This window comes from Rhizobium aethiopicum (assembly GCF_900094625.1).
In the GTDB taxonomy this organism is placed as follows: Bacteria; Pseudomonadota; Alphaproteobacteria; order Rhizobiales; family Rhizobiaceae; genus Rhizobium; species Rhizobium aethiopicum.
On sequence record NZ_FMAJ01000002.1, the window covers coordinates 1 to 56,690 of the forward strand.

At 61.1% G+C, this 56,690-nt stretch carries 48 protein-coding genes, 1 tRNA gene and 1 pseudogene (1 of these 50 running past the window's edge); 18 read left to right on the forward strand and 32 right to left on the reverse strand.

Annotation, left to right across the window (positions count from 1 at the left end; all coding sequences use genetic code 11):
- Together GA0061105_RS04335 and ampC are read right to left on the reverse strand one after the other, a co-directional pair.
- Window positions 1-470, reverse strand: a 470-nt coding sequence (locus GA0061105_RS04335) for an NAD-dependent epimerase/dehydratase family protein (RefSeq protein WP_141130184.1), incomplete at its 3' end; no start/stop codon positions are given.
- 373 nt (window positions 471-843) lie between these two features.
- Complete coding sequence (gene ampC, locus GA0061105_RS04340) at window positions 844-1,998, reverse strand: class C beta-lactamase (RefSeq protein WP_092748337.1); 1,155 nt, start codon at window positions 1,996-1,998, stop codon at window positions 844-846.
- Window positions 1,999-2,121: 123 nt separating this feature from the next.
- Here ampC and GA0061105_RS04345 point away from each other — a divergent pair, with 123 nt between their 5' ends.
- Entirely contained in the window at window positions 2,122-2,997 is an 876-nt protein-coding gene (locus GA0061105_RS04345; protein WP_064695382.1) for a LysR family transcriptional regulator, read from the forward strand.
- A 38-nt stretch (window positions 2,998-3,035) separates the two neighbouring features.
- Here the strand turns inward: GA0061105_RS04345 and GA0061105_RS04350 are convergent, their stop codons facing one another.
- A complete protein-coding gene (locus tag GA0061105_RS04350) occupies window positions 3,036-4,028 on the reverse strand; it encodes a sugar-binding protein (RefSeq protein ID WP_064695381.1) in 993 nt (330 codons plus the stop codon).
- 47 nt (window positions 4,029-4,075) lie between these two features.
- Window positions 4,076-5,056 carry an NAD-dependent epimerase/dehydratase family protein gene (locus GA0061105_RS04355; protein ID WP_092748339.1) on the reverse strand — a complete coding sequence of 327 codons (981 nt, stop codon included), beginning with the start codon at window positions 5,054-5,056 and terminating at the stop codon, window positions 4,076-4,078.
- Window positions 5,057-5,364: 308 nt separating this feature from the next.
- On the opposite strand from GA0061105_RS04355, the gene GA0061105_RS04360 reads away from it, so the two are divergent.
- Together GA0061105_RS04360 and GA0061105_RS04365 are read left to right on the forward strand one after the other, a co-directional pair.
- Entirely contained in the window at window positions 5,365-6,042 is a 678-nt protein-coding gene (locus tag GA0061105_RS04360; RefSeq protein ID WP_425348750.1) for an ATP-binding cassette domain-containing protein, read from the forward strand.
- 34 nt (window positions 6,043-6,076) lie between these two features.
- A complete protein-coding gene (locus GA0061105_RS04365) occupies window positions 6,077-7,075 on the forward strand; it encodes an ABC transporter permease (protein ID WP_064695378.1) in 999 nt (332 codons plus the stop codon).
- A gap of 59 nt (window positions 7,076-7,134) precedes the next feature.
- On the opposite strand, the gene GA0061105_RS04370 is transcribed toward GA0061105_RS04365, so the two are convergent.
- The 4 genes from GA0061105_RS04370 to GA0061105_RS04385 all read right to left on the reverse strand — a co-directional run bounded on the left by GA0061105_RS04370 (window position 7,135) and on the right by GA0061105_RS04385 (window position 9,256).
- Window positions 7,135-7,461 (reverse strand): GYD domain-containing protein, encoded by a 327-nt coding sequence (locus tag GA0061105_RS04370; protein WP_092748343.1) that lies wholly within the window; start codon window positions 7,459-7,461, stop codon window positions 7,135-7,137.
- A gap of 125 nt (window positions 7,462-7,586) precedes the next feature.
- Entirely contained in the window at window positions 7,587-8,363 is a 777-nt protein-coding gene (locus tag GA0061105_RS04375; RefSeq protein ID WP_092748345.1) for a DUF1236 domain-containing protein, read from the reverse strand.
- Between the two features lie 99 nt (window positions 8,364-8,462).
- Entirely contained in the window at window positions 8,463-8,858 is a 396-nt protein-coding gene (locus tag GA0061105_RS04380) for a DUF1236 domain-containing protein (RefSeq protein WP_092748347.1), read from the reverse strand.
- Between the two features lie 131 nt (window positions 8,859-8,989).
- Window positions 8,990-9,256, reverse strand: coding sequence for a BON domain-containing protein (locus GA0061105_RS04385; protein ID WP_064695374.1), 267 nt, complete (start codon window positions 9,254-9,256; stop codon window positions 8,990-8,992).
- Window positions 9,257-9,541: 285 nt separating this feature from the next.
- Here GA0061105_RS04385 and GA0061105_RS04390 point away from each other — a divergent pair, with 285 nt between their 5' ends.
- Window positions 9,542-9,823, forward strand: coding sequence for a DUF982 domain-containing protein (locus GA0061105_RS04390; RefSeq protein ID WP_092748349.1), 282 nt, complete (start codon window positions 9,542-9,544; stop codon window positions 9,821-9,823).
- Window positions 9,824-10,248: 425 nt separating this feature from the next.
- Here GA0061105_RS04390 and GA0061105_RS04395 read toward each other — a convergent pair whose 3' ends face one another.
- From GA0061105_RS04395 to GA0061105_RS04420, 7 genes and pseudogenes are all read right to left on the reverse strand, one after another.
- Entirely contained in the window at window positions 10,249-11,670 is a 1,422-nt protein-coding gene (locus GA0061105_RS04395) for a peptidoglycan L,D-endopeptidase MepK (protein ID WP_092748351.1), read from the reverse strand.
- A 273-nt stretch (window positions 11,671-11,943) separates the two neighbouring features.
- Window positions 11,944-13,464 carry an FAD-dependent oxidoreductase gene (locus GA0061105_RS04400; protein ID WP_092748353.1) on the reverse strand — a complete coding sequence of 507 codons (1,521 nt, stop codon included), beginning with the start codon at window positions 13,462-13,464 and terminating at the stop codon, window positions 11,944-11,946.
- A gap of 206 nt (window positions 13,465-13,670) precedes the next feature.
- Window positions 13,671-15,653 (reverse strand): acyltransferase family protein, encoded by a 1,983-nt coding sequence (locus tag GA0061105_RS04405; RefSeq protein ID WP_092748355.1) that lies wholly within the window; start codon window positions 15,651-15,653, stop codon window positions 13,671-13,673.
- 325 nt (window positions 15,654-15,978) lie between these two features.
- Window positions 15,979-16,179 (reverse strand): annotated as a pseudogene (locus tag GA0061105_RS33245) (peptidoglycan L,D-endopeptidase MepK); the annotation flags it as partial.
- Window positions 16,180-16,184: 5 nt separating this feature from the next.
- Complete coding sequence (locus tag GA0061105_RS33250; RefSeq protein ID WP_425348755.1) at window positions 16,185-16,688, reverse strand: hypothetical protein; 504 nt, start codon at window positions 16,686-16,688, stop codon at window positions 16,185-16,187.
- Window positions 16,689-16,725: 37 nt separating this feature from the next.
- Complete coding sequence (locus GA0061105_RS04415) at window positions 16,726-17,505, reverse strand: SDR family oxidoreductase (protein WP_092748356.1); 780 nt, start codon at window positions 17,503-17,505, stop codon at window positions 16,726-16,728.
- Window positions 17,502-17,831, reverse strand: a complete 330-nt coding sequence (locus tag GA0061105_RS04420; protein ID WP_092748358.1) for a nuclear transport factor 2 family protein — start codon at window positions 17,829-17,831, stop codon at window positions 17,502-17,504. Before GA0061105_RS04420 ends, GA0061105_RS04415 begins: the two co-directional genes overlap by 4 nt.
- A 138-nt stretch (window positions 17,832-17,969) precedes the next feature.
- On the opposite strand from GA0061105_RS04420, the gene GA0061105_RS04425 reads away from it, so the two are divergent.
- Both GA0061105_RS04425 and GA0061105_RS04430 read left to right on the forward strand, forming a co-directional pair.
- Complete coding sequence (locus GA0061105_RS04425; protein ID WP_092748360.1) at window positions 17,970-18,866, forward strand: LysR family transcriptional regulator; 897 nt, start codon at window positions 17,970-17,972, stop codon at window positions 18,864-18,866.
- A gap of 179 nt (window positions 18,867-19,045) precedes the next feature.
- Window positions 19,046-19,402 carry a response regulator gene (locus GA0061105_RS04430; RefSeq protein WP_092748362.1) on the forward strand — a complete coding sequence of 119 codons (357 nt, stop codon included), beginning with the start codon at window positions 19,046-19,048 and terminating at the stop codon, window positions 19,400-19,402.
- 242 nt (window positions 19,403-19,644) lie between these two features.
- On the opposite strand, the gene GA0061105_RS04440 is transcribed toward GA0061105_RS04430, so the two are convergent.
- The 4 genes from GA0061105_RS04440 to xylF all read right to left on the reverse strand — a co-directional run bounded on the left by GA0061105_RS04440 (window position 19,645) and on the right by xylF (window position 23,335).
- Window positions 19,645-19,721 (reverse strand) — tRNA-Arg (locus GA0061105_RS04440).
- Window positions 19,722-19,922: 201 nt separating this feature from the next.
- On the reverse strand, window positions 19,923-20,705 hold the full coding sequence (locus GA0061105_RS04445; protein ID WP_003581354.1) for an ATP-binding cassette domain-containing protein: 783 nt from the start codon (window positions 20,703-20,705) through the stop codon (window positions 19,923-19,925).
- Between the two features lie 14 nt (window positions 20,706-20,719).
- Entirely contained in the window at window positions 20,720-22,033 is a 1,314-nt protein-coding gene (locus GA0061105_RS04450) for a sugar ABC transporter permease (protein ID WP_092748366.1), read from the reverse strand.
- Between the two features lie 261 nt (window positions 22,034-22,294).
- Window positions 22,295-23,335, reverse strand: a complete 1,041-nt coding sequence (gene xylF / locus GA0061105_RS04455; protein ID WP_064695364.1) for a D-xylose ABC transporter substrate-binding protein — start codon at window positions 23,333-23,335, stop codon at window positions 22,295-22,297.
- Between the two features lie 294 nt (window positions 23,336-23,629).
- Here xylF and GA0061105_RS04460 point away from each other — a divergent pair, with 294 nt between their 5' ends.
- Window positions 23,630-24,853, forward strand: a complete 1,224-nt coding sequence (locus tag GA0061105_RS04460) for an ROK family transcriptional regulator (RefSeq protein ID WP_092748368.1) — start codon at window positions 23,630-23,632, stop codon at window positions 24,851-24,853.
- Window positions 24,854-24,986: 133 nt separating this feature from the next.
- Here GA0061105_RS04460 and iolG read toward each other — a convergent pair whose 3' ends face one another.
- On the reverse strand, window positions 24,987-25,979 hold the full coding sequence (iolG, locus tag GA0061105_RS04465) for an inositol 2-dehydrogenase (protein WP_092748369.1): 993 nt from the start codon (window positions 25,977-25,979) through the stop codon (window positions 24,987-24,989).
- Between the two features lie 274 nt (window positions 25,980-26,253).
- On the opposite strand from iolG, the gene GA0061105_RS04470 reads away from it, so the two are divergent.
- On the forward strand, window positions 26,254-26,583 hold the full coding sequence (locus tag GA0061105_RS04470) for a hypothetical protein (RefSeq protein ID WP_064695361.1): 330 nt from the start codon (window positions 26,254-26,256) through the stop codon (window positions 26,581-26,583).
- Window positions 26,584-26,701: 118 nt separating this feature from the next.
- Here the strand turns inward: GA0061105_RS04470 and GA0061105_RS04475 are convergent, their stop codons facing one another.
- The 3 genes from GA0061105_RS04475 to GA0061105_RS04485 form a co-directional block, all read right to left on the reverse strand.
- Window positions 26,702-27,577, reverse strand: coding sequence for a Hint domain-containing protein (locus tag GA0061105_RS04475; RefSeq protein WP_064695360.1), 876 nt, complete (start codon window positions 27,575-27,577; stop codon window positions 26,702-26,704).
- A 311-nt stretch (window positions 27,578-27,888) separates the two neighbouring features.
- Window positions 27,889-28,359: a hypothetical protein gene (locus GA0061105_RS04480; protein ID WP_092748371.1), complete on the reverse strand. Its 471-nt coding sequence runs from the start codon at window positions 28,357-28,359 to the stop codon at window positions 27,889-27,891.
- Window positions 28,360-28,418: 59 nt separating this feature from the next.
- Window positions 28,419-29,426: a LysR family transcriptional regulator gene (locus GA0061105_RS04485; protein ID WP_092748373.1), complete on the reverse strand. Its 1,008-nt coding sequence runs from the start codon at window positions 29,424-29,426 to the stop codon at window positions 28,419-28,421.
- Between the two features lie 270 nt (window positions 29,427-29,696).
- Here GA0061105_RS04485 and chvE point away from each other — a divergent pair, with 270 nt between their 5' ends.
- From chvE to araD, 6 genes are all read left to right on the forward strand, one after another.
- Window positions 29,697-30,761, forward strand: a complete 1,065-nt coding sequence (gene chvE, locus GA0061105_RS04490) for a multiple monosaccharide ABC transporter substrate-binding protein (RefSeq protein WP_064695357.1) — start codon at window positions 29,697-29,699, stop codon at window positions 30,759-30,761.
- A gap of 99 nt (window positions 30,762-30,860) precedes the next feature.
- Entirely contained in the window at window positions 30,861-32,399 is a 1,539-nt protein-coding gene (mmsA, locus tag GA0061105_RS04495; RefSeq protein WP_092748375.1) for a multiple monosaccharide ABC transporter ATP-binding protein, read from the forward strand.
- Window positions 32,396-33,601, forward strand: coding sequence for a multiple monosaccharide ABC transporter permease (gene mmsB / locus GA0061105_RS04500; RefSeq protein ID WP_092748377.1), 1,206 nt, complete (start codon window positions 32,396-32,398; stop codon window positions 33,599-33,601). The genes mmsA and mmsB overlap by 4 nt, the downstream gene beginning before the upstream one ends.
- A gap of 120 nt (window positions 33,602-33,721) precedes the next feature.
- Window positions 33,722-34,717, forward strand: a complete 996-nt coding sequence (araD1, locus tag GA0061105_RS04505) for an AraD1 family protein (RefSeq protein WP_167358530.1) — start codon at window positions 33,722-33,724, stop codon at window positions 34,715-34,717.
- A gap of 67 nt (window positions 34,718-34,784) precedes the next feature.
- The gene (locus tag GA0061105_RS04510) at window positions 34,785-36,218 is read left to right on the forward strand and encodes an aldehyde dehydrogenase family protein (RefSeq protein WP_092748381.1); all 1,434 of its coding nucleotides are present in this window, start codon (window positions 34,785-34,787) and stop codon (window positions 36,216-36,218) included.
- 61 nt (window positions 36,219-36,279) lie between these two features.
- Window positions 36,280-38,019, forward strand: a complete 1,740-nt coding sequence (gene araD / locus GA0061105_RS04515; protein WP_064695353.1) for an L-arabinonate dehydratase — start codon at window positions 36,280-36,282, stop codon at window positions 38,017-38,019.
- A 218-nt stretch (window positions 38,020-38,237) separates the two neighbouring features.
- Here araD and GA0061105_RS04520 read toward each other — a convergent pair whose 3' ends face one another.
- The 3 genes from GA0061105_RS04520 to GA0061105_RS04530 are packed head-to-tail and all read right to left on the reverse strand — an operon-like array spanning window position 38,238 to window position 41,425.
- The gene (locus GA0061105_RS04520) at window positions 38,238-39,062 is read right to left on the reverse strand and encodes a transglutaminase family protein (protein ID WP_092748383.1); all 825 of its coding nucleotides are present in this window, start codon (window positions 39,060-39,062) and stop codon (window positions 38,238-38,240) included.
- A 12-nt stretch (window positions 39,063-39,074) separates the two neighbouring features.
- Complete coding sequence (locus GA0061105_RS04525) at window positions 39,075-40,016, reverse strand: alpha-E domain-containing protein (RefSeq protein ID WP_064695351.1); 942 nt, start codon at window positions 40,014-40,016, stop codon at window positions 39,075-39,077.
- On the reverse strand, window positions 40,016-41,425 hold the full coding sequence (locus GA0061105_RS04530) for a circularly permuted type 2 ATP-grasp protein (protein WP_092748385.1): 1,410 nt from the start codon (window positions 41,423-41,425) through the stop codon (window positions 40,016-40,018). The genes GA0061105_RS04525 and GA0061105_RS04530 overlap by 1 nt, the downstream gene beginning before the upstream one ends.
- 535 nt (window positions 41,426-41,960) lie before the next feature.
- On the opposite strand from GA0061105_RS04530, the gene GA0061105_RS04535 reads away from it, so the two are divergent.
- On the forward strand, window positions 41,961-42,860 hold the full coding sequence (locus GA0061105_RS04535; RefSeq protein WP_092748387.1) for a DMT family transporter: 900 nt from the start codon (window positions 41,961-41,963) through the stop codon (window positions 42,858-42,860).
- A gap of 266 nt (window positions 42,861-43,126) precedes the next feature.
- On the opposite strand, the gene GA0061105_RS04540 is transcribed toward GA0061105_RS04535, so the two are convergent.
- The 5 genes from GA0061105_RS04540 to GA0061105_RS04560 all read right to left on the reverse strand — a co-directional run bounded on the left by GA0061105_RS04540 (window position 43,127) and on the right by GA0061105_RS04560 (window position 49,863).
- Window positions 43,127-44,335 carry an MFS transporter gene (locus tag GA0061105_RS04540; protein ID WP_064695348.1) on the reverse strand — a complete coding sequence of 403 codons (1,209 nt, stop codon included), beginning with the start codon at window positions 44,333-44,335 and terminating at the stop codon, window positions 43,127-43,129.
- 58 nt (window positions 44,336-44,393) lie between these two features.
- Window positions 44,394-45,383, reverse strand: a complete 990-nt coding sequence (locus tag GA0061105_RS04545) for an AraC family transcriptional regulator (protein WP_092748389.1) — start codon at window positions 45,381-45,383, stop codon at window positions 44,394-44,396.
- 324 nt (window positions 45,384-45,707) lie between these two features.
- A complete protein-coding gene (locus GA0061105_RS04550) occupies window positions 45,708-47,450 on the reverse strand; it encodes a DEAD/DEAH box helicase (RefSeq protein WP_092748391.1) in 1,743 nt (580 codons plus the stop codon).
- 248 nt (window positions 47,451-47,698) lie between these two features.
- Entirely contained in the window at window positions 47,699-48,814 is a 1,116-nt protein-coding gene (locus GA0061105_RS04555; protein WP_092748393.1) for a DNA alkylation repair protein, read from the reverse strand.
- Between the two features lie 20 nt (window positions 48,815-48,834).
- The gene (locus GA0061105_RS04560) at window positions 48,835-49,863 is read right to left on the reverse strand and encodes a LacI family DNA-binding transcriptional regulator (RefSeq protein WP_092748395.1); all 1,029 of its coding nucleotides are present in this window, start codon (window positions 49,861-49,863) and stop codon (window positions 48,835-48,837) included.
- A gap of 156 nt (window positions 49,864-50,019) precedes the next feature.
- On the opposite strand from GA0061105_RS04560, the gene GA0061105_RS04565 reads away from it, so the two are divergent.
- Complete coding sequence (locus tag GA0061105_RS04565) at window positions 50,020-50,967, forward strand: dihydrodipicolinate synthase family protein (RefSeq protein WP_167358523.1); 948 nt, start codon at window positions 50,020-50,022, stop codon at window positions 50,965-50,967.
- 200 nt (window positions 50,968-51,167) lie between these two features.
- The gene (locus tag GA0061105_RS04570) at window positions 51,168-52,553 is read left to right on the forward strand and encodes an MFS transporter (RefSeq protein ID WP_092748397.1); all 1,386 of its coding nucleotides are present in this window, start codon (window positions 51,168-51,170) and stop codon (window positions 52,551-52,553) included.
- 110 nt (window positions 52,554-52,663) lie between these two features.
- Here the strand turns inward: GA0061105_RS04570 and GA0061105_RS04575 are convergent, their stop codons facing one another.
- Window positions 52,664-52,972, reverse strand: a complete 309-nt coding sequence (locus GA0061105_RS04575) for a hypothetical protein (protein ID WP_092748399.1) — start codon at window positions 52,970-52,972, stop codon at window positions 52,664-52,666.
- Window positions 52,973-53,302: 330 nt separating this feature from the next.
- Here GA0061105_RS04575 and GA0061105_RS04580 point away from each other — a divergent pair, with 330 nt between their 5' ends.
- Window positions 53,303-56,690, forward strand: the 5' portion of a protein-coding gene (locus GA0061105_RS04580) for a response regulator (protein WP_208601623.1). It continues 20 nt past the right edge of the window; only the first 3,388 of its 3,408 coding nucleotides appear in the window; its start codon is at window positions 53,303-53,305; its stop codon lies off the right edge, out of view.

The following is a 56,690-nucleotide window of genomic DNA, read 5'->3' on the forward strand; positions in this document are numbered from 1 at the left end:
AACAGCAGCGATTCTGTGCAGCGCTTGCTCTCGTCGTAGGACGAGCGCGGCCCGGTACAGTCGACCTGGCCCTTGTAGGATTCCGGCTGCGGCGACACCAGCGGGTCGCCATAAACTTCGGAAGATGAGGTGAAACCGAAACGGCCGCCCTTCTTCAGGAGGTCGAGAAGCCGCATTGCCCCGAGGAGATTGGCGGAAATCGTTCGCTTCGGCTCCTTCATATACCAGGGCGGCGACGCGGGAGAGGCAAGATGGTAGATTTCGTCGAATTTTTCGGAGGTCTGCAGGGTTTCGACGTCGGATTTCACGAAGTGGAAACGGGGGTCCCTGATATGCTCGATATTCTCGAAAAGTCCGGTCCAGAGGTTATCGACAACGACAAGTTTCTGAACGTCTGTCCGGAGCAGAAGTCGATCGCACAGATGCGATCCAATGAAACCAGCTCCGCCTGAAATCAATACAGTTTTCATTTGCATTGTTCCTCGTGACTTTAAGAAAGGTAATTGTTTATTAGCATTCCCTATAAGGGCTGACAATTGCTTAGACAAGTTCTAAGAAATACTCGCGCGTTAATCTTAATTATTAATTCCACTTACTCACGGTAGTATCGACCTTTGTACTGCGGGGCGAGGTTGCGTACTCCCGGACATATACTGCGGAGGGCTCGACCACAGCATGTCCGTCAGCTGCCAAGCGTTCTCTAGCACAAGGGTGCGGTCGCGCATCGGGCTAAAGTCCGACTCGAGACGAGCACATCGATTTAGAGTTGTCCCCGGCATTTCAAAGGTCCGGGGCGCAACAGCCCGCTCCGGTGTCCGTCAGGCTGCCTGCGCCCAATCCCGATCAGTCGGCGGCAAGCGCGGTCAGTATCCGATGGGCGGCGGTGACCCGCTCCTCGTTGGGATAATTTTTATTGGCCAGGATGACGATGCCGAGTCGCTCCTTTGGAACGAAGGCGACATACGCCCCGAAGCCGTTGGTCGAACCGGTCTTGTTGATCCAGACGTCGTCACGCGGTTTCATCGGCGGCCGCAGTTCCGACACTGGAGTGGTCTTCAGCATCGCGGCGGAATTACCCTCGAGCAGGCTCGGCAAGGCGGCGGGATAATCATATTGCTCCCAGATCAGATCCTGGGTTGTCGCCCCGACGCTGAAATAACCGGTGTGGGTCTTGGCAATCGCCTGCTGCAGTTTCCCGTCGACATTGACCTGGCCCATGTTGGCGCCGACGAAGCGGATCATGTCGCCGGCCGTCGATCTGACACCATAGGCCTCGGAGGAGAGCAGGGCCGGCGTCAGCCGCGCCGGTTCGCCGGTGCGCTTATACCCTTGAGCATAATCGGCGAGCCGCGACTTCGGCACATTGATATAGGTGCTCTTCAATCCGAGAGCGGCAAACAGCTTCCCTTCCATGAGCGCGGCGAAGTCGCCGCCCATGGCTTTGGCGGTGATGTAGCCGAGCATGCCGATGCTCGGATTGGCGTAACTTCTCTGCGTCCCCGCTGCGTAGGAGGGCTGCCATGCTGCGAAATAGGAAAGCAGCTGCTTTTCGGTCTTGACCTCATCAGGCAGCTGCAGCGGAAATCCGCCGGCGGCATGGGTAGCGAGATTGATCAGCTCGACATCGCCGAACGGCTTGCCCTTCATTGCCGGCAGATATGTGCTGACCTTGTCGTCAAGCGAAAGTTCGCCCTTTGCTTCAGCGTAGGACGCCAGCGTGGCGGTGAAGGTCTTGCTGATCGATCCGAGTTCGAAGAGCGTGGTCGGCGCTACTGGCCTGCCCGTCTCCTTCGAGACGACGCCATAGGTGAAGACATGCTGCTCTCCGTCGATGGTGATGCCGACGGCAACGCCCGGGATGGCGTTTTTCTCCATGACCGGCTTGATCGCGGCGTCGGCGATCGCCCTCACTTTCGCGGCATCGGCGGCAAAGCCGCTGGTGGAAGCGCATGCCGAGATCAAGGCGGCCGATAAAATTCTCATCCCAACATTCTTCATAAAGTCATCCTCCAAAGGGCGGTCCATGAGCGCGAAGCGCGTCCCCGGACGGATTTAAAGGCGCTGTTTTCCAATCACAAACGATGATATCTCGCGCTAGATAAAAGAAATTCTAGGGCTTATATGGTTCGTCCATTCCTCCCCCTGAACGGCCTCAGGGCCTTCGAAGCCTCCGCGCGGCATCTGAGCTTCACCCGCGCCGCGATCGAGCTCTGCGTCACCCAGGCGGCCGTCAGCCAGCAAGTCAAGGGCCTGGAGAAGCGGTTGGGCGTGGCGCTGTTCCAGCGCCTTCCCCGCGGCTTGAAGATCACCGCCGAAGGCGAAGCGCTGCTGCCGACGGTCACCGCTTCCTTCGACCAGATGGCGACGACGCTCGACAGGATCGAGGCCGGGCAGGTGCGCGAATTGCTGTTCCTCGGCGTCGTCGGCACGCTCGCCGTCGGCTGGCTCCTGCCGCGGATTGCGGATTTCCAGCGCCGGCATCCCTTCATCGATCTGCGCATTTCCACCAACAACAACCGTGTCGATCCGGCGGCGGAAGGGCTCGATTTCGCCATCCGCTTCGGCAGCGGCTCATGGCACGGCACGCAGGCGCAGCGGCTGTTCGAGGCGCCGCTCTCGCCTCTCTGTCTCCCGAAGCTCGCCGAGGATCTGAAATCGCCGGCAGACCTTGCCGGGGCGACACTGCTGCGCAGCTATCGCACGGATGAGTGGAGCACCTGGTTCCAGGCCGCAGGCGTGCCGCCGGCGGCTCAGGTCAATGCCGGCATCGTCTTCGATTCCTCCGTCGGCATGATGGAGGCGGCCCTCCAGGGGCTCGGCGTGGCGCTCGCCCCGCCCTCGATGTTTTCAAGGCACCTCTGCTCGGGCGCGGTCGTGCAGCCCTTCGCCACGGCCATCTCGCTTGGAAGCTATTGGCTGACGCGCCTGCAGTCGCGGCCGGTCACGCCGGCCATGCGCGTCTTTTCGGATTGGATCTTTTCGCAAGTCGAAGGGTAACCCGGAGCGCCCAACTGAATGGGCGCTCCGATGCAGCGTCATTTCTGGATGCAGGTGTCGACCGTGTCCTTGGTGCATTCGTCAAGCCCGGTGAAGACCGGATCCTCGACCGGCTTTCCGGCGATGAGATCCATCATCACGCTCGGCGCCTTGTAGCCCATTTCGAAGGGCCGCTGGCCGACGAGGGCGGTCACCAGACCTTCCTTGGCGATCGCTACCTCTTCGCCGATCGTATCGGCGGCGCCGATGACGAATTCGTTCTTGGCGATCTTGTCGGCCATCGGCTTGAACAGGTCGCGATAGGGCTGCGGTGCGCCGAACAGCGGCCAGCCGCCCATAATGCCGAAGGCGTCGAGATCGGGGTTGGCGGCGAGGATGTCGGTCATCGCCTGAACGCCCTTGGCGCCGTCGTCATTGGTGAAGACCGGGCAGCCGGCCACCTCAGTCCAGCCGCCTTCGCCCTTCAAAGCGGGGAGATCCTTTTGCCCGCTCAGCGTATCGCGCATGCCCTGGGCGCGGCGCAGGATGTTGTCGGCGCCGGGATTGCCTTCGATGGTGCAGATCTTGCCGCCGTTCGGCTTGGCCTTCTTGATGTATTCGCCGATCCGCGCCCCCATCAGGTAGTTGTCGGTGCCGAGATAGGTCTTGCGCAGCGCGGAATCTTCCGCCGCAAGATCGGCATCGAGGGTCATGACAGGCACGCTTGGATTAGCCGTCTTCAGCGTCTGAGCGATCAGCTTGGCGTTGGACGGCGAGATGGCGATTGCCGCCGTATCGGCCTTGCCGAGCATATCCTGGACGATCTGCGCCTCTCCGGCCTCATCGGAGGTCGATGCCGGGCCCGTATAGAAGCATTCATATTCTGCCGAAGCGTTTTCCTTGTTCCACTTCTGGCAACCCTGGTTGATCGCCTCGAAGAACGGGTTGTCGAGGCCCTTTACGACGATGACGAGCTGCTTCTTGGCGGCCGCGGCCTCGCCGGCCGTGAACGCCAGGACTGCCGCGGCAGTCAGCAATAATGCCTTCCTCATAGCTTCCTCCCTTTGTGAAAGGGCGGGCGCCTTCGCCCGCCCCGTTATCAACCGGGATACCAGACGATACGAGGCTCCTCCCCTGAACGCCGGTATTCCCAGGCTGAATCGATGAGCTTTTCCAGATCGTAGACGGGGCGCCAGTTCAACAGGAACTTCGCCTTGTTGTTGTCCATCCAGTTCGAGTGATATTCGCTCGGTATGTCGACGGAGGCCAGCCCGCGGGTGCGGGCGAGGTAGGCGGCGACCTCGCCATAATCGACCGGCCGATCCATCGCGATGTTGAAGAGCTGTCCGACGGCGCGCGGATTGTCGATCGCCGCCAGGATCGCCGAAACGAGATCGTCGACATGGACGAAATTGCGCTTCAGCGGCCGCCCGTCGGCGTCTCGCAGCAGCGGCACGGTGCCGTCGCGCGCGTAACGCGCCGCATCGGCCGGCGGCACCAGGCTCTTCCAGTCAGGCCCGCCGAAGACATCGTCGCCGAAGGAGAGGGTGAACTTGAAATCGTCCTTATCCATGATCCAGGGCGCGCGCAGGCAGCAGCTGTTGATGCCGTATTGGATGGCGAACTGCTCGAGCATCACCTCTTCCAGCACCTTGGAGAGCGCGTAGCAGCCGGGATAGGCGCGGTGCGGCGTCTTTTCGGTCACCGGCCCGTCATGACGATAGAAGAAATGGCCGATGCCGGCATCGCCGCCGATGAGAATGAATTGCCGCGCCGTCGGGCTCGTGCGAAAGGCCTCGAGCAGCCAGAACAGGCCCTTGACCGTTACGTCGATCACGTCGTCAGGCGTTTCCTTGCAGGTGGCAAGATGCAGCACATGGGTGACGTCCTGCATCGCCGCCGAAACGACGGCGCCGTCGGCGATCGAACCCTTGATGACATCGATACGGTCGCTCTCTTCGAGCACACGATTGTGACAGAGCGCGCGGATGCGTGCTCTGGAAAATCGCGGCTCGTCAAGCAGCTCAGTTATGAAGCGCCGCCCGACCTTGCCCGTAGCCCCGGTGACAAGGATCAGCATGCTCTCTCTCCCAGCAACAGCTAATATCCGCTCGTTTCCGGCGTCAATCTGTATTTACGCGGCGAAGTAGATTTTTGCCTTGGCGGGCGGTTTATGCGGACAATTGATTGACGATTCTTCAGGCTTTTGCGTAAATGACCATAATCGCTTTGCCGGGAGGAGCTTGGCAAACCGAGATCGCAGGCGTCTGACGGCCAGCGGGCCGCGACGACAAGTCTGCGGCATCAGGGGAGGGTGGTCGGCTGGCAGCGGTTCTAGAACTCACCAATATTTCCAAGCATTTCGGCGCCATCCAGGCGGTCAACGACGTGTCGATCACGCTGGAAGCCGGCCAGGTCGTCGGCCTGATGGGTGATAATGGCGCGGGAAAGAGTACGCTGGTCAAGATGATCGCCGGCAACTTCCGGCCGAGTGAAGGCACGATGCGCCTTGACGGCAAGGAAATCGTCATGCACCGGCCGGTCGAGGCGCGCCAGCACGGCATCGAAATCGTCCATCAGGATCTGGCGCTCTGCAACAATCTGACCGCCGCCGCCAACGTCTTCCTGGGGCGGGAGCTGCGGCGCGGCGTCGGCCCGTTCCGCATCCTCGACTACAAGACAATGTACCGGCGCGCCGGCGACATATTCAAGGAGCTGAAATCGGAAACCCGCCCGCGCGATCTCGTCAAGCAGATGTCGGGCGGCCAGCGGCAGGCGGTGGCGATCGCCCGCACCATGCTGTCGGAGGCGAAGATCGTGCTGATGGACGAACCGACGGCGGCGATATCGGTCCGCCAGGTGGCTGAGGTCTTGAATCTCATCCGCGAGCTGCGCGATCGCGGCATCGCGGTCGTGCTGATCAGCCACCGCATGCCCGACGTCTTCACCGTCGCCGACCGGGTGATTGTCATGCGCCGCGGCCGCAAGGTCGCCGACAAATCGATTGCGGCGAGTTCGCCGGAGGAAGTAACGGGTCTCATAACAGGCGCCATCGAACAGGTTTGAGCGGCGCAGCACCGGGCAGAAAAGAAGGTCAGCAATGGCAGTTACCCTCGACCAGACGATTGCGCAGAGAGAGCGAAGCCGGCTTTCGGAGTTCGTCGGCAGCCAGACCTTCTGGGTGCTGATCGCCGTCATCCTCGCCTGCCTCTTCCTGTCCTTCGCCACCGATTCCTTCGCGACGGCGAAGAACCTCTACAACATCACCCGCAACGTCACCTTCGTCGCCATCATCGCGCTCGGCATGACGCTCGTCATCATCACCGGCGGCATCGATCTCTCGGTGGGCTCGGTACTCTGCCTCTGCAGCATGGTGCTGGCGGTCACCATGCACGCCGGCTACAGCATCGAAATCGGCATAGCGGCGGCGATCGGGACGGCGCTTGTCGTCGGCGCCTTCAACGGCGTGATGATCGCCTATCTCGATTTCCCGCCCTTCGTGGTGACGCTCGGTATGCTGTCGATTGCGCGCAGCCTCGCCATGGTCGCCTCCAACAACACCGTCGTCTTCCAGTTCGGCCCCGATCATGACCAGCTGCTGGCTCTTGGCGGCGGCGCCTGGTTCCTCGGCATCGCCAATCCCGTCCTCTACATGATCGTCCTGGCGCTTCTGACCGGCTTCGTACTGCGCTGGACGCGCTTCGGCCGTTATGTCTTCGCCATCGGCGGCAATGAGCATGCCGCGACGCTCACCGGCGTTCCCGTACGCCGCATCAAGGTCGCCGTCTACATGATCTCGGCGCTGTCGGCCGGCATTGCCGGCATCGTCCAGACCGGCTGGCTCGGCGCCGTCACCACCAATATCGGCGCCGGCATGGAGCTCCAGGTCATCGCCGCCGCCGTCATCGGCGGCGCCAATCTCGCCGGCGGCGTCGGCACCGCCTTCGGCGCCCTGGTCGGCGCGGCGCTGATCGAAGTGATCCGCAACAGCCTCGGCCTGCTCGGCATCAACGCATTCTGGCAGGGGACCTTTATCGGCGGGGCGATCGTGCTCGCGGTGCTGTTCGATCGGATCCGGAATTTCAGGCAGAGCGAGTAGGCTGCGGTCTTGCGACAGCAGCATGCGCCAAGAGCGGACGCGCGTGCCTCGACCGCGGGCTACGCTCCCGGCGGGCGGTACCGGATCGACTTCGCCCTATTCAGGGCCTGGATCGTATCCTCGACGTCGAGGAGCACGGTGGTCTCGATCGAGCTGAGCGCGCCGCCGGCGCCGATCGCAAGCGTGACAGCCGCCATCGATACGTTGTCGGGCGCCTCCCACAAATTCCACCCGTCATGCTCGCCGAAAGCATACCAGAACCCATGGAGTTTGCCGCCGACGGATTCGATGTAGTTGCGTGCCGCCTCCCGGCGGTCCTCGGGATTTTCGATCATGCGCGCCCAGGTCTCGGGCGTGTAGCTGAAGCGTGTGAGATACATGGCCATGGTCTGCTTCCTCCGCCTGACTGCTAGAGTAAACGCTGAAGCCAGGAGCAATGCCAGTCACTCAATGTGCGTATCAGATGGACGGTCCCGGCAGCGAAAATGACGCCGCCGGGACCAGCTGCTCGTTAGGCCGTGATGATATAGACAATCGTCAGAGCATCGGGATCGACGATGACGATCCGGCCATCCGCAAGGATGAAGAAGCGGTAGCCTTCATATTGCGGAAGAATCTTCACGACGCGCGGCGGCAGTGGTTCAAGCCGCACCTTCTGCGGGATTTTCACGCCGACGGAAACCGTGAAGTCCACCTCCTTCACCGGCTCGACACGCACCTCCTTCACGACGGTGCGAATTTCGGTCTGTTGCTCGACGGAGATGTTGATGTTGGTCTCGGACGAGCTCTTGCTTGTTGTCGTCGTGTTCTGATCGGCCGGCTGCTTCGCATCGCCGCTCTGCGTGGTGGCGCTGCCGCTCGTGCCTGTCGTGGCCGCACCGCTATCCGTGCTGCCAGCCTCGGCGGCGGGTTTCTGCTCGGTGGTGGTGCCGCCGCTGGTGTCCTGCGATCCGGATTTGCTTTCCGTCGAAGACTTGCCGGATGCACTTCCGCTCGTCGAACTATCGGTCGAAGGCTGCTCGGCGCTCTTCTCAGTGTCGGAGCCCTGGCCCGATTGCTGCTGCGTTGACTGCTCCTGGCCCTGCGGGCAGGCTCCCGAAGCGTCGGGAGTGCACTCGGTGCCCGCCTGGCCGGAGCCGGCCTGCGAGCCGGAGTCCGTGCCTTGCGAACCGGACTGGGTCTGGCCACTCTTTTGAGTATCTTGCTGGGCTGCGGCCGGTAGTGTCGCAAGCGGCGATACGCTGAGTGACAGTGCTGCGAAGAGCATGGTGAGGTGGGTGCTTTTCATAAATCATCTCCGGAGTTTGAACGCGCCATCGCGCCCGCATTCCCATGCGTCGCATGCGCGCCCCTGATTGTTTTGAATGGCGGTCTGGCCGCCTGTCGATCACTCGATGACCTGGATGACCGTCCGCGAGGAAGGTTCGACGATCACACGCTGATCGTTGACGATCGCATAGGCATATTTCGGGTCGTCGGGAATTGGCGTCACGACGACGGTCTCCGGCAGCGGCTGCCCGACGACGACCCTCTCCTTCACCACGATGCGTTCAGCCGGTGCGGGAGCCTGCTCGACATAGGTCACCACTTTTGGCGGCGGCGGATCGATGACGCTGCCTGCGACGCCGCCGACAATGCCGCCGACAGCCGCGCCGACCGGGCCGCCGACGATTGCGCCCGCTGCGGCGCCACCTGCCGCACCCGTCACCGTCGACTGCTGCGCAAAGGCAGACGTCGATGCCAACAGGAGACCAACGGCAATTCCTACTGCTTTGATATTCATCTATTTTCCTCCTTTGATGCGGTTTGTTCCGCTGCGGTGCCAAACCGGGAAATGGAGGATGTTGTTCCAGTGCTGGGACTTCAGACGGGGGCTTATCGGACGTTGGTCCCACCCCCGCTGACGCACTGTTTCTACTGCATGGGGAGGCGGCTCAGCATCCGATCCTGGACGTTTTCCCAGCCAACGATCATCGCTGCGATCGAGATGGCTTTGTCGCGGTCGGCTGCCCTTGATATGTAGCCTTCGAGCAGCACGACAGGGCCGAGCATCCTGATCTCGATGGCGCTGCTGTCGATGTCCGGATCGGCGGAAAGGGCGGCTGATATCGTTGCGATGGTCGAGGCCGAACTGTGGCCTTCCGAGCAGCGCTCCTCATGATTGTTGGGGCCGAACTGCATATTCTCCTCCTGATCCGCTCCTCCACGGATCCTTAAATTGCCTCACGCTAATATATGAGTGGCGCGTCCTGAGATCGCCAGTCCGACTTAGGTCCGGCTTTCCCTTGGCATTATCCGACTTAGATGCTCCCCATCCTGTCGAAGAGGCATCAGGAAGATCTCTGTCGTTGTTGCGAAACACCGCCAAAGACCTTCCTGAGGAAGCGTCGGGTTGACGATCCATGCCGAGCGTCGGTTCGCTGCAGATGGGAAGGCGTCTTGTGAGGTTAGGAGGGACGAGTGGCAATGCAGGCAGTCGGTATAGTGGATCGGCACAGAAGCGAAGATTTCGCGCCTCTGATGCTGGTGATGAGCGGTCAGGACAAGCACAGGCTGGTTCGATCATTGAGTGAGGTTGCAGACGCCCTGATCGCCGGCTGGCCGACGGGCGATGGCCGGGAATATATAGCGGCTGTAAAAACCTGCCTGGATGCCATTCAGGGCAACATCTCGCCGAATGTGGCCCGTGCCGCACTCATTCGCGCTGCCGAGGAAGCCGGTATTTCGGTGATTGCGGTTGTCCACTGAGGTGCATGGGTGTTTTCCCGAAACGGCATGCGCACAGCGCCTTTCAAGCCGCACACGAAATGGTGGGCTGCCAGCGAGCAATTGGCTTAGCCGCCGCCTTGTCGCGGCTCACAATCGCATCGCAGGAAGTTTTCTCGAGAAATAGCGGATCGCACAGAGCGTAAGGGGTGCGCGCGGAGACAGGAGAGGCTCCCTCTGCGCGATCCGGACCAAAAACGACGGTCGACCGCAATAGTTTCTGTACGCCCGCGTACAGAGAAAGTGCTCCTCCCAAAAAAAGCCCCGCCGGATTTGCGGGGCAGGGAAGAGTTGGAAAGGACAAATGCGAATCGACTGAGCGATGATCGCATCCGTGCCCCTAACGTACCGGCGCTGAAGAAGTTCCTTCGACCTACGCGCCGCGCATCGAGCCCTGATGATCGAGCTCAGCCTTCCGGGGGCGAAGCGAACCGGCTGGCGTCGAACGGCCCCCTGGCGGCGACAGGCAGAGCATGCTCAGCTGACGCCGCGACATCCGCCTCACGATGGACGGTGCGGGGGGAAAGGCGAGGCGCGCTCAAGCCGGTCGCCTCGCCGGGAGAATGCAGCGCCCATTGCATCAGCGCCGCTTCGGACGTCGATCCAAGGAACTCTGCTTCTTCCCAGGGAGCGGTCATCGGCAGGGAGGCGATCATGTCAGCGCCCTGCCTGGCGGTCTCCTGTGCAGCCACGAGGGGATGGAAGCGCGCGTGGGCCGGCAATTCTGGCGGACGTCTCTCCGGAAGTGCTGCAATTGGACCGATCGATGCAGTCTCCAGTTCGTCGTCGGCGCCCTTGTCGTGCGCAAGGGCCACCGGGCGCATCGCCGGAATCGGAATCACAAGAGAGGAAAGATCGGGCGCGGCCGGTTTTTCATCCGGCTCGACCGCGCCGGTCTGCAGCGCGAGAGCGTTCAATGCCCGGCTTTTCGGCGTCGGCAGAAGCGCCGTCACCAGCTTGCTGTCTGTGGCGCCGCCGCTGCGCGCGGGCGAGGCTGCCACGTCTTCGTCTTCTCCGGTGGCGCTGGCAATCTCAATCGAGGTGGAGCTGACGCGCTTCCTGTGGCTCGCAACCGCCTGATTATATCCCGGCAGCGGCCGGCCGTCGGCCGGAAGATGCATCGTCTGCCCATTCGGGAAGATTCGCGCGAGTTCCTGCCGTGACATGCGGGGCCAGGCCCTGACATTGCCGACGTCGAGATGCACGAAGGGGGATCCCGAGGTCGGGTAATAGCCGACACCGCCGACCTGCATCTGCATTGCAACGGCGCGCAGCGTCGCAAGCTTCACGCCGGGCACATAGAAATCCATCGCCTTGCCCAGCATGTGCTGGCTCTTCTTGGCGACACCCGTGCTGCGCGAGCGGTTGCGCAGCATGTTGTTGGTAGCAGGGGAACGATAGGCAGAGACGATATGGATGTAGTCCTTGCCGCCGCTCTTCTTATACACCTCCCAGACCAGGTCGAGCAGCCGGGGATCCATCCGGGTCGGCTCATTCCTTCGCCAGTCGCGCAGAAACCGATTGATCTGAGCAAGGCCCTTTGGATCGAACTTTCCATCGCGCTTGTAGGTGATCGTGGCCCTCTCGCCCGTATGGGTAAAGAACAGCTTGAGCGCCCGATCTTCCGCTGAGGCAAAGGATGCAGAACCGACAAGCGCCGGCAGCGCAATCAGCGCCGGCAGAATAGTCTGCGCTGCAAAGCGTTTTGCACGCGACAGGAGCGCGGCAACTCCGCCCGAGGCTCCACCCGACAAACTCTGCACTGAATACTTCAACACGAACAAACCCGTCCTACACCAAACCTCGACGACGGCCGGAAAACTCCGCATCCATCAGGCTCAGTAAAGCCAGCTTATGGTCAACAAATTGCTAACAAACGGTGCGGAAGCTTGGCGAATTGAAGAGGGGTCGTCGCCGGCATGCGCCGGGAGCCATCGAGATTTCGGTCGCGGAGGTTTTGACAGGAGACAGCCTTCGAAACGCGATGAGCAGCAGGGAGGAGGTGATCTTCCTTTGTGGGAGAGGCGGTTTGAATCTTCACGGCGCGATCTCGCCGTCCGATCATCTTATCCCCTGCCGAATCTGCACGGGCAACAGAGGGACTATCGAATGTCGGCCAAGGGCGACACAGCCGGGCCATTCAAAGCGGTGCCGTCGACGGCGAAATGTGAGCCATGGCAAGGGCAATCCCAGCAGTGCTCCAGGGAATTCCAGTGCACGTGGCAGCCTATATGGGTGCAAGAGGCCGACTGCTTGTAGAGCGTCCCATCCTCTGTTCGGAAGGCGGCGATCTTGGTGAGCCCTTCCCGGATTATGGCGCCTTCTCCGGGCTTTAACTTGTCGACGGAATCGAGTTCGCCCGGCGCGACGTATTCTGCGAAATTCTTGATCGCCGTCGCATTTTCCATCAGGTAATCGCCGATCGCGCGGGCCGTCTTGCGCGAGGGCTCGTAAACTTCCCGCCACGGACTGTCGCCATTGAGAACGAGATCGCGGATCAACAGGGAAGCGACCACGCCATGGGTCATGCCTTCGCCGGAATCGCCGGTGACGACGTAGACGCGGTCATTTCCGGGATTGCGGCCGATGAAGGCGGCGTAATCGATCGTCTCCATGACCTGGCCCGACCAGCGATGGGTCTCAATGCCAATATCGGGCACCAGACGCCTGGTCCAGGCCGTCAAAGCGTCGAAGCGCTCTAAGGCATCGTCGACGGCTCCTGTTTTGTGGTCTTCGCCGCCGACGATGAGAAAGTCCGTCGCGCCGTCGCCGGGTTGCAGACGCACGTAATGGTAGGGATCTTCCGTGTCCCAATAGAGCCCATCGGCGATGGCCCCGCGTTCGATCTCGAAGGACAATGCATAGGTCCGATACGGCGCTTGCTTGGTGTGAATGGCGACGCGGTCATTGATCGGCGAATTGGTGGCGACCACTGCCCATTTGCCGGTGACGGTGAAGCCGGAGTTCGTCGACGCACGGACACCGCCTTCGGTCTCCTCGACCCCCTCGACCACTGTGTCGCAGAAGAGCTTGCCGCCACGAGCACGAATACCCGCGGTCAGTCCCCGGAGATATTTGAGCGGATGGAATGTCGCCTGACTGCTATAACGAAGAGCGGGTGTCGCAGTGCATCCCGCAAATGGCAGGCCCGTGACTTTTTCGACCGCGACGCCGATTTGCAGCGCAGCGTCGAGTTCGCGTTTGAGATCGGCTTCTTGGCCTTCGGAGGATGGAAACAGGAACCCGTCGACACGTCTGAAATCACAGGCGATACCTTCGCTCCCCTGAATCCCTTCGATGCGGTCGATCGCGGCCGACTGGCTCTCATAGAACTGCCGAGCCAGCTCCCGCCCGCGAAGATCGATCAACTTGGAGAAATAGTCGTCGCATATGGATGACAGATGTGCCGTCGTGCGGGCCGTCATGCCGCTGCCTATCTGGCCGCGATCGATGACAATTACCTTCTGCCCCGCAAGGGCGAGCTCGTAGGCTACCGACAAGCCGGCGATTCCGGAGCCGATGATTACGGCATCGGCCTCATCGTTCCGTGTGAGTGGAGTGGAGTCGGGCATAACCCTGAGCGGAGCCCACAAGGAGACAGTTCTTTCGTCGCTCACATTCATGGCGGATATCTCCGAACACGTGCTACCTAATCGGAGAAGGCAGGCAAAAGTTCCGCCAGGACAACACGCGCTTTAGAAACAGAGCGTCTGCTTCCGGCAGGTTCGGTGCCGCGCATCAAGCGCTGATGATTGAGGTCAGCCCTACAGGGATGCCGAAAGTCCGGACTTGAACACCCGGTTCACCAGCGTTCCAGGCATCTCGCCGCTTAATTTGATGGAGAGGCGGATAACGTCGGAGCAGCGCTCGGCTGAGAACTTGCCGTTTGTCCGGATTGCCTGGCGTGCGGCGGTACCAGGAAATCGAGGAGACCGTCGCTCCGCAGGTCGGCGGTTCTCTTTTCCAGAATGTCTCCAATCAAGGTCGTCAGAAATTCTGCTGTCATATGGTTCCAGTCTGTGATGAACGGAACACCCCTGCTGCTGGTCAGGCATTTCTCCTTGTCGTAGTCGCAGTGAAGCTTGATGGTATCGACGTAGGTGAAGGCAAGATCGGACGGGAAAAATGGCAGTTGCGCTAAAGCCTGGTTGGCGGGCGGATAGGTCGCTTCCCGCAGGCATATAGAGGCATCGGATTTTCTCTGAAACATCAGCCCCAGGCATGAGTGTAATTCGTCGAGCTGGAAATAATTTCCGAACACAAAAATGCGGGCGTTATCCGAGTGGCTTTTCATCCAGGAAAGAAGTTCGAACCTGAAGGGGTTAACCGTGTATTCGAAAGGCCGGAGGCTCGTGAGGAAGATCGCTTTCGTGCGGCTGAGCAGTGACTTGTCGTTGATATATTTTTCAAAGGGAATGCAGTATTTATCGTAAATGCTAGCGCGAGAGGGGGCTTTGACAATATCGTTCTTGATCTCGACCATGCAGTTCAAGTAGCTGACTGCCACGATTTGATATCGGTCGGTATCGATGTAATTTTTCAGCGCGATCGACCAGTTTCTGGCGTGCGAGTCTCCAACGATGAAGATAATGGGTTTCCCATCTTGAATGTTGTCGTTCAAGCTTAGAAAAGTGCTTTCGAGCCGCGCCTCGTTCGCCTGCGCGAGAGGTGAATAGACTTCATCCAACCTGTGAGGAAAACCGGCCATAGTGATTGCTGAAAGGACAACGGCCGCGATGGTGACAACGGATGAGCTCAGGGTGATCCAGACAGTGCGGCTGCTCCTGGTGTGGCGAAGCGGCTTTTCGATGGCGACAAAGCTGACGACCGCGACCACGGCCGTCGCTGCGATGGCAAGAAGCTTATCACCATTGCTGAAGTTCAAGCTCGTCAGCCGCGAGAATGCGAAGATCGGATAGTGCCACAAATATAAGGAGTAAGACACCAATCCGGTGAGCGCCGCAGGCCGAGAAGCCAACAGGCGCCCTACTGGGTCCTGCTGACTGGTGAATGCAAGCACCAGACAGGTCCCGATGACTGGGATCACTGTTACCAGGCCAGGATGAACCGTGCCCTTTTTAAACAGGATGAGTGAACCAAGAACGAGAGCAAGTCCGGTCGCCGCGAGGAACGGCTGGGGGCGAAGCCGTCCACGCCGCACCTCGTGATAGGCGAGAAGTGTTCCGGCCAGCAGTTCCCATGCCCGGGTGAGCGGCGAGTAGAAGGCCTGTTGCGGATCATGCCGTACCGTTAGGAAACAGAATACAAAGCTGAGGGCTGCCACGAGCAACACGCATGGCAAAAACCTTGATTTCAGGTGTCGGCGCACGATCAGCAATAAGACCGGAAAGCCGATATAAAACTGCTCTTCGACGCTCAACGACCATGTGTGAAGAAAAGGCTTGAGAAGTGTATTGGGCTCCCCGTACTGAGCCGCAGTAAAGTAGAAATAGATATTGGATCCAAACAGGAGCGAGGAACCTACGGAGTTCGCGTAGTCGGTGAGTTCCAACGGCAATAAAAAATAATAGGCGAAGGGCATTGTCGCGAAAATTACTGCGAACAATGCAGGAAGAATTCTTCGGGCGCGCCGGGCATAGAACTTCAAGAAATCGATACGCCCCGTTGCTTCGATTTCCGTAAGCAAAATCTGCGAAATCAGGAAGCCACTGATCACAAAGAACACATCGACGCCGATGTACCCACCCTGAAGCAGCGTGTGGCCGGCAACCGTGAACCCGGCGTGATAGAGGATAACGGCTATCACCGATATCGCCCTTAGGCCATCGATCTCTGGTCTGTAAACCTTCAATATTAGCGGCCTTCGATATCGAGAGCGTCACTTTGGTCGCGCGCAAGATTGGCGCTTTGGGCTGACCTAACACAGAGATCTTAGCGGGAGAACAGTACGGCCTGACAAAACTTTGGTGGGCGGAGCCGATTTCAACCCTTATTTCTGCGCTGTTGTAAATCCGCATTCCCCTAATCAATTGAATTTGTGCGCCCGCCGCGACATTCGCCTCACGATGAACCGTGCGGGGGAAAGGCGAGGCGCGCCCAAGCCAATCGCCTCGCCGGGAGAATGCAGCGCCCATTGCATCAGCGCGGCCTCGGAAGTCGACCCCAAAAATCTGCTAGGCGGAGACGTTGTGGATATAGTCCTTGCTGCCGCTGCGCTAGTACACCAAACCACGTCGAGCAGAAGTGGGCATCGGATCGGCTCGTTCCTTCGCCAGTCGCGCAGAAACCGATTGATCTTGGCAAGCTCTTTCGATCGATGCTTCCATCCCGCTTGTAGCTCGTCGTCGCCGCCCCGTATGTGTGAAGAACAGCTTCAGATAGGCTATTGCGGCGAAAGGCCGGCGCGCGCGAGGTCTGCGGCGGCTTGATCGAGAATGGAAGGATCTCGAAAGTTCCAGGTCTGCCGCCACGACTGGATCGTCGCGGTCGGAGCTGACTTGAGCATCTTCTCGACGGCAGCGCGGGCGTCTGCCTCGCGTCCCAGCCGCATATAGCGACGGCTAGTTGCAATGGCGCGTCGGCGAATTCCGTTGCCTTCAGCGCTCAACTGCATCTTCGTTTTTACCAAGCACCATAAAAACAAAGCCTCGCGTGTAGTTGACGAACCAGGCCAATGCCGGGTCCCGCGCGGCTGCAGGGGGGAGCCAGGCAACACCTGCAGCCCCTGTCGCGAGATCTCAGCGAACCGCTCAAGACCTTCCTTGGTGTAAAGGTTGAACTGGCTTTCCGCGCGCAAGTAGTAGTCGTATTCAGCCAGGTTGGTGCTATCCTTACCCCAGGCCTGACTGTAGTCCGCTTTGCGAATGGCTCCGAATTCGCCCGTCATCGCCCCCATGGGCTTTGTTGCGGGCGCCGCCGAGCGTTCATGCGGTGGGCACCGTCCCACCGTCGATCACATGCTCCGTCCCCGTAATGGACGCCGCGCGGTCCGAGGCCAGGAACGCGATAAGGTCGGCGACTTCTCCCGGCTTGGCCGGCCGTCCGAGCGGTATGCCGCCAAGCGAGTCCATGATCGCCTGCACAGCTTCGTCGTAGCTGATCCCGGCTTCCTCCGCGATACGCAGGGCGAGACCGTTGGATCCAGGATCGGCAATCCAACCGGGGGAGACCCGCACCACCCGCACGCCCTTGGGGGAGACCTCCTTGGAGATGCTCTTGCTATAGGTGTTGAGCGCGCCCTTCGCCGATGCGTAGCCTGTCGTCGCCTGGTGCAGCGGAAGAATCCTCTGGATCGAGCTCACGTGGATGACGACCCCGCTTCCCTGGGCGATCATGCCGGGAATGAGAGCACGATCCAGTCTGACAGCCGGAAAGAAGTTGAGGTTGAATTCCTTTTCCCATTCGGCTTCGGTGAGCGCCGCGAAGCCACCTGAAGGTGCCGAAGAGCCGCCCAACACGTTCACGAGAATGTCGAGCCCGCCGAGCTCCCGGTGAACGGCGTCAACAACAGTCTGGACGCCGTTCAAGGTGGTCAGGTCGGCTTCGACGAACGCCGCGCCTGAGAAGTTCGCCGGCTTCTTGCGAGCAGTGGTCAGCACACGGGCGCCGAGTTCCTTGAACAGCGCGACCGTTGAAGCGCCCGCACCCGAGGTGCCGCCAGTGATGAGAGCCCGGCGGCCCTCCAGAGTAAGAAACGCACTCATACGGTGACCTCCAGTTCGGCGACCTTGTCGCCCGCAAGGACGAAGAAGAAGCGCAGATCGATTGGGCTGCCGGGGAAGGTGCCGTCGACATGGGCCGTCACCTGGGTCTTGCCGTTCTCCGTGCCGATGAAGAAGGGCTCCGTCGTGTAGGTGTAGAGCTGCCCTACTTCCACCATCCACGCCCGGATGGCATCGCGACCGCGATGGGTCTTGCCTTTATCCTTCACGACACCCGTTTCGGTAAAGGCGGCTGCAACAGCTTCCGGGCTACCCGTCCGGTCTGCCTCGAAATAGGCTTCGATGGCCCGCGGCAGTTTGATCGTCATTCGGTTCTCCTATTCGTGAAACAGCCTCTTCGGCGGCCGCTTGATCTCCCTGCGAGATCGACTGGTCCCAACTTAAATCACGCTCATTGACGGGATAAGCGGGATGAACGAGGATGTGACGTTGCGAAAAGAGGGACAATGAACCGCTCCGTTCTTGCTGACCTTGATGCCGTCCTCAGCATCGCCCGCCTCGGATCGTTCAGGGCTGCTGCTCTGGATCTCGGCATGTCCACGACGGCCTTGAGCAATTCCATCTCGAAGCTCGAACAGCGCCTCGGCATCCGCCTGTTCAACCGGACGACGCGAAGCGTCTCGCTGACCGAGGCGGGCAAGACCTTTGTCGAACGTGTCGGACCGGCGGTGACCGATATTCATGACGCGATGCTGGCGGCCCAGTCGCTCCAGGAGGTTCCGACGGGCACGGTGCGCATCAACGCGTTTGCCACGGCGGCCCGAGAGGTTATGGAGCCGCTCATCCTCTCGTTCCTGCAGCGCTATCCCCAGGTGCATGTCGACCTGGTCACGGAAGGACGGATCGTCGATATCGTCGCGGCCGGTTTCGACCTGGGCCTGCGGCCGGCCGATCTCGTCCCGGCCGACATGATCGCCGTGCCTCTGGGCCTGAGGCGTAGCAATGCCGTCGTCGCATCGCCAGACTTCCTGCGCGTCCACGGCACGCCGACTGTACCGACCGACCTGTACCGGTTTCGCTGCATCCGCGCGCGTCTTCCCAACAACGCGCTGTTCCGATGGAAATTCGAGAAGGACGGGAATGCCGTTCAAGTAGACGTCCAGGGTTCAATCACTTTGGATGAGTCGAGCCTGGTTAAAATTGCGGCGCAGAACGGAGTAGGCCTCGGATACGTGATGGAGGCGGATGTGCGCGAAGACATTGCGGCCGGTCGGCTTGTGCGCGTGCTGGAGGACTGGACGCCCTCGCTGGCGCCGCTGGCCCTATACTATCCAGGAAGGAAGAACCCGCCGGCAGCCTTCACTGCGTTCATTCAGGCGGCCCGCGATTTTGCCAGGGCGTGATCGGCAGACGAGGGGAACCGCATCTTCGCGCGGCCCCTGCACAGGTGCCTTTCGGGTGCCCGCGTCTGTCTTCGGAATTGTTGGCTTTTTATTGAATATGTTTGCAAATACTCCGGCTCGAGGGGCGATCTAAATCTGGACAAGCGAGTTCATCTCGTGACCACGAAGCGGAGACTGCCATGTACCAGCGTACGGTTCTCATTGTCGAAGACGAATTCCTGATCAGAATAATGCTTGCCGACACTCTTGCCGACGAGGGCTACGACGTCGTCGAAGCCGGTAACGTCCTGGAGGCCGTAGCCGTCCTCGGCCAGCGGAAGATCGACGCGGTCGTCACGGACGTCGACAGGCCCGGAGGGCTAAGCGGTCTCGATCTCGCCAGGATGATCTCGTCCACCCACGTGAACGTGCCGGTGATCATCGCATCGGGTAGACACCGGTTGTCGACCGACGAGCTGCCACGCGATACCGTCTTCATTCCGAAGCCGTACGGGATGGACGTCATCGCTGCGAAGGTCGGAGAGATAACCGGGTGAGACGAGTTGCGGATGACCGCTTAGAAGAATTCACCGACTCTACCTGACTGGAAGACGATCTCCGGGTCGCCTTCCTCGCCAACCACTGGATCGCCTTCGCTCTTCCAGGCCACGACGCCCGCATGCTGTACAGCCAGGCTTCGTGCCTCCTCGACGGCGGCTTCCTCGTTAGAGGCGACTCGCGGTTCGAAGGCTCTTACGGCTGGTTTCGGTCGTATGTGGCGATGCAGACCTAAAATGAATGGCGCACCCGACAGGATTCGAACCTGTGACCTTTGGAATCGGAATCCAACACTCTATCCAGCTGAGCTACGGGTGCATGCCTGAGGCGGTTTGAATCGCCTGTCCGATGGGTGGTTCTTAGCCTAGCTTGCGGCCGGCTTCAATCGTGAAATTCTCAGAAATACTGATGCTTGTGGTTTGGCGCGTGTTTTTATCCGTCAGCCTGGGGAACGGCACAAAAAACCCCGCCGGCCTTGCGGGCGGCGGAGCGGGTGGTCATGGAGTTATCGGATAGCGGTCAGATCTGCATGGCGCCGGGGCCGGGGATGGCTTTCGGCGGCACCTTGCCGAGGATGATCATGCCGAGCACCTCGTCCTTGGTCACGTCCTCGGTGCGGGCGTGGCCGACCACCTGGCCGTTCTTCATCACCGAGACTCGGTCGGCGAGGTCGAAGACGTCGTGGATGTCGTGGCTGATGAGGAAGATGCCGATGCCTTCCTTCTTCAGCTGCTTGATCAGCTCGCCGACCTGCGCCGTCTCCTGGGGGCCGAGGGCCGCCGTCGGCTCGTCCATGATCAGGATGCGGGCGTTGAAGAGGATCGCGCGGGCGATCGCCACCGATTGCCGCTGGCCGCCCGAAAGCGCCTTCACCGGCTCCTTGAAGCGCTTGAAGTTGGGGTTGAGCCGCCCCATCACCTGGCGCGCCGAGGCTTCCATCGCCACGTCGTCGAGCGTGCCCCAGCGGGTCTTCAGCTCGCGGCCGAGATAGAGGTTGGCGGCGGCGTCGACATTGTCGGCCACGGCAAGCGTCTGGTAGATCGTCTCGATGCCGTATTTCTTGGCATCGCGCGGGTTGCGGATGTCGGCCGGCTCGCCATTGATCAGGATCTCGCCGCCATCGCGCTTATAGGCGCCGGAGAGAATCTTGATCAGCGTCGATTTGCCGGCGCCGTTATGGCCGAGCAGGGCCACCACTTCGCCGGGGTAGAGATCGACCGAAGCGTTGTCCACGGCGTGGATGCCGCCGAAGGAGATTGAGATGTTTTTCAGTTCCACGAGGGGAGTGCGTTGATCAGCCATGTCTAGGGCTCCTCTCACTTGGCACGGGCGCGGTAGACGGTGTCGAGCCAGACCGCCACGACAAGGACGGTGCCGACGACGACGCTCTGCAGCGGCGTGTCGACATGCGCGAGAACCATGCCCGATTGCAGCGACTGCATGACGAGCGCGCCGAGCATGGCGCCGGCGATGGTGCCGGTGCCGCCCGCCAGCGACGTTCCGCCGATCACGGCGGCGGCGATGGTGTAGAGCTCGTCGAGCGTGCCCTGCGCATTGGTGGCGGCGTTGAGGCGGGCGGTCGAGATCGCCGCCGCAACGGCTGCGAGAATGCCCATCAGCGCGAAGATGCGGACCGTCACCCAGCGGGTCTTGATGCCGGCGAGTTCGGCCGCCTCGGGATTGCCGCCGATCGCGAAGACATAGCGGCCGAAGCGCAGCCTCGTGGCGATGAAGGTCATTATGATGCCGACGACGATGGCGATCAGCACCGGCACGGCGATGCCGTAGGGAATATCGAGGCCTGTTTCAGGCCAGGGGATATTGTTGGCCTCGGCATAACGCTTGGCGATGTTGATCGGCCAATAATAGCTGTTGGCGATCGAGACGGCGCCGAGGATCAGCACGCAGCTGAGGCTCGCGAGGAAATATTCCGCCCAGACCGGCCGCAGCGGAAAGCCGAAGCGGCGGCGCTGCCGGCGTGAGCCGACGATGCTGGCGATGACGAAGAGGCAGGCGGCGATGCCGACGACCCAGCTCCAGGTGGCGCCGATTGAGCCCTCCGCGCCGCCCCCCATGATGCGGAAGGTCTGGTCCATCGGCGCGACTGTCTGGCCGCTGGTGACGAGCCAGGTCGCGCCACGCCAGACGAGCAGGCCGCCGAGGGTGACGATGAAGGAGGGAACGTTCAGGAAGGCGATGATGATGCCCTGGAACGCGCCGATCAGGCAGCCGGCGATCAAGCCAACGAGAAGGGTGATCGCCCAGGTGAAGGGGCTGTCGAAGCCCAGATATTGCGGCAGGATCTGCGCCTGGGTGACACCCATGATCATGCCGCAGAGGCCGAGCACGGAGCCGACGGACAGGTCGATGTTGCGGGTGACGATGATCAGCACCATGCCCGTCGTCATGATCGCGATGTCGGTCGTCTGGACCGAGAGGTTCCAGAGATTGCGCGGGGTCAGGAACAGGCCGCCGGTGATGATGTGGAAACCGATCCAGATGATGATGAGCGCGCCGACCATGCCGAGCAGGCGCGTGTCGATCTCGGTCGCGCGGAAAAAGCGGGCCACCGGATTGGCTTCCGCCGCTCGTGGTCCGCTTGAAGTCGTTGCTTTTAACATATCGGCCATGGGTTTTGCCGTTCCCCCATTTGTTTGGACGGCTGCGCCGGCGCGCAAGAGGCTGCCAACGGCGTCATTCGTCAAGTCTTCAATTGACCATCGCGATGCTTCCGGAAACCGGTCGCGTGGCGTCGCGACTCTCTTCCGGCAGGGAATGCAAGTCTTCGATGGTGCGGCGAGGCGGAGAAAACTTCGTCGTTGGAATTCCCGTCCGCAGCCGGCGCCGCAACGGTATCCGCTGCGGCGCCGGTATTTCAGTTCAGTGCCGGCTTACTTGCAGGCAGCAACCGTGTCGGCCTTGACGCCCTGGCAGGCTTCAGCCTTGGAAATCCAGCCGGCGTCGATGACGACGTTCAGATTGTCCTTGGTGATGGCAAGCGGCTTCAGGAATACGGACTGCATTTCCACGCCCTTCGGGCCGCCCTTGAAGGCCTGGACACCGTCGACCTTGCTCATGTCCTTGCCGCCGGCGAGGTCGAGAGCGATTTCGGCGGCGCGCTTGCCGAGTTCGCGGCTGTCTTTCCAGACGGAAACCGTCTGCGTGCCGAGCGCGATGCGGTTCAGCGCCGCCTTGTCACCGTCCTGGCCGGAAACCGGAACGGAGCCGGCGAGGCCCTGGGCGTCGAGCGCTGCGATCGCGCCGCCGGCCGTGCCGTCGTTGGAGGCGACAACGGCGTCAACCTTGTTGTTGTTGGCGGTCAGGAACTGCTCCATGTTACGCTGGGCGTTCTCCGGCAGCCAGCCGTCTGTGTAGGCCTCGCCGACATTCTTGATCTTGCCGGCGTCGATCGCGGCCTTCAGCACTTCCTGCTGGCCAGAGAACAGGAAGTCGGCATTCGGGTCGGAAGAAGAGCCCTTGATGAAGACGTAGTTGCCTTCCGGCTTCACCTTGAAGACGCCCTCGGCCTGCAGGCGGCCGACTTCCTTGTTGTCGAAGGTGATGTAGAAGGCCGCCGGATTTTCAATCAAGCGGTCGTAGCCGACGACCGGAATGCCTTCGGCGGCCGCCTTTTCGATCGCCGGGCCGATCGCGTCGGAATCCTGGGCGAGGATGATCAGCGCGTTGGCGCCCTGCGAGATCAGCGATTCGACGTCGGTCAACTGCTTTGCTGCCGAGGATTGCGCGTCAGCGGAAATATATTTGGCGCCCTTGGCTTCGAGAGCCTTCTTGATGGCGGCTTCGTCGGTCTTCCAGCGTTCTTCCTGGAAATTCGACCAGGAAACGCCGACGACGAGATCGGCAGCCATGGCGGCAGTATGCACGGAAACGAGAATGGCGGCACCGGCCATCAGTTTCAAAATAGACTTCATAATTGTCCTCCCGAGTGAGTAGCGACCGGCCCAGCCCATGCTTCCTCCGGCCACCGCGAAAGCTGTCGAGAAACAATTCGATTTTTTTCTCGACAGTCGAGAAATTAACTGTCAGAGATTTTTTCAGCTGTCAACACTGGACTACCGGCTTAATTCACTTGCGCAGAAGCGGGCGGGGATGCAGTGGAGGCGAGGGGCGGAGCCAGAGCATGATGCCGAAAAGTATGAGCGGTTTTCTCATGACATCGTGCGTCTGACGATTAAACTGAGAGCAGAGGGAAGAGGGCGGCATTCATGCTGACCAAGTCGAGCACGGAGCTGGTCCGGCAGAGAAACAGCGTGCTCGTGCTGTCCGTGCTGCGCCGCCACGGCGCGCTCGCCCATACCGAAATCTCCGATTTCACCGGCCTTTCCTCGGCCACCATCTCGGCGATCACAGCCGATCTCGAACGCGCCCAGATCATCGAAAAATCCGAGCAGCAGGCAGCGAGCGGCCGCGGCCGGCCACGCGTGCTTCTGCGCCAGCGGCGCGACTGCGGTTATCTGATCGTCATCGTCATCTCCTCGGATGCCGTGCAATATTCGCTGGTGGATTATGCCGGTAAGCTGATCGATCGCTTCAGCGAGGAGCGCTCGCATGATCCGTCAGGTGCGGCTCGCTTCGTCGCGGGGGTACAAGCCGGGCTCTTGCGCATTCTCGATCGCTCCCGGATTTCCCAGGAAAAGGTGCTGCTGATCTCGATCAGTAGTAAAGGCCTCGTCGCTTCCGACGAACCGGTGCTTCTGTGGTCGCCGATCTTCGGCAGCGACCAGATCGATTTCGAATCGGCGCTGCGGCCGGAATGGCAGGCCAAGGTCATCCTCGACAATGAGACGCTGCTCGTCGCCGCCGCCCTCGGCGCGCGTGAGGAGATCGCCAAGGGCGCCGATTTCCGCTCGCTCGCTGCCCTTTCGCTCGGCCACAGCATTGGCCTCGGCATCGTCAGGCGCGGCAATCAGACAGGCCAGGAAATTTCGGCCGCCAATTTCGGCCACATGCTGCATATGGCGGGTGGCGGCCTCTGCCGCTGCGGCACGCGCGGCTGCATCGAGGCCTATGCCGGCTTCTATGCCATCCTGCGCACCGCCTTCGAGGTGCCGCTCGATACCATTCCGGCCAAATTCGTGCCGGTCGCCGAACTCGACAAGATCGCCGCCCGCGCCCGCCAGGGCCACCGCACCTCCGCCTTCGCCTTTCGCCAGGCAGGCCTGGCGCTGGGCAACGGCTTGTCGCGTATGCTCAGCCTCACCGAACGCATGCCAATCGCCATCACCGGCCCGGGCACGCGCTATTACGATCTGCTGCGGCAGGGGATCGAGGAGGGCCTCGGCCAGTCGCATGTCGTGCGCATGGAGGGCATGCCCGAAATCCGCGTCGTCCCCGACGAACCGATCCTCGTCTTCGAAGGCCATCTCAACCGGGCGCTGTCGGTGATCGACCAGGATATCGTGATATCGGGGGGGCAGGGCGGGGAGTAGGGCTAAAACCTTCCCCAACCCCGCTCTAGAAGGGGAGGGTCTTTGCTTCATACGCCCGCAAGGCTCTATAACGCAAAACGGCCGGGCGTTTGCCCGGCCATCTCATGCACGGCGTACGGTCGGGAGAGGGCCGTCAGCCGATCTTGATGAGCCTGCCTTCCTTGACCGACTGCACGGCGGCGTCGGCGAGCGCCAGCGCTGCCAGGCCGTCGGCGCCGGAGGGAGAGATCTTCGTGCCCTTTTCGATGGCGGCAATGAAGGCGGCGATTTCGTTGGCATAGGCTTCGGTGTAGCGGGTCATGAAGAAATCGTGCAGCGGCGGGCGGGTGTAGCCGTCGCCATTTGCCACTTCGATCGAGACCGGGCGCTGGTTTTCGGCCGCCGCCATGCCCTTCGCGCCGTGCACTTCGATGCGCTGGTCGTAGCCATAGGTGGCGCGGCGGGAGTTGGAGATGACGGCCTGCTTGCCCGAGGCCGTCTGCAGGATCACCGAGACGCTGTCATAATCGCCGGCTTCGCCGATCGCCTTGTCGACGAGTACGGCCGCGGTCGCCAGCACCGAGACCGGCTCTTCGCCGAGCAGGAAGCGGGCCATGTCGAAATCGTGAATCGTCATGTCGCGGAAGATGCCGCCCGAGCGCTTGATATAATCGACCGGCGGGGCGCCGGGATCGCGCGAGGTGATCGTCACCATTTCGACATCGCCGATCTTGCCGTCGTCGATCACCTTGCGGACTGCCATGAAATGTGGGTCGAAGCGGCGGTTGAAGCCGACCATCAGCTTGGCGCCGGTCTGTTCCACCACCTTGATGCAGGCCTTCACGCGCTCGACGTCGAGATCGATCGGCTTTTCGCAGAAGATCGCCTTGCCGGCGCGGGCGAAGCGCTCGATCAGATCGGCATGCGTGTCCGTCGGCGTGCAGACGACGACAGCGTCGATATCGCGAGCGGCTTCGATCGCTTCAATGGTGCGCACTTCGCAGCCATAGGCCGAAGCGATCGCCTCGGCGGCCTGCGGAAAGGCGTCCGCCACCGCAACCAGCGTCGCATTGGTGTCGCCGCTGACGGCCTTCGCATGAACCTTGCCGATGCGACCGGCGCCGAGAAGACCAAATCTTACAGTCATTTCAACCTCCTTGAATCCGGAACAAATAGACCGAATTACTTAAAATCTGGAATTTTCATTCCACCTTCTCAGCGTCGCGTCAAGCCCGCGGATCTTTCACATTTGCAAGATTCGAACCAGAGCCTTTGCTGGTCAGATGGAAACGCGCTGCCGGCCGGCCGAACATTCGATACCGATTGCGCCAACAGAATGCTTTAATCTGGCTGGGAAAGGCTTTAGAGACAAGCGCGGCACAGGCCGAGGGCAGTGCGACACAAGTGACCGCGGGGCAGAGATGCAACTAATCGATCCGAACCATCCGGCTTACCGGCGCCTCTGGGTGCGAATTGCCATCGTTGCCGTCTGCTTCGCCTGGGCCACGGTCGAATTTGTTACCGGCGACCCCTTCTGGGGCGTGATATCGGGCGGGGCGGGCGCCTATGCGTTCTATGTATTGTTCTGGACCTTCGATCCGCAGCCTCAGACCGCCGAACCGGTCGTCCAGCCTGACGCCGAGGAAGAGGACGAGCCGGGGACGGCGACAATCGTCACACCCGATGACGTAAACGGGGACGAGCCGGCAGCAGACGACGAGAAGAAAGCCGAAGAGAAGAAGGCCGAATAATCAAGCGGGCCGCGATCTTTCCGATGCGCGCCACGCTTGACGTCTTTGTTGGCGTTCTCGCAAAACCGATGCGCGGCTTCGCGTACGGCCAGCCGCATACCGGCGCATTCCCGTTCTGTCAGATTGACAGTTCCTTGGCGTGCGCGTCGACCTTTTCCCAGGCGTCTCCGAATGGATCGCTGATCGGAACCAGCGGTGAAATGCCGAGCAGGAGAAGTGCTTTCAGATGTGACCAGCCACCTCCGAGCAATGGCGCAAAGGATGTCATCACGACACGTTCCTTGCCATAGAGACGCTGGTACTCCGCGAAATTGCAGAAGTTCTCGTGATTGCTGTCCTTCAGATGGAAGGACTCGGCCGCAGCGCCTTCGGCAAGGATAACTTCGTGCGTATCGAGCATGATGGCAAAGTAGTCGATCGATCCGTCGGCGGCGGGCGTGACCGGTGCGATCGTCGTGCCGTTCACAAGCTCCTTCACCTGAATCAGAATTCCGTTCAGGTACAGCGCATGGCCAGGCGAGAGATAGAGATCCGAATGGGGCGTATGCCCGTCGAGTGCGTGGCGGGAAACCCGGATCGGCACGACGTCCTTGTGCCAGCGCGCACCGCTCTTCTTGAAGCTTTGGCGGCCGACCCACTTTACCGGACGGATGCTGCCGTCGGGAAGGGCAACGCGGTCGCCGATGCTGAGATCCTCGACAGGTTTCTCACCGCAATCCGTGAGGATGGCCGTTCCCCGCAGGAAGCAATTCGGTCCGCTGCCGCCACCACCCGAACCACCACGTCCGCCAGAGCCACCTCTCCCGCCCGAGCCGCCGCCTCCACCGGAACCGCCCCGTCCCCAAAGCCGCCCCAGCGCCTTGGCCGGAGAGGTAGAAATTGCTGTGGCGATGGCCGCCACGCCGACCAGACGAGCGCCGGCGGCTGCGGTTACTCCTAGAAAATGTCTGCGCGCAGTATTGCGTGGCAGCTTCGGATCTTCCGTAGATGACATGTCGGGCGTCTCCCTGAAAACATTTGCACCGACCTATGTTACAATGGGTTGTATCGCGTTCAATTTCGCTAAATAGTTCAACGTCCTACCGAAAAGGGCGTAGGTATGGTAATAGCAGGGTCCCGAAAACCGCTATGGGAGGCACCAATTAGCAGCAGATTTATCTGCGACTCCTACGCGAAATAATCAAACTTGGTACCATGTGTGCCGGTTGCATTGCGAGCAAAGCAGCCCATTTAGAGTTTCGCGAATCGAGCCGAAAGCGGCGGCTCTTCCAAAAGCCTCGGAACGTTTGCCTGCCTGAGAAAGCTTCAGCTCTGCGGCAGCCGGCGCACCGCCTCGTCGATCAGCAGATTGGCGATCATCATGCGCCTGTTGGCATTGTCGCGGAAAGGCTCCGCGACGCCATCAGGATGATTGCCCTTGGCAAAGGCGCGCCGCTTCTCGTTCAGCGTCTGTTGGGTATCGGCGGCGGAGATCGCCAGTTCCGCTGCGACGTCTGACGGCGCGGTGCGCGTGAGATGGTCCGGCATCACAAGTTCGGGTTCGGACGGCGGCGGTTCTGCTGCAGTTCCGACGGCGGCATCGGGATCGAGATGGTCGAAATAGGCCTGACCAGCGCGTTGCGAGGCGGCGGAGACGCCTTGCATGACATCGAAGGCAAACCCGGTACCGAGGCCGGAGACGCGGTGGGCAATCGGCGCTTCGGCCTCGTTGTCCGTCGCGTCCTCCGCCTTCAGCCGCTCGAGCACTGATTGAAATACCGACTGTCCGAACAGCATCCGCCTTCCTTCCGAAGGGCATATTAAAGGAGAGCAAGATGGCGCGGGGCTTGCGGCACTCAGCCTCCTTGCTTCTGGCTCTCCTCGAGGATGATGTCGTAGAGCAGTCTGGCGCTCGGCGGCAGCGCCCGTTCTCTCGCGGTGATCAGGCTGTAGGGCTTGACGTTGATGTCGAAATCGATCGGCAGCATGCGCACGTCGGAAGCCTTGGCGCCCTGGCTCGCCAGGAAATGGGCGACGTCGACGGCGACGGGGGCGATCGCATCGGTTTCGCAGACGATGGCGCAGGTGAGCAGCAGCGAGGAGGTGTTGACGATATTTTCGGGCAGCGCCACGCCGCTCGATAGGAAGATGTCTTCGATCGTGCGGCGCAGCAGCGTACCCGGCGGCTGGAACACCCAGTCGTAATCCCTGACGTCGGCAAGGCTGCTCGTCTTCTTCTTTTTCAGAAGCGGATGGCGGTTGCGCACGATCAGGCAGGCGCGTTCGATGCCGATCTCCTTGACCTCGAACAGGCGCGGATTGAGGTCGTCGGGAATGCGGCCGATGATGAAGTCGTGGCGAGCGGCGAGCAGCTCGCGGGCGAGTACGTTGCTCGTCTCCACCTGGATGTTGATCTCGATGCCGGGATAGGCCTTGCGCACCCTGTTGATCGCCGGCACGACGAGGCTCATGGCCGGCGCCGTCACCGCGCCGATGAAGACCGAGCCGCCCTTACCGCTCTTTAATTCGGCGATCTCGCGGCTTGCCTCGCGCAGCTCCAGCAGGATCTTCCGGGCGCGTCTCGCAAGCGCCGCGCCGAAGGTCGTCAGCACCACGCCGCGGGCGACTCGCTCATAGAGCGGCGTCTTGGTGATTGCCTCCATTTCCGACAGCATGCGCGACGCGGCGGGCTGCGAAATGTTGAGAACTTCCGCGGCAGCGGAAATCTGCCCACTATCTTCGATTGCGACGATCATGCGCAGGTGATTCAGCTTAAGTCCCGAACGGAGAAAGCTGTCGTCGCCGAAACTGTCGCTGTGGATATCAACGTGATCCATCGAAATGGGCTCTGAAACGATCGTCATGGTTGCAGCCTCCCCACTGCGCTCCATCAAAAGTAATACTTTTTAACGATATACCAAAATTGTTATGCACATTACCAGTTATTCTATTTGACAGTTATAGGAATCCATACCAGTTTGCCGCCGTGTGCTGGTTGGCACTCAACACGTGTGAGATCGTGGAGGAGACCTACTTCGTTTCTCACCATCTGAAGTAACTATCCAATACGGAACCTGCCACAGTTTCGGGCGGGCGATTTTTCGTCCGCTGATCTATTAACAAGGGAGAGAGAAATGAAATCCATTATCTCATTGATGGCTGCGGCCGCCTTCGGCGTCGCTTCGTTCGTTATGCCGGCAATGGCGCAGGACAAGGGGCTCGTGGGCATCGCGATGCCGACGAAGTCCTCCGCTCGCTGGATCGACGACGGCAACAACATCGTCAAGCAGCTCGAAGCCGCCGGTTACAAGACCGACCTGCAGTATGCTGACGACGATATTCCGAACCAGCTGTCGCAGATCGAAAACATGGTCACCAAGGGTGCCAAGGTTCTCGTAATCGCTTCGATCGACGGCACGACGCTTTCCGACGTTCTCCAGAAGGCTCACGATGCCGGCATCAAGGTCATCGCTTACGACCGCCTGATCCGTGACTCGGCCAACGTCGACTACTACGCCACTTTCGACAACTTCCAGGTCGGCGTTCTCCAGGCAACCTCGATCGTTGACGCCCTCGGCCTCAAGGATGGCAAGGGCCCGTTCAACATCGAACTTTTCGGCGGTTCGCCTGATGATAACAACGCCTTCTTCTTCTATGATGGCGCAATGTCCGTTCTCCAGCCCTACATCGACTCGGGCAAGCTCGTCGTGAAGTCCGGCCAGACCGGCATGGACAAGGTTGGCACGCTGCGTTGGGATGCGGCAACGGCTCAGGCCCGCATGGACAACCTGCTTTCGGCCAACTACACCGACGCCAAGGTCGACGCCGTTCTGTCGCCTTACGACGGTCTGTCGATCGGCATCATCTCCTCGCTGAAGGGCGTCGGCTACGGTTCCGCTGACCAGCCGCTTCCGGTCGTTTCCGGCCAGGACGCTGAAATCCCGTCGGTCAAGTCGATCATTGCCGGCGAACAGTACTCGACGGTCTTCAAGGACACCCGCGAACTCGCCAAGGTCACTGTTGCCATGGTCGATGCCGTCATGTCCGGCAAAGAGCCTGAGGTCAACGACACTAAGACCTACGACAACGGCGTCAAGGTCGTTCCGTCCTACCTGCTGAAGCCGGTTGCCGTCGACAAGACCAACTACAAGCAGATCCTCGTCGACGGCGGTTACTACACCGAAGACAAGCTGAAGTAAGACGTTAAGCTGGAGGCCGGAGCCCGCGCTTGCGGGTTCCGGCCTTCGATTTTATGATCGCCAGGCCGCTCGGCGGCTGAAGGCGCTGGAACTTTGACTATGGACAACACCATCCTAGAAATGCGGAGCATCACCAAGACGTTCCCGGGCGTCAAGGCGCTGGAGAACGTGAACCTCAAGGTTCGCAAGGGTGAGATTCACGCATTGGTAGGCGAAAACGGGGCCGGTAAATCGACCCTGATGAAAGTGCTATCAGGCGTCTACCCCACAGGAAGCTATGAAGGCGACATCGTCTATGAAGGCGAGACGCGCCACTTCAAGGTGCTGAAGGATTCCGAAGAAATCGGCATCGTCATCATCCACCAGGAACTGGCCCTCGTGCCGCTGCTGTCGATCGGCGAAAACATCTTCCTTGGCAACGAGAATGCCAGGAACGGCGTGATCAGCTGGGAAGAGACGTATAACCGCACGAAGCAGCTGCTGCAGAAGGTGGGCCTGCGCGAATCCCCCAACACCTTGGTAACCGATATCGGCGTTGGCAAGCAGCAGCTCGTAGAGATCGCCAAGGCGCTGTCGAAGAGCGTGAAGCTGCTCATTCTCGACGAGCCGACGGCTTCGCTCAACGAGAAGGACTCCGATGCGCTGCTCAATCTGCTGATCGAGTTCCGCAATCAGGGCATCACCTCGATCATCATTTCCCACAAGCTGAACGAGATCCGCAAGGTCGCCGATCAGATCACGGTCCTGCGCGACGGCATGACCGTCAAGACGCTCGACTGTCACGCCGACGAGATCAGCGAAGACATCATCATCAAGAACATGGTTGGCCGCGACCTCGCCGACCGTTACCCGCCGCGCTCCGTGCCGATCGGCGAAACGATCTTCGAAGTCAAGAATTGGAACGCCTATCACCAGCATCACCGCGACCGCCAGGTGCTGCACAACATCAACGTCACCGTCCGCAAAGGCGAGGTCGTCGGCATCGCCGGCCTGATGGGTGCCGGCCGCACCGAATTCGCCATGAGCGTCTTCGGCAAGTCCTACGGGCACAAGGTCAGCGGCGAGGTCTTCGTCGACCGAAAGGCCGTCGACGTCAGCACCGTGCGCAAGGCGATCGATGCGGGTCTTGCCTATGTCACCGAGGACCGCAAACAGCTCGGCCTCGTGCTCAACGACACGATCCTGCACAATACGACGCTCGCCAATCTCGACGGAATTTCGAACAACAGCGTCATCGACGACATCAAGGAGATGAAGGTCGCGACGGATTACCGGTCGAAGCTGCGCATTCGCTCGCACGGCATCTTCCAGGAAACGGTCAATCTTTCCGGCGGCAACCAGCAAAAGGTGGTGCTGTCGAAGTGGCTGTTCTCCGATCCCGAGATTTTGATCCTCGACGAGCCTACCCGAGGCATCGACGTTGGCGCAAAGTACGAAATTTATACTATCATCAACCAGCTTGCCGCCGATGGGAAAGGCGTTCTGATGATCTCATCGGAAATGCCCGAACTGCTTGGCACTTGTGACCGCATCTACGTGATGAACGAAGGACGCATCGTCGCCGAACTGCCGAAGGGAGAAGCAAGCCAGGAAACCATCATGCGCGCTATCATGCGCTCAGGGGAGAAGAAACAATGACTCCGGTCAACCCGACAACCGAGGAAAGCAACGTCGTTTCCGTTGCCGACTACATCCGCGGCAACATTCGTGAATACGGCATGCTCATCGCGCTCGTCGCGATCATGGTATTCTTCCAGTTCTACACCGGCGGTATTCTCTTCAAGCCGGTCAACCTGACGAACCTCGTCCTGCAGAATTCCTTCATCGTCATCATGGCGCTCGGCATGCTGCTCGTCATCGTGGCTGGGCACATCGACCTTTCGGTCGGTTCGATCGTCGCCTTCGTCGGCGCGCTCGCGGCAATCTTCACCGTGACATGGGGCATGAATTTCTGGGTCGCCGGCCTGATTTGTCTGATCGTCGGCGGCATTATCGGCGCTGCGCAGGGCTATTTCATCGCCTATCACCGCATCCCGTCCTTCATCGTGACGCTCGCCGGTATGCTGATCTTCCGCGGCCTGACGCTGACGGTGCTGGCCGGCAAGAACATCGGCCCGTTCCCGAAGGAATTCCAGGTCATCAGCACCGGCTTCCTGCCGGGCGACATGATCAACATCTTCGGCGCGCCCGTGCAGTCGACCTCGCTGATCCTGACCGTCATCCTGCCAGTCATCCTCTTCTACCTCGCCTGGCGCCGCCGCAAGGTGAACGAAAGCCATGGCATCGATGTCGAGCCGCTGGGCTTCTTCATTGGCCAGAACCTGGTCGTTTCGGGCGCCATTTGGTGGCTCGGCTATCAATTGTCCAGCTACAGGGGCCTGCCGAACGTTCTCGTCGTCATGCTGGTGCTGATCGCGATCTACGCCTTCGTCACCAAGCGCACGACGGTCGGCCGGCGCATCTACGCCATGGGCGGCAATGAAAAGGCGACCAAGCTTTCGGGCATCAACACGCAGCGCCTCAGCTTCTACACCTTCGTCAACATGGGCGTGCTCGCAGGTCTTGCCGGCATGATCGTCGCACTCCGCCTGAACTCGGCAACGCCGAAGGCCGGCGTCGGCTTCGAGCTCGACGTGATTGCGGCCTGCTTCATCGGCGGCGCCTCGGCATCGGGCGGTGTCGGCAAGATCACCGGCGCAGTCATCGGTGCATTCATCATGGGCGTCATGAACAACGGCATGTCGATCGTCGGCCTCGGCATCGACTTCCAGCAGATGGTCAAGGGTGCGGTGCTTCTCGCCGCCGTATTCTTCGACGTTTACAACAAGAACAAGGGCTGAGCGCTTACCGGCGCCAGCTCACGGCATTCGCAGTCATATGGATGATGAATTCCGGCTCCCGACGGAGCCGGACAGGCGGAGCTTTTTCCTAGCCTCGCCGGAACGAGAAGGATGAAAGTCGTGCTTATTTCCCAGATCAAGGGTGCCAACGGAGAGATCGTCGTCGCCGTGCGCGAGCAGGGCGGCGCGGCACGGTCGGTCAAGAATGCCGGCAGCGTCTATGCGCTGGCGATGGAAGCCGCCGACGGCGGCAAGTCGCTTGCCTCTGTCATCGAAGCCCATGGCTACGGCGATACGGTCGATCTGGATAAGGCCTATGCGGAAGGCCGTTTCCTGCCGCCAATCACCCATCCGGACGCGGCCCACCTGCATCTGACCGGCACCGGCCTCACCCATCTCGGTTCGGCCGCCACCCGTGATTCCATGCACAAGAAGACCACCGAGGCGGCCGAGGAAACGCTGACCGACTCGATGAAGATGTTCAAGATGGGGCTTGAGAACGGCAAGCCGAAGGCCGGTGAGAAGGGCGTTCAGCCCGAATGGTTCTACAAGGGCAACGGCCATGGAGCTGCAGCCCCCGGCGCACCGCTCGTTTCGCCCTCCTTCGCGCTCGATGGCGGCGAAGAGCCTGAAATGGCCGGCATCTACGTGATCGCCAAGGACGGTTCGCCCTTCCGCATCGGCTTCGCGCTGTCGAATGAATTTTCCGATCACGTCACCGAGCGGATCAACTATCTCTTCCTGGCGCATTCGAAGTTGCGCCCGGCAAGCTTCGGCCCGGAAATCCGCGTCGGCGCGGCGCCGGAGGATATTCGCGGCACCTCGCGCATCAAGCGCGGCGACAAGGTGATCTTCGAAAAGCCCTTCCTGTCGGGTGAGGCGAACATGTCGCACACGTTCGCAAACCTCGAATATCACCATTTCAAATATGGCCTCTTCCGTGTTCCGGGCGATGTTCATGTCCATATGTTCGGCACGGCGACGCTTTCCTTTGCCGACGGCATAAAGACGGAAGAGGGCGACCTCTTCGAGATCGAAGTCGCCGAATTCGGCCTGCCACTGCGCAATCCGCTGAAGGTGGCGGCCGAGGAAGAGATTGTTGTCAAGCAGCTCTGAATTTCGAGGCCTGGCCGCGTCCGCGGCGGGCCGTGTTTGTAAACGGTAAAGGAGGCTTGTTGAGCCCATGACCATTTATCAAAACCTGATCGCCGGCGAATGGGTCGGCACGGACGCGACGAAGAACATCAACCCGTCCGACACGAACGAGGTCGTCGGCCTCTATGCCAACGGCAGCGCCGAAGACACCCGCAACGCGATTGCCGCCGCCAAGGCCGCCTTTCCGGCCTGGTCGCGCTCGGGCATCTGGGAGCGCCACGTCATCCTGAAGAAGACCGGCGACGAGATCATGGCGCGCAAGGACGAACTCGGCGCGCTGCTCGCCCGCGAGGAAGGGAAGACGCTGCCTGAGGCGACCGGCGAAGTCATCCGCGCCTCGCAGATCTTCGAATTTTTCGCCGGTGAAGCCCTGCGGCTCGCCGGCGAGGTCATCCCGTCGGTTCGCCCGAACATCGGCATCGAGATCACCCGCGAGGGCCTCGGCGTCATCGGCATCATCACGCCGTGGAACTTCCCGATCGCGATCCCGGCCTGGAAGATCGCCCCGGCGCTCGCCTACGGCAACACCATCGTCTTCAAGCCGGCCGAGCTGGTGCCGGCCTGCTCCTGGGCGATCGTTGACATCCTCAACAGGGCAGGGTTGCCGAAGGGCGTCTTGAACCTCGTCATGGGCAAGGGATCGATCGTCGGCCAGGCCATGCTCGAAAGCCCCGATGTCCACGGCATCACTTTCACCGGCTCTACCGGCACCGGCCGGCGCGTCGCCGCCGCCTCCATCGAGCATAACCGCAAGTTCCAGCTTGAGATGGGCGGCAAGAACCCGATGGTCGTGCTCGACGACGCCGACCTCAACGTAGCCGTGGAGGCAGCCGCCAATTCCGGCTTCTTCTCCACCGGCCAGCGCTGCACCGCGTCCTCGCGGCTGATCGTCACCGAAGGCATTCATGGCAAATTCGTCGCGGCGCTCACCGACAAGCTGAAGACGCTGGTCGTCGACAATGCGCTCAAGGCAGGCACCCATATCGGTCCCGTCGTCGACGAGCGGCAGTTGAAGACCGATACCGACTATATCGAGATCGGCAAAAAGGAGGGCGCCAAGCTCGCCTTCGGCGGCGAGGTCATCTCCCGCGAGACGCCCGGCTTCTATCTGCAGCCGACGCTGTTTACCGAAGCGACCAACCAGATGCGCATTTCGCGCGAGGAAATCTTCGGGCCTGTGGTCTCGGTGATCCGGGCCAGGGATTATGACGAGGCGCTTTCGATCGCCAACGATACGCCATTCGGGCTTTCGGCCGGCATCGCCACGACCAGCCTGAAACACGCCACGCACTTCAAGCGCAATTCGGAAGCCGGCATGGTCATGGTCAACCTGCCGACGGCAGGTGTCGATTTCCACGTTCCGTTCGGCGGCCGCAAGGGTTCGTCCTACGGCCCGCGCGAGCAGGGCAAATACGCCGCCGAGTTCTACACAACCGTCAAGACCGCCTACACGCTGGCTTGAGACAAGCGAGATGACCCGGGCCGTACGAGGCGGTCCGGGGATATGCTGAAGGACAGAGATTATGAAAAAGAAAGCGGAATGGCCGCGCAGGCTGAGGTCGCAGGAATGGTATGGCGGCACGAGCCGCGACGTGATTTATCATCGCGGCTGGCTTAAGAACCAAGGTTATCCGCACGACCTGTTCGACGGCCGGCCGGTGATCGGCATCCTCAACACCTGGTCGGATATGACCCCGTGCAACGGTCATCTCAGAGAGCTTGCCGAAAAGGTGAAGGCGGGTGTCTGGGAGGCCGGCGGCTTCCCGCTCGAGGTGCCGGTGTTCTCCGCATCCGAAAACACCTTCCGCCCGACCGCGATGATGTACCGCAACCTCGCGGCACTCGCGGTGGAAGAGGCGATCCGCGGCCAGCCGATGGATGGTTGCGTGCTGCTCGTCGGCTGCGACAAGACCACGCCGTCACTGCTGATGGGGGCGGCCTCCTGCGACCTGCCGTCGATCGTCGTCACCGGCGGACCGATGCTGAACGGCTATTTCCGCGGCGAGCGCGTCGGCTCCGGCACGCATCTGTGGAAGTTCTCCGAGATGGTGAAGGCCGGCGAGATGACGCAGGCAGAATTCCTCGAGGCGGAAGCTTCGATGAGCCGTTCGTCGGGCACCTGCAACACCATGGGCACGGCCTCCACCATGGCCTCCATGGCCGAAGCGCTCGGCATGGCTCTGTCGGGCAATGCCGCGATCCCGGGCGTCGATTCCCGCCGCAAGGTCATGGCGCAGCTCACCGGCCGTCGCATCGTGCAGATGGTCAAGGACGATCTGAAGCCCTCGGAGATCATGACGAAGCAGGCCTTCGAAAACGCCATCCGCACCAATGCGGCGATCGGCGGATCGACCAACGCCGTCATTCACCTGCTGGCGATTGCCGGCCGCGTCGGCATCGATCTGACGCTGGACGATTGGGACCGTTGCGGCCGGGACGTTCCGACGATCGTCAACCTGATGCCGTCGGGCAAATACCTGATGGAAGAGTTCTTCTATGCCGGCGGCCTGCCCGTCGTCCTGAAGCGCCTCGGTGAGGCTGGTCTCCTGCACAAGGATGCGCTGACGGTCTCCGGCGAAACCGTCTGGGACGAGGTCAAGGATGTCGTCAACTGGAACGAAGACGTCATCCTGCCGGCTGAAAAGGCGCTGACCTCTTCGGGCGGCATCGTCGTGTTGCGCGGCAACCTCGCGCCGAAGGGCGCGGTGCTGAAGCCTTCGGCCGCCTCTCCGCACCTCCTGGTGCACCGGGGCAGGGCCGTCGTGTTCGAGGACATCGACGACTACAAGGCCAAGATCAACGACGACAGTCTTGATATCGACGAGACCTGCGTCATGGTCATGAAGAATTGCGGCCCGAAGGGTTATCCCGGCATGGCCGAAGTCGGCAACATGGGACTGCCGCCGAAGGTGCTGAAGAAGGGCATCCTCGACATGGTACGCATTTCCGACGCCCGCATGTCCGGCACAGCCTACGGCACCGTCGTGCTGCACACCTCGCCGGAAGCGGCCGTCGGCGGACCACTGGCAGTCGTCAAGAACGGCGACATGATCGAGCTCGACGTGCCGAACCGCCGCCTGCATCTCGACATATCGGACGAGGAACTGGCGCACCGTCTCGCCGAATGGCAGCCGAACCATGATCTTCCCACATCAGGCTATGCCTTCCTGCATCAGCAGCATGTCGAAGGCGCTGATACCGGCGCCGACCTCGACTTCCTCAAGGGATGTCGCGGAAACGCTGTCGGCAAGGACAGCCACTGAGCGGGGACGCATCCGAGATCGGGATGGTTTGAAAAGGCGGGGTGAAAGCCCCGCCTTTTTGTTGCTGACAAGTCGCGAACGTCTCTTTCATCATGCTTGCGGGGGAGAGAGTACGTGGCATGCGAGAGCGTCCGAGGGACGGAGAGGTTGCGGCAAATCCCTTCTCCCCGAGGGGGAGAAGGGGAATCGCGAGGGCGCGTTCTGTCCTTCGGCGTCGCTCAGCTCTGGCTCTGACTCTGCATCTGGCTGCTGTCCTCGACCTTCACGGTCACCGACAGCGTCTCACCCGGCGTGCCGATGCGCATGCCTGAGATCGGCGCGGCGTCGCGGTAGCAGAGGCCCGAGGCGATCCTGATATAGCGTTCATCCGGGCAGATTTCATTGACCGGGTCGAAGCCGACCCAGCCGAGGCCGGGAATATGGGCTTCGGCCCAGGCATGCGTCGCCGCCTGTTCGACCTTTTCTTCCATCATCAGATAGCCGGAGACATAACGCGCCGGCACCTGCAGGGCGCGGGCGGCGGCAACGAAGATGTGAGCATGGTCCTGACAGACACCGCTCTTCTTCTCCAGCGCCTGTTCCGCTGTCGTCGAAGTGTCGCTGGTTCCGGGCCTATAGTCGACGGTCTCATGGATCGCGGCCATCAGTGCATGCATGCGGGCGAGTTCGTTATCGCCGTTGGCGCTCTTGGTCAGTTCCTTGACGAGCTTGCCGCCCTTGGTGAGCGGCGTCTCGCGCAGGAAGAGCCAGAGCGGGCAGAAGCCGGTGTGTGGGCCGGTGACGCCGTTGAGGTCCGCGGTTTCGACCTCGCCTTCGGCGAGGATGCTCGTTACATGCTGCTCGCCTTCCAGCGAGACCAGGTTGACGTGGTTGCCGTACTGATCGTCATATTCCACCTCAGGCGTGGCGCCCTCGACCTTCAGCGACCACCCGAGCACCTTTTGAGCATTGGTCGTCGGCGGTGTCAGCCTCAGCCGCTGCAAGGAGAATTTCGAGGGCTCGTCGTAGCTGTATTCGGAGAGGTGGCTGATTTTCAGTCTCATATTCTGATCCGCTTAAACGTAGAACCGGTAGCCGTTGGAAATTTCCATGCCGAGCTGGTTGTTGCGCGAGACGAAATCCTCCAGGAACTCGTGAAGGCCCTGATCCATGATGTCGCGGATCGCCCTTGTCTGCAGGGTGGTTCGGATCGCCTCGGCTGTATCGTGGGCGGGAAGCCGCTCCTCGTAATTCTGGGCGAGATAGCCGAGATTGCTGACGATCTTCTCGTAGCAATAGGCAAGCGAGCGCGGCATCTGCACATTGAGGGTCAGGAAGTCGGCGATGTTCATCGCCCGGTATTCGCCGTCATAGGCCCAGCTGTAGGCGCGGTGCGCCGAGACCGAGCGCAGGATCGATTCCCACTGCACGTTGTCGAGGGAGGAGCCGACGGCCGAAACGGAAGGCAGCAGAACGTAATATTTCACGTCGAGGATTCGGCTCGTATTGTCCGCCCTCTCGATGAAGGTGCCGATGCGGGCGAAATTATAAAGTTCGTTGCGCAGCGTCGAACCGTGGAAGGCGCCGCGGATCAGGCCGGCGCGGCGCTTGATGGCGTCGATTACCTCCGGCATTTCGGCCGGCTTGACGCGCTTTTCGAGCAGCGACTTCAGGTCGATCCAGCATTCATTGGTCGCTTCCCAGGTCTCCCGCGTCAGCGCCGTGCGCACCATGCGGGCATTGTTGCGGCCCGAGTCGATGCAGGACATGACGCTCGACGGGTTGGCCCGATCGCGCAGGAGATAATCGATCGCGTCGGCATGGGTCAGCTTGGCGTGGCCCTCGTTATAGGCCTCGCGCACGCCCGCACTTTGCAGCACGCCGTCCCAGTTGTCGTCCCCGGCGCTGCTACGGGTAAGCGACATGCGCAGCCCGGCATCGACCAGGCGGGCGATATTTTCGGCGCGCTCGATGTACCGGAACATCCAGTAGAGGCCGTTTGCGGTTCTTCCGAGCATCAGTCCTCCAGTACCCAGGTGTCTTTGGTGCCGCCGCCCTGGCTGGAATTGACCACCAGCGAGCCCTGCTTCAGCGCCACGCGGGTAAGCCCACCCGGGATGATCTGCACCTTGTCGGAGACGAGGACGTAGGGGCGAAGGTCGACATGGCGCGGCGCAATCCCCTTGTTGACGAGAATCGGCACGGTGGAGAGCGACAGCGTCGGCTGGGCGATGTAGTTGTTCGGTTTGGCCTTCAGCTTTTCGGCAAAATCGGCGCGCTCCTTTTTGGATGCCGTTGGTCCCACGAGCATGCCGTAGCCGCCGGAGCCGTGCACTTCCTTGACGACGAGCTCTTCGAGGTGCTCCAGCACGTATTTCAGACTTGATGCTTCCGAACAGCGCCAGGTCGGGACGTTTTCGAGCAGCGCCTTGCTGCCGGTGTAGAATTCGACGATTTCCGGCATGTAGGAATAGATCGCCTTGTCATCGCAAATGCCGGTGCCGGGTGCATTGGCGATTGTGATATTGCCGGAGCGGTAGACATCCATGATGCCGGGAATGCCGAGCGCGGAATCGGCCCGGAAGGTCAGCGGATCGAGGAAATCGTCGTCGACGCGGCGGTAGAGCACGTCGATCGCCTCGTAACCGCGGGTCGTCCTCATCTTCACCTTGCCGTCGATGACGCGCAGATCCGAGCCCTCGACCAGCTCGACGCCCATCATGTCGGCGAGGAAGGAATGTTCGTAATAGGCCGAATTGTAGATGCCTGGCGTCAGCACCGCCACGCGCGGCTTGCCGGTGCAGCCGGGAGGGGCGAGCGAGGCAAGGCTCTGGCGAAGCAGATAGGGATAGTCCTCGACGCGCTGCACCTTGTTTTCGTGGAAGAGCTCCGGGAACATCTGCATCATGGTTTCCCGGTTTTCCAGCATATAGCTGACGCCGGAAGGCGTGCGGGCATTATCCTCCAGCACATAGAACTGCTCTTCGCCTGTTCGTACGATGTCGGTGCCGACGATATGGGTGTAGACCCCGCCGGGCGGACGGAAGCCGATCATCTCGGACAGGAAGGCGACGTTGTTCTCGATTAGCTCGCGTGGGACGCGGCCGGCGCGGATGATCTCCTGCTTGTGGTAGATATCGTCCAGGAAGGCATTGAGGGCGATCACCCGCTGCTCGATGCCCTGGGCGAGCTTGCGCCATTCGCGGGCGGAGATGATGCGCGGAATGATGTCAAAGGGGATAAGTTTTTCGGAACTGTCGGCGTGCCCGTAGACCGCGAAGGTGATGCCGGTCTTCCGGAAAATGTTCTCCGCATCGCGGGACTTGGCAATCAGATGCGACCGGTCTTGGCTGTTGTACCACTCAAAATATTTGTCATAAGGCGGGCGAGGACTTTCGTCCCCGGTCATCATTTCGTCAAATGCCAAAGGTGCGGCTCCCCTTTTTTGTTCATTTGAATACAACGCAAATTGCAATGCAAGAACCATGCGCATTTCGAGGAAAAGATTTTGCGGTGCGGGAAAGGGATGAGAATTCGGGTGCTTTGAGCGGCATGGTGGATGGCTGCTCGCACGGGATTGCGCAAAACGTGAGCATTTGATTGTTTTCCGGTCGCCCCGGTGGATTGGCGCACACCGACGCATCCCCTCCGATCCCCATTCTCGGGACTGTGCCTGAGGAATGTCACAGGAAGCCATTCACCGCGCGTCTGCGCGGTGAATGGCTCTGCACGCTGTTAAGAATTCTCCGGCGTCCAAGGGGGTGGCGCGCCGGATTCCTCTAACGAGCACAGGAATGATGGAGCCTGGAGAGGCACTGGCAGTTCTTCGCTGCCGCGACATGCTTCCAGGCGGCGACCCCACCCATCAGCGAAATTTCAAATAAGCATCAATGCTTCGCCTTTGACTGCGGCAGCAGGGTGCGGCTATCAGCACGGCAACTCTTTGTCCCCCGAGATGCATCATGTCCCTTGATCGCCTTGCCCCCGCTCTCTTCGTCCTGCTCTGGTCCACGGGCTGGGTGGTGGCAAAATATGCGGCGCTGCATTCCGAGCCCTTCACCTTTCTTTCGATACGCTATGCGCTGTCGGCTCTGGCATTCCTGGCGCTCTGCCTGGCGATGGGGGCGCAATGGCCGAAAAGTCGGGCGACGTGGCTGCGTGCGATCTATTCCGGGTTCTTCCTGCATGGCTTTTACCTCGCCGGCCTCTGGTGGGCGATCGCCAATGGTGTGCCGGCCGGCATATCCGGTATCATCGCCGCGCTGCAGCCGCTGCTGACGGCGATGGCGGCTCCCTTCCTCGTCGGCGAGCGGTTGCAACAGGCGCAGAAGCTCGGCCTTGGCCTCGGCTTCGTCGGCATCGCCATAGCCATTTCGCCGAAGCTTTTCGATCCAGCGACGGCCGATCTCGGCCATGCGGCGCTGCCGCTGGCGATCAACCTTATCGCCATGGGCTCCGTCACCTACGGTACGCTGTACCAGAAGAAACACCTGCAATCCGGCGACCTCAGGACGATCGCGACGCTGCAATATGTCGGCGCGCTAATTCTCACCCTGCCGCTTTCGCTCACATTAGAACACCAGCATTTCGATGGTTCGGCTCAGGCCTATGGCGCGCTCATCTGGTCGGTCTCCGGCCTGTCGATGGGCGGGGTCGGGCTGCTGCTTTATCTGATCCGGCGCGGGCAGGTCTCGCGCGCCGCTTCGCTCATCTACCTGATGCCGCCCGCAGTGGCGTTTGAGGCCTTCATCGTCTTCGGAGAACCGCTGACGCTGCCGTTGATTCTCGGCACGGTGATCGTGGTGATGGGCGTATATATGACAAATCGCAGGGGCGGTCAGCAGGCGGAGGCGAGCGTATAGGCTGATGGCTGCGGCAAGATCGAGCGACCGAATGGCCTGAACTTTCAGGCCCGGCAGGTCCATCCTCACGCATCGAGCGCTGCAGCAGATGAAGGATGGCCTCGCGCGCCTCAAGGCAGAAGGCGAGGAGATTGTCATAGACTGACGCTTTCGAGGTCGCCGGCGAGTGCCGACGACCTCGTATCCAGAGCGGCTTCGTGCGCTACCCGGGCACCATTCACGGCCAAGCTGGAGCCTTACGGATGCACAGGGGTAGGAAGCAGCGATCAGGTGCGGGGCTGCAGCAGCGCCAAGGCAACTGTCGACGCAGCCAGGAGAGCCGTAAGAGTCAATGGTCCGACAGCGCCGTGGTGGTCGACGATATAGCCGCCAACGATAGCGCCGATACTGATGGCCACCTGAAAAGAGACGACCATGAGGCTACCCGCCGCCTCCAGAGCGTCGGCGGCCGCGCGGGAAAGATTGGTCGGCAGCACGACCGGCGCCATGCCGAAGGCAAAGCCCCACAGCGTGACGAGTGCGAACGCGACGGCGGTATGAGCACCCCAAAGCACCAGAGCGAGTGCGGCAAACGTCATCAATACAGCCGTGACAGCCAGCGCTATGCCGATGCTCGCGTCGGCCATCCTACCGCCGGCAACATTGCCGATCACGGAGGCGATGCCAAACCCAAGCAGCGCCAGGGCGATCGATTTGGTTTCAAGGAGCGTCACTTGTTCGAGGAAGGGACGCACATAAACCGATCCGGCAAAATGCCCTGTCATCAGCAAGAGGATAGCAAGCATTCCCAATTGAACGCCCCTCCGTCGCGTTAGCCGGAAAACATCAGCGAGACTGTTGCTAGTGCTTGCAGGGAGTGTCGGTAAACTGAGCACCTGCAGCAGCATAGCAACTGCTGCAAGCCCGGCTGTCATCGCCATGGCGCTGCGCCATCCCAGCCAATCGCTGATCAAAGCACCCATTGATGGTGCAGCTATCGTGGCAAGCGAAACACCGAGGGTGACGATAGCCATGCCCCGACCTGTCGCGTTGGCGCCGACCAGCCTTGCCACGACGGCCACTGAAAGCGCCCAAAAGCCGCTAAGCGCGATGCCCAATCCCGCCCGGCCCAACAACAGCAGCCAAAAATCGGTCGCGAACGATGCAAGAATGTTGGAGCCAACCGCCAAGGCGCTGAGACCGACGAGCACCGCTTTGCGGTTCAGCCTGCCGATGAGAACATTGCTCAACAGGGCCGCCACGGCGCCGACGGAAGCGGTGGCGGTGACGACCTGTCCGGCCGTGCCCTCGGAAATGCCGAGGTCTCGGGCCATTGGCGTCAACAGGCCCGCCGGCAGAAACTCAGCAGATACCAGTGCAAAGCTGGTGGCCGCCATCGAAAGAACGGCAAACCAGGTCGCCGCGCTCCACGCCGATGGTTCAGCCGTCTCGAGGCCAATTGTGGCGCCGTCGAATTGTGATGTTGTGTCCGTCATAGATGGATCTCCTGTGTTTGGAGATTTCATAGACGAAGTTTTCAGGATGATATGTGTCTTAAAATCCGAAATCCATGTCCGTTCGTCCGGAACTTGTGCGGCGCACAATTCCCGGTGAAACGTTTGTGACCCGCTTGAAGGCACGCGCGAAAGACGCCTCGGACTCATAGCCCAACCGGGAGGCAACCTCGGCAACCGACATGCCGTTTTGCGCCAACAAGTCACGGGCAAGCTGCATACGCAGACGGGCGAGATAATGTGCCGCGCCTTCTCCCAAGATAGCGCTGAAGCGCTCGGCGAAGATCGAGCGCGACTGGCCTGCCACGCCAGCGAGGCTTTCGAGGGTCCAGTTATGGCCGGGATCGCGGTGCATGGCCGCCAACACCCGACCAATATGGGGATCGCGGATGGCGGCGAGCCAGCCGGTGGTCGAGGCTCCGCTGCAGTTGACCCAGCAGCGGATAAGTCGCGCGGCGAGCAAGTCCGCCATACGCGACAAGACCGTCGCGCTTCCCATCTGGGGCTGTGTCGCCTCTGTCGACATAGCGGCCAGCAGGGGGCCCACGATCGGATCGTTAGCGGCCACATCGCAGCCCTTAATGATTGGCGGCATCAGGGCGATCAAGGGGTTGAGTGCATGGGCGCCCAACGTCATGGAGCCGCAGAAGAGGGTGCTGGTGGCGCCTGTTCCTTCCCGCAAGACGTCACAGACGTTGCTGCCCAACCTCGTTATCTGACAGCTTTTAAGCGAGTCGCCTTCAACATCCGGCGCGCTGGCCAATCGATGCGCGATGCCTTGCGGCAGCAGCACCAGATCGCCATCGTTCAACTCCTGCCATCCTTGGGTTTCGGTATGGATCCAGCACGGACCCTGGCTGACGAAGTGAAAGCGAAGTAGCTGTTGTTGCGGAAAGGCGATGCTCCATGGATGCCTGAGCTCGCAGCGTCCATAGTTCACTCCACTCAAGCGAAAGTCTTGCAGGACTTCGCTCAGGGCATCCATTGGGATAGTTGAAGGCGACAACGGCCGGGACGGATGGTCAAGCATGGAGCCAATTTAGGTCTCAAGCGTCCGGCATTCAAGCGGTCTGGCTTTGCGACCCGCTCCGGCTACGGTAGCGGCCTGTTCAACCGGCCATTGGTCGTATCTCTCGAATAAGATCAGAGCAGGCGCAACGGGACCTGTCGACGGTTGGAAGGAGGCTTCGATCTCCTCAACTTGGATGCTTACAGAAACCGGGAAGCGTAGCCGCGTAGCGCCGCTGCGGTGTTGTCTTATGACGAGAAAAGGCCGGACATCCCAACAGATGCTCCGGCCTCTCAACAATCAAGACCGAAGGTTCGGCCTTTTCTCCTTTGAATCAATCGGCGCTCAGGCGCGTTCGCGACGCTGGCCGCCATTGCGGGAGCCGGAGCCGCCGCGGCGGTTGCCGCCGTTGCCGTCGCGGCGCTGTTCGCCGCTCTGGGCAGCCTGCTGCGGACCGCGGTCTTCGCCGTGCTTGCGGGCCGGGCGGCCGTGGGCGTGGCGGCCGTTGCCGCGGTGATGGCCGCTCGGTTCGCCATTGGCATGATGGCCATTGGGGCCGTTATGCGCAGGGCGCTGCGGCTTTGCCGGGCGGAAATCGGAGGTCGAGGCCAGATCGTTGTCGGGGCCGAAATCCGGGGTCGCTTCGCCTCGGCGCTGACCGCGGAAGTCCTCGTTGCGGCCTGGGCGCTCGGGACGCGGACGGCGTTCGCGGCGCTCCTCGCCGCCGGCGCGGACTTCACTGCCGCTGGCGCGTGTTTCGCTGCCTTCGCCGTCACGGCGCGGGCGGCGTTCCTGGCGGCTGCCGCGATGCTCCGAACGGTTCTGGTCGCCGCGACCCTGGCCGCCACCGCGATTGCGGTTGTTGCCATTGCCGTTGCCGCGGCGCGGGCCGCCGGCGCTGATATGTGCCGGCGGTTCGCCGCTGGCGACTGATATGTCGATGCCCATCAGGCGCTCGATATCGCGCAGCAGCTTGGCTTCGTCGGGGGCGCAGAAGGCGATGGCAATGCCGTCGCGGCCGGCGCGCGCCGTGCGGCCGATGCGATGGACATAGGCGTCCGGCACTTCGGGCAGGTCGTAGTTGTAGACGTGGCTGACGGCGGGGATATCGATGCCGCGGGCGGCGACGTCGGTCGCGATCAGCGTCTTGATGCTGCCGTCGCGGAAGGCCTTCAGCGCCCGCTCGCGCTGACCCTGGCTCTTGTTGCCGTGGATCGAGGCGACGGAATAGCCGATATTGTCGAGGTGCTTCATCAGCTTCTCCGCACCGTGCTTGGTGCGCAGGAAGACGATGGCGCGGCCGTCCGGATTTTCGGTCAGCGACTTGCGCAGCAGTTCGGTCTTGTCGTTCTTGCCGCCGACGAAATGGACGTACTGCTCGACCTTGTCGGCAGCCTTGCCGGGAGGCGTGACTTCGACCTTGACGGGATCGACAAGATATTCGCCGGCGAGATCGGCGATCGCCTTCGGCATGGTCGCCGAAAACAACATGGTCTGGCGCTTTTTCGGAACGAGCTTGGCGATCTTGCGCAGGTCATGCACGAAGCCGAGGTCGAGCATCTGGTCGGCCTCGTCGAGCACGAGATAACGCACCGTCGTCAGCGTGATAGCGCGACGATTGACGAGATCGAGCAGGCGGCCGGGCGTGGCAACCAGGATATCGGTGCCTTTTTCGAGCTGCAGCTGCTGCTTGTTGATCGACACACCGCCGACAACGACATTGATGCGCAGCTGCGACTTGCGGATGAACTTCTTCAGGTTCTCGGCGATCTGGTTCACCAGCTCGCGGGTCGGCGCCAGGATCAGCGTCCGGGTCGTGCGGTTGTCAGGGCGGCGCTCGTCAGCGAGCAGCTTTTCGATGAGCGGCAGGCCGAAGGCGGCGGTCTTGCCGGTGCCGGTCTGGGCAAGGCCGATCAGATCGCGGCCCGATATGAGGAGAGGAATGGACTGTTCCTGGATCGGCGTCGGGGTTTCGATACCGAGCTGGAACAAGGTGGCGACGATCGGCTTGGAGACACCAAGCGATTCAAAATTAGTCAAGGTATAACCTTTCGGGGCGCCACAACGACTAGCGCCGGAACGCACCATGCGATCCGGTTTCATTCTGGCGTCAAGAACCCCGCGTGAAGTGGGAACTTGCAAGTTGGAAAAAGCTTTCCAGCGCTTCTGGCCGCTTATTGGGAGTGCGGCGCTCTATCGAAATGCGCTTTTGTCCCTTCTTCCTGCGTTTCGTATTTTCTAGCAGGGGCACGCTCACGCGGCGGCCGGAAGGGGGAAAGCTGAGCCGCATTTGGGCTAGTTCGCTGGAAAAGTCAAGTGCAGCGCACAAAAAGGCATTAACCCCGGTCGGGCGAGGGCATTCTCAAGACGAAAGTTTCCGATGCGCTTTCGGCGCCGTTGACGAGGATGGCTATGCGGTGCTCGCCGGGATAATAGCGCCGTGTCGTGATCGGCCGCATGGCGTGGCGGCGCCCTATTGCGTGGCTCTGCCCGGGCGCGAGCGTGACGGTCTTGCATTTGAAGACCTTGGGTGAGAGGGAGCCGTCGGCCTTCACGTGGTGGATGGCGTAGTCGATCATCAGCGAATGCGTGGTTTGGCCGGCATTGGTGACGCGGATTTCGAAATCCAGCCCTTCGCCGAACATTACCTCGCTATTGACCAGGCGCAGTTCGCATTCGAGTGACGCGGCAGCGCCGAAGCCGAAATTGGCGAGCGCCTGCGCATGGCCCTTCTTAAGGAGCGTGCGCGAGGCATGTTTCAGCAGGCGGCGGCGCTCGGCTGAGGCACCCTCGATATGGTCGGCAATGAATGCGGCGACCATGTCCGGGTGATCCTTGGCGATGTCGTTCAGGCTGTTGGCGACGGAGCGGCGCACATAATCTTCCGGATCATCCATCAGTGCAGTGAGGATCGGCAGGATCGGCACGGGGTCTTTTACAAGCCGCGGCAGGCGCATGGCCCAGGGAAGGCGCGGCCGCGTTCCCTCGCTCGCCAGCCGGCGCACATGCTGGTCGGGATCGGCGACCCAGCCGGAAATGATGGCGAGCGCGCGCTGCTGGTCGCGATGGATGAAGGGGCGAATGCCGAATTCGCCGGTGAAATGCGGCGTCAGCGCCTTGAGGAGTTGGAGGCCGATTTCGAAATAATCAGGGCCGCGGGCGGCGATGAACTGGTTGACCGGCAACAACATCCAGCCGGTCAGACCGGCCCGGCCTGGTGCCGGCAGGCTTGCCTTGAGGATGGAGGCTGCTTCAGGAAAATCGTCGGGAAGCGTGGCAAACAGCCCGTCGCGGACCAGCGCCGAGCGTTCCATCAGCTCCAGCGCCCCAAGGCCATCGGTCGCAAGCTTCACGAAACGGGCCTTGTCGAAGGACGACGCATTGGCGGCGATGCGGTCGGCCATCTCGCTGACCAGGGCCTCATGCAGCAGGTTCTTGAGTGGTTCCGGCATGCTGGTCCTCTCGCGATCGTTCAGCGCAGCGGCGCTGTCGATTTCCTGGGAATGAGTGTCGGAGCCGAGATGCGGATACGGTCGTCTATGGAATTGTCATCGCCTGCAAGAAGCTCTAGGGCGTTCGAAGCAATTTGCTCGAACGGCACACGCAGCGTCGTGAGCGGCGTGGGGAGGTGATTGACGATCGGGATGTCGTTGTAACCGACGATCGAGATATCCTGCGGCACCGAAAGCCCTAGTTTCGTCAGTCCCGACAAGGCGCCGATAGCGGTATTGTCGTTGACGGCGAAAACAGCGGTGGGGCGGGGGCTGAGATTCATCAGTGTCTCGATGGCCGCCGCACCGGAATCGATGCCGAATGTCGAGGGAATGATGTAAGCGGGATCGGCAGCCAGTCCTGCTTCCTGCAAAGCTTGCCTGAAACCCTCCACACGACCTCGCGCGCTGGAGGCATAGGATGGGCCGGCAATGACGCCGATCCTGCGATGGCCGAGGTCGAGCAGGTGGCGCGCGGCGAGGTAGCCGCCCAGCCTGTCATCGCCGACCGAGGAGAGGCTGTGACCGTCGGTGCGCAGTGCCAGTACATAGGGAACACCGCGCCTTGCCAGCTCGTCCGGAAAGTCGTCATCTTCCCGCGCTGTGGAAAGAATCAATCCGTCGACGCCGCGTCTCAGGAGGGATTCGGCGGCAAGCCGGTCGGCCTTCGGCTTGTCGTCGGTAGTAGCGACAATGGCGAAGCGGCCGGTACGGCTGCAGGCCTTGGCCAGCGCTTCGTAAAGCATGGCCATGACCGTGTCCGTCAATCTCGGCACGATTACGCCGACCGTCATCGTGTTGCCGCGCCTGAGGCTCGCTGCCGAAACATCCCTGACATAGCCGAGCTCTTCGGCGACCTTGCGAACGCGGCGAGCGGTCTCGCTGTCGGAGCGGGGAAGCCGCTCGTCCAGGATGCGGGATACGGTGGATTTGGAAACGCCGGCTGCGGCAGCCACGTCAAGAATGGTGACGCGGCTTTGACCGGGCATTTCATCCGCCTTTGAATTCATTGGACGTTTTCCATTCGTGTCGGAGCAGCCGAGCGATATCTGCGAACATGCACTAAAACAGGCATTGACTCCAGAGGATTCGAGAACGATAGTGGGAACGTTCCCATAAACGATCCCACCGCTGGATGAGCAGCGATCGCAAAGGAGGAGATCAAGATGCAACCGATGGATCTGCGCGGGCTGAGCCCGGCGCCTGTTACCGCCTTCACCCGCGGCGGCGAAGTCGATCACAAGGCTAACGCAAAAATCGCCAAATGGCTGGTTTCAATGGAAGGGGTCAAAAGCCTCGTCATTCTCGGCCACGCCGGCGAGGGCACCTTCCTTACCGAGGAGGAGAGGCTTGCTCTTATCCGCACCTATGTCGAGGCGGTCGACGGCGCCGTACCGATCATTGCCGGGATCACCGGCGAAGGCACGAAGGTTGCTGCGGAAGAGGCGAAAAAGTGCAAGGCCGCCGGCGCCGCGGGTGCGCTGGTCTATCCGAACCATGGCTGGCTGCGCTTCGGTTTTCAGAAGGGGGCGCCTGAGGATCGCTACAAGGCGATCTGGCAGGAATCCGGGCTGCAATGCATTCTGTTCCAGTATCCTGACGCCACCAAGGCCTCCTACGATCTCGATACGCAGCTGGCGATCGCCACCCAGGAAGGCGTCGTCGCTACCAAGAACGGCGTCCGCAATATGAAGCGCTGGTATGTCGAAATTCCGGAACTGAAGAAGGCAAATCCCAATCTTCAGATCCTGAGCTGCCACGACGAATGGCTGCTGCCGACCATGTTCGATGTCGACGGCCTGCTCGTCGGCTACGGCAATATCGCGCCGGAACTGCTGATCGAGCTCATCAAAGCAGGCAAGGCGCAGAACTATCCGGAAGCCCGGAAAATTTTCGAACGCCTTCTTCCGGTGACGCGCGCTGTTTATCACCGCGGTTCCCACATGGAAGGCACCGTGGCGCTCAAACTCGGCCTCGTGCATCGTGGTATCCTCGACCAAGCGACGGTCCGCGAGCCGCTGAAGAACCTTGGCGAAAAGGCCGAAGCGGAAATCTTTGCCGCCTTCGACACCGCCGGCATCAGGCGCGTCGACCAGCTTCTGGCCGCCGAGTGATACTTTCGACGCTCCTGCGCATGCCGCGGGAGCGTCATTCCGATGGCAAGGAGGAAGCGGTGGAAAAGCAGCTTTTGCGAAGATGCATCCCTTTTGAGGCCCATCGCACCGACATGACAAGCTGACACGCAGCCATAACCATCAAGCAGGAGCGCCCCTGGCCGGGAGAGTGGTAGCCATGGGACGAGAAGGAGGAACCAATGAATCTCATGCAGACTATACCGGCCGAGGCGGCGAGCGTCGCTGATCCCCAGGCCGAAATCAGCGCTCGCCTCGAGCGTCTGCCCATCACCCGCGAGGTCTTCTGGGCGCGCAATATTATCGGGGCAGCAACATTTTTCGACGGCTATACTGTCATCGCGATCGCTTATGCCATGCCTGTCCTGGTGCGCGAGTGGGACCTGAACCCTTCACAGACCGGCATGATCCTGTCGATGGGCTATCTCGGTCAATTGATCGGCGCCATCCTGTTTGGCTGGCTTGCTGAAAAGATAGGCCGGCTGCAAGTTCTCCTGTTCACGATCCTGATCTTCGTCAGCATGGATGTCGCGTGCCTGTTTGCCGCGGGTGCCGGCATGATGATGGCCTTCCGTTTCATTCAGGGGATTGGGACGGGGGGTGAGGTTCCGGTGGCCAGCGCCTATATCAACGAGTTGATTGGCTCGAAGGGGCGCGGCAAGTTCTTCCTCCTCTACGAGGTCATGTTCCTGCTCGGCCTGGTCGGCGCGGGGCTCATCGGCTACTTCATGGTGCCGGTTTACGGCTGGAAGGCGATGTTCGTCGTCGGCCTCGTTCCGGCAATCCTCATGATCCCGCTGCGGTGGTTCCTGAAGGAGTCGCCGCGCTGGCTGGCTGCGAACGGCCGCTACGAGGAAGCGAACGCCATCGTTACACGTATGGAAGAGAGTGCTCGCTCAGCCGGCAAGGAATTGCCTGAGCCAAAGGCCGTCCAGGTGCCGGTCCGCCGCGCGTCCGACTGGCGCGAGCTCTTCCAAGGCATTTACCTGAAGCGTACGCTCTCCATCTGGGCCATGTGGTTCACGGCCTATACCGTCGCCAACGGGACGATCACCTGGCTGCCCACGCTCTATCGGCAGGTGTTCAACCTTCCGCTTCAGACTAGCATCTTCTATGGTTTCCTGACGTCGCTCGGCGGCGTTATCGCCGCCGTCATCTGCGCGTTGCTCATCGATAAGGTCGGACGCAAACGCTGGTACACCGGCGCATTGCTTCTTGCTCCCCTGCCGCTCTTGGCTCTCGCATGGCTCGGCGCAACCTCCGCCATGCAGGTTCTGATCCTTGGCGGCCTTGCTTATGCCATCGTCCAGACCGTCACCTTCTCGCTTTATCTGTACTCCGCGGAAATCTATCCGACGCGCCTCAGGGCGCTCGGAACCGGAACCGGCAGCGCCTGGCTCCGCTTGGGCTCGTCGACTGGCCCGATCATTGTGGGCACGCTGATGTCTTCCCTGGGTATCCAGTACGTCTTCGCGAGCTTCGCTGCAATTCTGATCCTTGGCGCTCTCATCACGATGTTGTTTGCCGTCGAAACCAGGGGCCGCGTGCTGGAGGAGCTTTCTCCGTAACGGATGCAGCTCTGGCGCAAGCAAATGGTCTGGCGGGTGACTCTTGCCAGACCAATCGACCGTTGCTATCGGGCGGATGCCGCCTTGATGTCAAAGGCGCCGGATGCGGTTCATTCCGGGCAGACTTTCACGCGGTAGGGGTCTCCCCAGCGATCATGCCGCCATTCGATATGGCAATAGGACGGCCGGTAATAGGTCCGGTAGACCGGATAGGGACGATAGACGGGGTAGGCCGGATAGACGGGGTAGGCTGGGCGGGCGGCTTCGGACAGAAGAGCGCCGCCGACGACACCGGCGGCAAGGCCGCCCCAGAAGGCATCGCGCGGACGGGCATCGGCGGTGGTGGCGGTAGCGAGCGAGGCGCCGGCAAAGGTCAGCGCGATCAGGCCCGTCGCCATGGTCTTATGAAGAACGGACATGCTATTTTCCTCAAATTTAGACTGGCTTCTATAAAGCCGTCTCCAGACTCCGCCCGGATCGCGGCGGAGCGATGGCCGCGCAAGCGCTCGCGGCATAAATTTTCGTAAGAATTTCAATGTCTCGTCAGGAAGACGGGTGATCGGACGGCGTTACTGGCCCCGCGTCCTTGCCACCTCACGCAACCCAGGCTGTCAATATGAAGTGACTTCGGCGTGAGGTGCCGGCTCCCTAAAAACCGCTTTCGAAAATCATGGTTAAAACCTTGTTAAAAGCCTTGGCGTTATAGTCTTTGTCGTTGATATTTCATTTATTGCGGGAGCGACAATTCTTTGAAATCAGCCGGGGACATATTGGAGTTGGCCTGCCGCCGGATCGCCGATCTGGACACTCCTGCCTATGTCAAGAACAGTGAGCTGCGCTATGTCGCGGTCAACGAAGCCTATGCCCGTTTCTTCGGCCGCGAAATCTCCGATTTCATCGGCAGGCGCAGCCGCGAACTGTTCGAACGCCCCGAGGAGGAGGAGCGTGAGGATAAGGAACGCCGCGCGCTGGTATTCGGCACCGAGGAAAACGCCATCTGCTTCGATGCCGCAGGCCTCGGCCATGAGCGGATCCAGATCGAAAGCTTTTCGCCATCGCCGGATCGGGCCTACGTGCTCGGCCTCTTCGAAGTGCGCGAGGCGCAGCGCGCCGCGGCAAATGACAGGAGGATCGCTGGCGCCGCCGCGAGCACTAGCGCTCCTGGGATCACCGGCGATCCTGAGCTTGCCGCCGATTTCGCCCTTGTGCGCCAGGCGCTGGAAAAGCTCGATCATCCGATTGGCATCTATGCGGCGGATGGCCGCCCGCTGGTGGTCAACGCCGCCTATCGCGAAGGTGAAAGACGTGCGCCCACTGCAGATTCGGCCTGGGGGGAGAGCGTCAACGAACTTGACGTTCTACGCACCGTCCTCGAGGATCTGCCGGTTGCGGTCTTCGTACGCGACGACCGGCATCGCCTCGTCTATGCCAACAAGTATTATGAGACCTTCAGCGGCCGCGCCCGCTCCGAGTATCTGGGCATGACCGAACACGAAATGTTCGGGCCGGAAGGTGCTGAGCCGATCTACCAGGAAAACCTGCTGGCGCTCAGAGATGGCATTTCAGTGGAGCTCGAGAGCGAGATGCCGAGCAAGAGCGGCCACGTCTATCCCGTCATCTCACGCGTCAACCGCGTCATGACGACGGATGGGCGAACCTATGTCGTCGGCTCCTTTTCCGATATCTCGCCGCTCAAGGAGCGCGAGAAGGCGTTGATCGCCTCGCGCAAGCAGGAAGAAGTTTTGCATCGCGATATCGAGAGCATCCTGCGTTCGCTGCCGGTCGGCGTGCTGATTCTCGATAACGACCACCAGATTCTCTACGTCAACGATGAATTTTACAACATCTGGGAGCTGCCGCTTGACGACCCCTTCGACGGCCGCCCCTTCATCGATGTCATCCGCCGCAATCTAGAGCTCGGACGCTACGACGGCACGCAGACGCCTGAGGAGATCTACGCCTTCCGCAAGCATCTGTTCGAGGCCGAAGTGCCCGAGCCGATCGAGCTCGGTTGGGCGGGGGGCAAATCCGTCATCTTCGACAGCCGCCGCATCTCCAATGAGCGTATCCTGCTCACCTATGCCGACATCTCGGCAGTGCGCGAGCGGGAGAAGGAAATACACGAGACCCGCGCCGCGCTCGAGCGGGTCGGTGAGATGATGCGTGATGCGACGCATGCGATGTCGCAAGGCCTTGCCATCGTCCAGGATGGCATTATCAAGATGTCCAACGGAGCGATGGCCGATATTCTGCAGATTCCGCCCGCCTATATCGAAGCCGGGCAGGGTTGGCTCGGCATGTTCGAATTTTGCGCAGCGCGCGGCGATTTTCACGATGCCGCGGCCGAAATCCTGCGGGGCTGGCACGACAATATCGCGGCCAGGCTGCCGATTTCCACCGTCTTTCATGTCTGCGGCGAGCGCTGGGTGAACATGGAGGCGACGGTCAGCGAGAGGCGGCATTGGGTGGCGATCTTCACCGACGTTACCGAGCTCAAGAGCCGCGAGGAGGAATTGCGCCATCTGTTGTCGCGCGCCGAAGCGGCCGATCGCGCCAAGTCCGAATTCCTCGCCAATATGAGCCATGAGATCCGCACGCCGATGAACGGTGTGCTCGGCATGGCGGAGCTGCTGGCCAAGACCAATCTCGATACGCGCCAGAAAACCTTCATCGACATCATCGTCAAATCGGGCAATGCGCTGCTGACTATTATCAACGACATCCTCGATTTCTCGAAGATCGATGCCGGGCAGATGACGCTGCGCAAAGCGGCATTCGATATTACCGAAGCGGTGGAGGACGTGGCGACTCTTCTGTCGTCGCATGCCGCTGAGAAGAACATCGAACTGCTGGTGCGGGCCGCACCCGATCTGCCGGCCGCCGTGATCGGCGATGCCGGCCGCTTTCGTCAGATCGTCACCAATCTCGTCGGCAATGCCGTCAAGTTCACCGAACGCGGCCATGTCTTCGTAAATGTCGGCTTCGAGATGGTCGCCGGCGGCGAGATCATCGCGAGTATCCGCATCGAGGATACGGGGATCGGCATCCCACCTGAGAAGCTCGATTCGGTCTTCGACAAGTTTTCACAGGTGGATGCCTCGTCGACCCGGCGGCATGAGGGAACGGGCCTCGGACTTGCGATTACCGCCGGGCTCGTCGACCTCTTCGGCGGCTATATCAACGTCGAGAGCGAATGGGGCAAGGGTTCGGTCTTCACCGTCAACCTGCCTTTCGCGGTGGCCGCCACCGGGATCAAACCGAAGCCGCTGCCGATCAATGTGCAGGGTGCGCGCATCCTCGTGGTCGACGACAATGAAGTGAACCGGCGCATCCTGACGGAGCAGCTCTCGCTGTGGGGCTTCGACGGCGTGGCCGCCGAAGGCGGCGGCACCGGCCTTGCGATCCTTGAGGCTGCGGCCAATCTCGGCATCACCGTCGATGCCGTCGTCCTCGACTATCACATGCCCGACATGAACGGCGCCGATGTCGCGCGCCGGCTGCGCGCGGACCCTCGGTTCGTCGAACTGCCGATCATCTTCCTGACATCGATGGATATTTCGGGCACGGAAAAGGAATTCGCGGCGCTGAACGGCCACGCTCATCTGATGAAACCGGCGCGCGCCAACGTTCTGCGCAACACCGTGGTCGAAGTGGTGCGTGCAAGCCGCGTCAAACAGGCAACCGCGACCGAGACCACCCGGGCGCAGGCGCAAGCGGCGGCGCCGGAGCCGGTGCCGCGGACGCGGCTGGCGGAATTCGTCGACGTGCTGGTCGCCGAAGATAACGAAGTCAACCAGATCGTTTTCACGCAGATTCTGCAGGGAACGGGCCTCTCTTTCCTCGTCGTCGACAATGGCGAGCAGGCGGTCGCCGCCTGGGAGAGGCACAAACCGGGCATCATCATGATGGACGTCTCGATGCCCGTAATGAACGGCCACCAGGCGACGCGGGCGATCCGCGAACGGGAAAAGGGGCAGGGCCAGCGGGTGCCGATCATCGGCGTCACCGCCCACGCGCTCGAAAGCGACCGGGAGGCTTGCCTCGACGCCGGCATGGACGACTACATGTCGAAGCCGATCAGCCCGGAATTGCTGGAGGAGAAAATCCGGCAATGGCTCGGCAGGACCGAGCAGCAGT

What these genes read in the sequence shown, in the direction of transcription:
- ampC (WP_092748337.1), bottom strand. Translation starts at nt 1,998, where the DNA reads ATGAAGAATGTTGGGATGAGAATTTTATCGGCCGCCTTGATCTCGGCA.
- GA0061105_RS04345 (WP_064695382.1), top strand. Translation starts at nt 2,122, where the DNA reads ATGGTTCGTCCATTCCTCCCCCTGAACGGCCTCAGGGCCTTCGAAGCC.
- GA0061105_RS04350 (WP_064695381.1), bottom strand. Translation starts at nt 4,028, where the DNA reads ATGAGGAAGGCATTATTGCTGACTGCCGCGGCAGTCCTGGCGTTCACG.
- GA0061105_RS04355 (WP_092748339.1), bottom strand. Translation starts at nt 5,056, where the DNA reads ATGCTGATCCTTGTCACCGGGGCTACGGGCAAGGTCGGGCGGCGCTTC.
- GA0061105_RS04365 (WP_064695378.1), top strand. Translation starts at nt 6,077, where the DNA reads ATGGCAGTTACCCTCGACCAGACGATTGCGCAGAGAGAGCGAAGCCGG.
- GA0061105_RS04370 (WP_092748343.1), bottom strand. Translation starts at nt 7,461, where the DNA reads ATGGCCATGTATCTCACACGCTTCAGCTACACGCCCGAGACCTGGGCG.
- GA0061105_RS04375 (WP_092748345.1), bottom strand. Translation starts at nt 8,363, where the DNA reads ATGAAAAGCACCCACCTCACCATGCTCTTCGCAGCACTGTCACTCAGC.
- GA0061105_RS04380 (WP_092748347.1), bottom strand. Translation starts at nt 8,858, where the DNA reads ATGAATATCAAAGCAGTAGGAATTGCCGTTGGTCTCCTGTTGGCATCG.
- GA0061105_RS04385 (WP_064695374.1), bottom strand. Translation starts at nt 9,256, where the DNA reads ATGCAGTTCGGCCCCAACAATCATGAGGAGCGCTGCTCGGAAGGCCAC.
- GA0061105_RS04390 (WP_092748349.1), top strand. Translation starts at nt 9,542, where the DNA reads ATGCAGGCAGTCGGTATAGTGGATCGGCACAGAAGCGAAGATTTCGCG.
- GA0061105_RS04395 (WP_092748351.1), bottom strand. Translation starts at nt 11,670, where the DNA reads ATGCGGAGTTTTCCGGCCGTCGTCGAGGTTTGGTGTAGGACGGGTTTG.
- GA0061105_RS04400 (WP_092748353.1), bottom strand. Translation starts at nt 13,464, where the DNA reads ATGAATGTGAGCGACGAAAGAACTGTCTCCTTGTGGGCTCCGCTCAGG.
- GA0061105_RS33250 (WP_425348755.1), bottom strand. Translation starts at nt 16,688, where the DNA reads ATGACGGGCGAATTCGGAGCCATTCGCAAAGCGGACTACAGTCAGGCC.
- GA0061105_RS04415 (WP_092748356.1), bottom strand. Translation starts at nt 17,505, where the DNA reads ATGAGTGCGTTTCTTACTCTGGAGGGCCGCCGGGCTCTCATCACTGGC.
- GA0061105_RS04420 (WP_092748358.1), bottom strand. Translation starts at nt 17,831, where the DNA reads ATGACGATCAAACTGCCGCGGGCCATCGAAGCCTATTTCGAGGCAGAC.
- GA0061105_RS04425 (WP_092748360.1), top strand. Translation starts at nt 17,970, where the DNA reads ATGAACCGCTCCGTTCTTGCTGACCTTGATGCCGTCCTCAGCATCGCC.
- GA0061105_RS04430 (WP_092748362.1), top strand. Translation starts at nt 19,046, where the DNA reads ATGTACCAGCGTACGGTTCTCATTGTCGAAGACGAATTCCTGATCAGA.
- GA0061105_RS04445 (WP_003581354.1), bottom strand. Translation starts at nt 20,705, where the DNA reads ATGGCTGATCAACGCACTCCCCTCGTGGAACTGAAAAACATCTCAATC.
- GA0061105_RS04450 (WP_092748366.1), bottom strand. Translation starts at nt 22,033, where the DNA reads ATGGCCGATATGTTAAAAGCAACGACTTCAAGCGGACCACGAGCGGCG.
- xylF (WP_064695364.1), bottom strand. Translation starts at nt 23,335, where the DNA reads ATGAAGTCTATTTTGAAACTGATGGCCGGTGCCGCCATTCTCGTTTCC.
- GA0061105_RS04460 (WP_092748368.1), top strand. Translation starts at nt 23,630, where the DNA reads ATGCTGACCAAGTCGAGCACGGAGCTGGTCCGGCAGAGAAACAGCGTG.
- iolG (WP_092748369.1), bottom strand. Translation starts at nt 25,979, where the DNA reads ATGACTGTAAGATTTGGTCTTCTCGGCGCCGGTCGCATCGGCAAGGTT.
- GA0061105_RS04470 (WP_064695361.1), top strand. Translation starts at nt 26,254, where the DNA reads ATGCAACTAATCGATCCGAACCATCCGGCTTACCGGCGCCTCTGGGTG.
- GA0061105_RS04475 (WP_064695360.1), bottom strand. Translation starts at nt 27,577, where the DNA reads ATGTCATCTACGGAAGATCCGAAGCTGCCACGCAATACTGCGCGCAGA.
- GA0061105_RS04480 (WP_092748371.1), bottom strand. Translation starts at nt 28,359, where the DNA reads ATGCTGTTCGGACAGTCGGTATTTCAATCAGTGCTCGAGCGGCTGAAG.
- GA0061105_RS04485 (WP_092748373.1), bottom strand. Translation starts at nt 29,426, where the DNA reads ATGACGATCGTTTCAGAGCCCATTTCGATGGATCACGTTGATATCCAC.
- chvE (WP_064695357.1), top strand. Translation starts at nt 29,697, where the DNA reads ATGAAATCCATTATCTCATTGATGGCTGCGGCCGCCTTCGGCGTCGCT.
- mmsA (WP_092748375.1), top strand. Translation starts at nt 30,861, where the DNA reads ATGGACAACACCATCCTAGAAATGCGGAGCATCACCAAGACGTTCCCG.
- mmsB (WP_092748377.1), top strand. Translation starts at nt 32,396, where the DNA reads ATGACTCCGGTCAACCCGACAACCGAGGAAAGCAACGTCGTTTCCGTT.
- GA0061105_RS04510 (WP_092748381.1), top strand. Translation starts at nt 34,785, where the DNA reads ATGACCATTTATCAAAACCTGATCGCCGGCGAATGGGTCGGCACGGAC.
- araD (WP_064695353.1), top strand. Translation starts at nt 36,280, where the DNA reads ATGAAAAAGAAAGCGGAATGGCCGCGCAGGCTGAGGTCGCAGGAATGG.
- GA0061105_RS04520 (WP_092748383.1), bottom strand. Translation starts at nt 39,062, where the DNA reads ATGAGACTGAAAATCAGCCACCTCTCCGAATACAGCTACGACGAGCCC.
- GA0061105_RS04525 (WP_064695351.1), bottom strand. Translation starts at nt 40,016, where the DNA reads ATGCTCGGAAGAACCGCAAACGGCCTCTACTGGATGTTCCGGTACATC.
- GA0061105_RS04535 (WP_092748387.1), top strand. Translation starts at nt 41,961, where the DNA reads ATGTCCCTTGATCGCCTTGCCCCCGCTCTCTTCGTCCTGCTCTGGTCC.
- GA0061105_RS04540 (WP_064695348.1), bottom strand. Translation starts at nt 44,335, where the DNA reads ATGACGGACACAACATCACAATTCGACGGCGCCACAATTGGCCTCGAG.
- GA0061105_RS04545 (WP_092748389.1), bottom strand. Translation starts at nt 45,383, where the DNA reads ATGCTTGACCATCCGTCCCGGCCGTTGTCGCCTTCAACTATCCCAATG.
- GA0061105_RS04550 (WP_092748391.1), bottom strand. Translation starts at nt 47,450, where the DNA reads ATGGTGCGTTCCGGCGCTAGTCGTTGTGGCGCCCCGAAAGGTTATACC.
- GA0061105_RS04555 (WP_092748393.1), bottom strand. Translation starts at nt 48,814, where the DNA reads ATGCCGGAACCACTCAAGAACCTGCTGCATGAGGCCCTGGTCAGCGAG.
- GA0061105_RS04560 (WP_092748395.1), bottom strand. Translation starts at nt 49,863, where the DNA reads ATGAATTCAAAGGCGGATGAAATGCCCGGTCAAAGCCGCGTCACCATT.
- GA0061105_RS04565 (WP_167358523.1), top strand. Translation starts at nt 50,020, where the DNA reads ATGCAACCGATGGATCTGCGCGGGCTGAGCCCGGCGCCTGTTACCGCC.
- GA0061105_RS04570 (WP_092748397.1), top strand. Translation starts at nt 51,168, where the DNA reads ATGAATCTCATGCAGACTATACCGGCCGAGGCGGCGAGCGTCGCTGAT.
- GA0061105_RS04575 (WP_092748399.1), bottom strand. Translation starts at nt 52,972, where the DNA reads ATGTCCGTTCTTCATAAGACCATGGCGACGGGCCTGATCGCGCTGACC.